The sequence below is a fragment of the Bacteroidota bacterium genome (assembly GCA_016722565.1).
GTDB lineage: Bacteria > Bacteroidota > Bacteroidia > 2-12-FULL-35-15 > 2-12-FULL-35-15 > 2-12-FULL-35-15.
Genome location: JADKIU010000001.1, coordinates 230,687 through 288,357, shown reverse-complemented (window position 1 = coordinate 288,357; position 57,671 = coordinate 230,687). Strand labels below are relative to the sequence as shown.

General features: G+C 36.6%; 49 protein-coding genes (2 of these 49 running past the window's edge). 11 read left to right on the top strand and 38 right to left on the bottom strand.

The window, feature by feature from the left end; all coding sequences use genetic code 11:
- On the top strand, positions 1-312 hold the 3' end of the coding sequence (locus tag IPP64_01125; protein MBL0328037.1) for a KUP/HAK/KT family potassium transporter. Its footprint begins 1,668 nt before the window's first position; 312 of the gene's 1,980 nt are visible here — the last part of the coding sequence; the start codon falls outside the window, past its left edge; its stop codon occupies positions 310-312.
- A gap of 76 nt (positions 313-388) precedes the next feature.
- Here the strand turns inward: IPP64_01125 and IPP64_01120 are convergent, their stop codons facing one another.
- The 29 genes from IPP64_01120 to IPP64_00980 all read right to left on the bottom strand — a co-directional run bounded on the left by IPP64_01120 (position 389) and on the right by IPP64_00980 (position 29,481).
- Complete coding sequence (locus IPP64_01120) at positions 389-1,969, bottom strand: tetratricopeptide repeat protein (protein ID MBL0328036.1); 1,581 nt, start codon at positions 1,967-1,969, stop codon at positions 389-391.
- 8 nt (positions 1,970-1,977) lie between these two features.
- Positions 1,978-2,919 carry a substrate-binding domain-containing protein gene (locus IPP64_01115; GenBank protein ID MBL0328035.1) on the bottom strand — a complete coding sequence of 314 codons (942 nt, stop codon included), beginning with the start codon at positions 2,917-2,919 and terminating at the stop codon, positions 1,978-1,980.
- A 540-nt stretch (positions 2,920-3,459) separates the two neighbouring features.
- The gene (locus tag IPP64_01110) at positions 3,460-4,275 is read right to left on the bottom strand and encodes an energy transducer TonB (GenBank protein ID MBL0328034.1); all 816 of its coding nucleotides are present in this window, start codon (positions 4,273-4,275) and stop codon (positions 3,460-3,462) included.
- An 8-nt stretch (positions 4,276-4,283) separates the two neighbouring features.
- The gene (locus IPP64_01105; protein ID MBL0328033.1) at positions 4,284-4,943 is read right to left on the bottom strand and encodes a biopolymer transporter ExbD; all 660 of its coding nucleotides are present in this window, start codon (positions 4,941-4,943) and stop codon (positions 4,284-4,286) included.
- A gap of 79 nt (positions 4,944-5,022) precedes the next feature.
- Entirely contained in the window at positions 5,023-5,688 is a 666-nt protein-coding gene (locus IPP64_01100) for a biopolymer transporter ExbD (protein MBL0328032.1), read from the bottom strand.
- Between the two features lie 38 nt (positions 5,689-5,726).
- Positions 5,727-6,524 carry a MotA/TolQ/ExbB proton channel family protein gene (locus IPP64_01095; protein MBL0328031.1) on the bottom strand — a complete coding sequence of 266 codons (798 nt, stop codon included), beginning with the start codon at positions 6,522-6,524 and terminating at the stop codon, positions 5,727-5,729.
- 347 nt (positions 6,525-6,871) lie between these two features.
- Positions 6,872-7,363: a VTT domain-containing protein gene (locus tag IPP64_01090; protein ID MBL0328030.1), complete on the bottom strand. Its 492-nt coding sequence runs from the start codon at positions 7,361-7,363 to the stop codon at positions 6,872-6,874.
- 193 nt (positions 7,364-7,556) lie between these two features.
- Positions 7,557-8,180: a VTT domain-containing protein gene (locus IPP64_01085; GenBank protein ID MBL0328029.1), complete on the bottom strand. Its 624-nt coding sequence runs from the start codon at positions 8,178-8,180 to the stop codon at positions 7,557-7,559.
- On the bottom strand, positions 8,177-9,424 hold the full coding sequence (locus IPP64_01080) for a cation:dicarboxylase symporter family transporter (protein ID MBL0328028.1): 1,248 nt from the start codon (positions 9,422-9,424) through the stop codon (positions 8,177-8,179). The genes IPP64_01085 and IPP64_01080 overlap by 4 nt, the downstream gene beginning before the upstream one ends.
- Before the next feature lie 176 nt (positions 9,425-9,600).
- Positions 9,601-10,614: a T9SS type A sorting domain-containing protein gene (locus IPP64_01075; protein MBL0328027.1), complete on the bottom strand. Its 1,014-nt coding sequence runs from the start codon at positions 10,612-10,614 to the stop codon at positions 9,601-9,603.
- Between the two features lie 35 nt (positions 10,615-10,649).
- Positions 10,650-12,563: a hypothetical protein gene (locus tag IPP64_01070; protein MBL0328026.1), complete on the bottom strand. Its 1,914-nt coding sequence runs from the start codon at positions 12,561-12,563 to the stop codon at positions 10,650-10,652.
- Between the two features lie 78 nt (positions 12,564-12,641).
- A complete protein-coding gene (locus IPP64_01065) occupies positions 12,642-14,012 on the bottom strand; it encodes an NADH-quinone oxidoreductase subunit N (GenBank protein MBL0328025.1) in 1,371 nt (456 codons plus the stop codon).
- 68 nt (positions 14,013-14,080) lie between these two features.
- Entirely contained in the window at positions 14,081-15,547 is a 1,467-nt protein-coding gene (locus IPP64_01060; protein MBL0328024.1) for an NADH-quinone oxidoreductase subunit M, read from the bottom strand.
- Positions 15,548-15,564: 17 nt separating this feature from the next.
- Positions 15,565-17,463: an NADH-quinone oxidoreductase subunit L gene (gene nuoL / locus IPP64_01055; GenBank protein MBL0328023.1), complete on the bottom strand. Its 1,899-nt coding sequence runs from the start codon at positions 17,461-17,463 to the stop codon at positions 15,565-15,567.
- Positions 17,464-17,502: 39 nt separating this feature from the next.
- Complete coding sequence (nuoK, locus tag IPP64_01050) at positions 17,503-17,820, bottom strand: NADH-quinone oxidoreductase subunit NuoK (protein ID MBL0328022.1); 318 nt, start codon at positions 17,818-17,820, stop codon at positions 17,503-17,505.
- A 49-nt stretch (positions 17,821-17,869) separates the two neighbouring features.
- Positions 17,870-18,370, bottom strand: a complete 501-nt coding sequence (locus tag IPP64_01045; protein MBL0328021.1) for an NADH-quinone oxidoreductase subunit J — start codon at positions 18,368-18,370, stop codon at positions 17,870-17,872.
- A gap of 18 nt (positions 18,371-18,388) precedes the next feature.
- Complete coding sequence (locus IPP64_01040) at positions 18,389-18,994, bottom strand: NADH-quinone oxidoreductase subunit I (protein ID MBL0328020.1); 606 nt, start codon at positions 18,992-18,994, stop codon at positions 18,389-18,391.
- A 45-nt stretch (positions 18,995-19,039) separates the two neighbouring features.
- Positions 19,040-20,086: an NADH-quinone oxidoreductase subunit NuoH gene (gene nuoH / locus IPP64_01035; GenBank protein ID MBL0328019.1), complete on the bottom strand. Its 1,047-nt coding sequence runs from the start codon at positions 20,084-20,086 to the stop codon at positions 19,040-19,042.
- Positions 20,087-20,131: 45 nt separating this feature from the next.
- On the bottom strand, positions 20,132-21,124 hold the full coding sequence (locus IPP64_01030; GenBank protein MBL0328018.1) for a (2Fe-2S)-binding protein: 993 nt from the start codon (positions 21,122-21,124) through the stop codon (positions 20,132-20,134).
- A 16-nt stretch (positions 21,125-21,140) separates the two neighbouring features.
- Positions 21,141-22,484, bottom strand: a complete 1,344-nt coding sequence (nuoF, locus tag IPP64_01025) for an NADH-quinone oxidoreductase subunit NuoF (GenBank protein ID MBL0328017.1) — start codon at positions 22,482-22,484, stop codon at positions 21,141-21,143.
- Between the two features lie 2 nt (positions 22,485-22,486).
- Positions 22,487-23,026, bottom strand: coding sequence for an NAD(P)H-dependent oxidoreductase subunit E (locus IPP64_01020; protein ID MBL0328016.1), 540 nt, complete (start codon positions 23,024-23,026; stop codon positions 22,487-22,489).
- Positions 23,027-23,032: 6 nt separating this feature from the next.
- Positions 23,033-24,253 carry an NADH-quinone oxidoreductase subunit D gene (locus tag IPP64_01015; protein MBL0328015.1) on the bottom strand — a complete coding sequence of 407 codons (1,221 nt, stop codon included), beginning with the start codon at positions 24,251-24,253 and terminating at the stop codon, positions 23,033-23,035.
- 2 nt (positions 24,254-24,255) lie between these two features.
- A complete protein-coding gene (locus tag IPP64_01010) occupies positions 24,256-24,762 on the bottom strand; it encodes an NADH-quinone oxidoreductase subunit C (protein MBL0328014.1) in 507 nt (168 codons plus the stop codon).
- Between the two features lie 35 nt (positions 24,763-24,797).
- Positions 24,798-25,358: an NADH-quinone oxidoreductase subunit B gene (locus IPP64_01005; protein ID MBL0328013.1), complete on the bottom strand. Its 561-nt coding sequence runs from the start codon at positions 25,356-25,358 to the stop codon at positions 24,798-24,800.
- A 42-nt stretch (positions 25,359-25,400) separates the two neighbouring features.
- Positions 25,401-25,799 carry a hypothetical protein gene (locus IPP64_01000; GenBank protein ID MBL0328012.1) on the bottom strand — a complete coding sequence of 133 codons (399 nt, stop codon included), beginning with the start codon at positions 25,797-25,799 and terminating at the stop codon, positions 25,401-25,403.
- 2 nt (positions 25,800-25,801) lie between these two features.
- Entirely contained in the window at positions 25,802-26,179 is a 378-nt protein-coding gene (locus IPP64_00995; protein ID MBL0328011.1) for an NADH-quinone oxidoreductase subunit A, read from the bottom strand.
- Positions 26,180-26,289: 110 nt separating this feature from the next.
- Positions 26,290-27,060 carry an FkbM family methyltransferase gene (locus IPP64_00990; GenBank protein MBL0328010.1) on the bottom strand — a complete coding sequence of 257 codons (771 nt, stop codon included), beginning with the start codon at positions 27,058-27,060 and terminating at the stop codon, positions 26,290-26,292.
- Entirely contained in the window at positions 27,053-28,531 is a 1,479-nt protein-coding gene (locus tag IPP64_00985) for an O-antigen ligase family protein (GenBank protein MBL0328009.1), read from the bottom strand. The genes IPP64_00990 and IPP64_00985 overlap by 8 nt, the downstream gene beginning before the upstream one ends.
- On the bottom strand, positions 28,531-29,481 hold the full coding sequence (locus IPP64_00980) for a hypothetical protein (GenBank protein ID MBL0328008.1): 951 nt from the start codon (positions 29,479-29,481) through the stop codon (positions 28,531-28,533). Before IPP64_00980 ends, IPP64_00985 begins: the two co-directional genes overlap by 1 nt.
- A 96-nt stretch (positions 29,482-29,577) precedes the next feature.
- Here IPP64_00980 and IPP64_00975 point away from each other — a divergent pair, with 96 nt between their 5' ends.
- From IPP64_00975 to IPP64_00965, 3 genes are all read left to right on the top strand, one after another.
- On the top strand, positions 29,578-30,453 hold the full coding sequence (locus IPP64_00975) for a c-type cytochrome (GenBank protein ID MBL0328007.1): 876 nt from the start codon (positions 29,578-29,580) through the stop codon (positions 30,451-30,453).
- A 153-nt stretch (positions 30,454-30,606) separates the two neighbouring features.
- Positions 30,607-32,604: a hypothetical protein gene (locus IPP64_00970; protein MBL0328006.1), complete on the top strand. Its 1,998-nt coding sequence runs from the start codon at positions 30,607-30,609 to the stop codon at positions 32,602-32,604.
- A gap of 147 nt (positions 32,605-32,751) precedes the next feature.
- A complete protein-coding gene (locus IPP64_00965) occupies positions 32,752-33,996 on the top strand; it encodes an aryl-sulfate sulfotransferase (GenBank protein MBL0328005.1) in 1,245 nt (414 codons plus the stop codon).
- Here IPP64_00965 and IPP64_00960 read toward each other — a convergent pair.
- Complete coding sequence (locus IPP64_00960; GenBank protein MBL0328004.1) at positions 33,981-35,393, bottom strand: MBOAT family protein; 1,413 nt, start codon at positions 35,391-35,393, stop codon at positions 33,981-33,983. The two genes, IPP64_00965 and IPP64_00960, sit on opposite strands and share 16 nt — an antisense overlap.
- Entirely contained in the window at positions 35,394-36,710 is a 1,317-nt protein-coding gene (locus IPP64_00955) for a hypothetical protein (protein ID MBL0328003.1), read from the bottom strand.
- Between the two features lie 80 nt (positions 36,711-36,790).
- Between IPP64_00955 and IPP64_00950 the strand changes: the two genes are divergently transcribed.
- Genes IPP64_00950 through IPP64_00925 form a run of 6 tightly spaced genes read left to right on the top strand, consistent with a single transcriptional unit; the run spans position 36,791 to position 43,410 of the window.
- Positions 36,791-38,233: a B12-binding domain-containing radical SAM protein gene (locus IPP64_00950; GenBank protein MBL0328002.1), complete on the top strand. Its 1,443-nt coding sequence runs from the start codon at positions 36,791-36,793 to the stop codon at positions 38,231-38,233.
- Positions 38,233-38,910: a methyltransferase gene (locus IPP64_00945; protein ID MBL0328001.1), complete on the top strand. Its 678-nt coding sequence runs from the start codon at positions 38,233-38,235 to the stop codon at positions 38,908-38,910. Before IPP64_00950 ends, IPP64_00945 begins: the two co-directional genes overlap by 1 nt.
- Positions 38,871-39,827 (top strand): nucleotidyltransferase domain-containing protein, encoded by a 957-nt coding sequence (locus IPP64_00940; GenBank protein MBL0328000.1) that lies wholly within the window; start codon positions 38,871-38,873, stop codon positions 39,825-39,827. Before IPP64_00945 ends, IPP64_00940 begins: the two co-directional genes overlap by 40 nt.
- Complete coding sequence (locus tag IPP64_00935; protein ID MBL0327999.1) at positions 39,827-41,296, top strand: B12-binding domain-containing radical SAM protein; 1,470 nt, start codon at positions 39,827-39,829, stop codon at positions 41,294-41,296. The genes IPP64_00940 and IPP64_00935 overlap by 1 nt, the downstream gene beginning before the upstream one ends.
- Complete coding sequence (locus IPP64_00930; protein ID MBL0327998.1) at positions 41,277-42,035, top strand: methyltransferase domain-containing protein; 759 nt, start codon at positions 41,277-41,279, stop codon at positions 42,033-42,035. The genes IPP64_00935 and IPP64_00930 overlap by 20 nt, the downstream gene beginning before the upstream one ends.
- 4 nt (positions 42,036-42,039) lie before the next feature.
- Positions 42,040-43,410 carry a radical SAM protein gene (locus tag IPP64_00925; protein ID MBL0327997.1) on the top strand — a complete coding sequence of 457 codons (1,371 nt, stop codon included), beginning with the start codon at positions 42,040-42,042 and terminating at the stop codon, positions 43,408-43,410.
- 106 nt (positions 43,411-43,516) lie between these two features.
- Here the strand turns inward: IPP64_00925 and IPP64_00920 are convergent, their stop codons facing one another.
- From IPP64_00920 to IPP64_00905, 4 genes are all read right to left on the bottom strand, one after another.
- Complete coding sequence (locus tag IPP64_00920; GenBank protein ID MBL0327996.1) at positions 43,517-44,434, bottom strand: acyltransferase family protein; 918 nt, start codon at positions 44,432-44,434, stop codon at positions 43,517-43,519.
- A gap of 204 nt (positions 44,435-44,638) precedes the next feature.
- Complete coding sequence (locus tag IPP64_00915) at positions 44,639-45,832, bottom strand: hypothetical protein (GenBank protein ID MBL0327995.1); 1,194 nt, start codon at positions 45,830-45,832, stop codon at positions 44,639-44,641.
- A 4-nt stretch (positions 45,833-45,836) separates the two neighbouring features.
- Positions 45,837-47,279, bottom strand: coding sequence for a DUF2029 domain-containing protein (locus tag IPP64_00910; protein MBL0327994.1), 1,443 nt, complete (start codon positions 47,277-47,279; stop codon positions 45,837-45,839).
- Between the two features lie 264 nt (positions 47,280-47,543).
- Positions 47,544-54,332 carry a PKD domain-containing protein gene (locus IPP64_00905; protein ID MBL0327993.1) on the bottom strand — a complete coding sequence of 2,263 codons (6,789 nt, stop codon included), beginning with the start codon at positions 54,330-54,332 and terminating at the stop codon, positions 47,544-47,546.
- A gap of 456 nt (positions 54,333-54,788) precedes the next feature.
- On the opposite strand from IPP64_00905, the gene IPP64_00900 reads away from it, so the two are divergent.
- Positions 54,789-56,120: a PhoH family protein gene (locus tag IPP64_00900; protein MBL0327992.1), complete on the top strand. Its 1,332-nt coding sequence runs from the start codon at positions 54,789-54,791 to the stop codon at positions 56,118-56,120.
- 379 nt (positions 56,121-56,499) lie between these two features.
- Here IPP64_00900 and IPP64_00895 read toward each other — a convergent pair whose 3' ends face one another.
- The 3 genes in view from IPP64_00895 to IPP64_00885 are tightly spaced (at most 9 nt apart) and all read right to left on the bottom strand, a layout consistent with a single transcriptional unit that may run on beyond the window.
- Entirely contained in the window at positions 56,500-56,856 is a 357-nt protein-coding gene (locus IPP64_00895) for a T9SS type A sorting domain-containing protein (GenBank protein MBL0327991.1), read from the bottom strand.
- On the bottom strand, positions 56,849-57,592 hold the full coding sequence (locus IPP64_00890; protein ID MBL0327990.1) for a hypothetical protein: 744 nt from the start codon (positions 57,590-57,592) through the stop codon (positions 56,849-56,851). The genes IPP64_00895 and IPP64_00890 overlap by 8 nt, the downstream gene beginning before the upstream one ends.
- A gap of 9 nt (positions 57,593-57,601) precedes the next feature.
- Positions 57,602-57,671, bottom strand: the end of a protein-coding gene (locus IPP64_00885; protein MBL0327989.1) for a hypothetical protein. 134 nt of this gene lie beyond the right edge of the window; only the last 70 of its 204 coding nucleotides appear in the window; the start codon falls outside the window, past its right edge; its stop codon occupies positions 57,602-57,604.

Genomic DNA, 57,671 nt, shown 5'->3' with positions numbered 1-57,671 from the left:
ATGGTAAAAAACAAAGAAGTGGATATTACCAGTCGTTACAAATCCTTAAATAAAAACAATATCATTGGTGATTTCAGATTCATTGTGATCGAGAAATTTTTATCGTACGAAAACGAATTACCTATTCATGAAAAACTTATTCTGGATGTATATGGTGTGTTAAAACACTTGAGTTTATCGGAAGAGAAAGCGTTTGGTTTAGATACCAGCTCTGTAACCGTGGAAACAGTTCCATTAATCATTGCTCCTCCAAAAGCGATTAACTTAAAACGAGTAGAAGATCCACAAGATACCATCACTCCTAAACATTAAGCAATACAAGTTGATATCAAAAACAAAAGGCTAGCTCAATGAGCTAGCCTTTTTATATTCAATCCTATAAGAAGGATTAGCATTTCAATCCTGCCAATACCTTTTTAGCTTGTGCATTTGCCGGATCTAATTCCAGAATTTTTTGCATGTACAATTTAACATTCGGACAATCTTTTCTTGCTGGATCAGCATAGTAAGCCGCTAAATAATTGTAAACATCGATTAAATCTTTCTTGTTCTTTTCAGCATCTTCCGGTTTTACTTTCGTCAAATACGCTTCATAGAAAGGTTTTGCCAACCATTTTGCATTGTTCGCATCAACTTGCACATTTATTTTTCCTCTCCACAAATAACCTAAAGGCAATTCCGGTTGTGCCTTAATAATTTGTACTGCTGCAGAATCTGCATTGATAAAATCTTTAGAGAAATAATATGCACGCATCAAACCAAAATAATCATTCGCATTCGGTTTGCCCTTCTCCATCTTCACTTTGTAAGCAGCAATGGCATCCGGATATTTTTTCATCTTGATGTATGCATTCGCGATATCACCATTCAATTCAATTTTTTCCGGTTGCAATTCCAATGCTTTTTTATAATCGAAAATCGCTAATGAATCTTTTCCGCTTTTCGACAATAATTTTGCGCGGTATTCATAATCCTGAGGAATAATTTTTTCAGCAGGATGATTTTTAAACAAGTTGTCAATGCTTTCTAATCCACCCACATAATCCGCTGTTTCGTATTGACTATACGCCATGTATCTGTATGTAAACGTATTTACAGGAACACATTTCAAGGCTTCTTTTCCGGCTTCAACCGATTCTTTGTACTGTTTCGCTTGATTTAAAATACCGGAATACATACTTTTTGCGCTACAATCGTTGTTCAATTGTAAATAGCGTTTTGCATTGTATGCCGCATTACCGTATTGGGTAGCACGTAAATAAATCTCAGCCAATTCGCGGTAAGCAGGAGCAAACGATGAATCAATCAACTTTGCTTTCTTATAGGTATCAATGGCCAACGTATAGTTCTTAGCACGGTTCCAAACCTGTCCTTGTTTCAACAATGCACGTGGTGATTTCGGATCCAATGCACCCGCTTTTTCATAATTCTCAACAGCTTTTGTTCCGTTGTTTTGCTCTAAAAAAGTATCACCGGTTAAAATATATACTTCCGGGTTTTTAGGTTCCAGCTTTGTAGCTTGGGCCAACAAAGTAAATGCGTCAGCTAAATTTTTTGTAGGAGCGTTAGTATACGCTTCAGCAATCTTCATCAATACAGTCGCATTTTTTCCGGCAGCCAACGTGGTTGCTTTGAAGAAATTTGCTTTTGCTTCAGTTGCTTGTCCTTTATACCATTGAACTTTTCCTAAACCAACATAAGGCAAAGGGTTCATAGGGTTCACATCTGCACCTTTTTGGAACAAGCTGTTCGCCATTTCCAGGTTGTCATTTTTAAAGTAGTTTTCACCATAATAAAAATAATAATCCCCATTGTTCGGTTGCGATTGGATTAATGCTTTAAACGCAGCATCTGCTGACTCAAACTGTTCGTTTGTTGTCAACTTCAATGCATCATTAATTGTTTGTCCAAACATGGTTGACGAAGCAACCAATAACAATCCTACTACTAATTTCGATCTCTGTTTCATAAATTTATTTATTCTACGTTAACTTGTACTAATCTTACCGGGGCGATGGCCGGAATCAATCCTGCCTTCAAAATCATTAATTGTCCTTTGTCCCCCGCCACAAAGGATACAAATCCCATACCAAGTCCGGCACGCGTTTGTCTATTGATCATATAAACGCTTCTGGTAAAGGGGTATTCTTTCGTTTTAATATAGGCTTGATACGCTTTAAACGACTCAGAATCAGCATCTTTTGAAATGGCAACCACCTTTACTTTTTTAAGCGTATTGGTGGTTAAAGAATCGTCCATATCACTGATCCAGTTCACACTTAAAACGCCAATTGCATTTTTATGGGTGCTCACGTATTCAATCACTTCGGGATTGGATTTAACAGCAAACACATTTGGAGAAAAGTCTTTGCCTTGCAACAAGGAATCACGCATGTATCGTGCATTTGCTGAGCCAGCGTTATCGAAAACGACTTTGATGCCCTCTAACTTCGAATCTTTATTTAATTGGCTCCAAAGCGAATCTTTGCCCAACAAAATTGATTTTACCTGGTCCACAGTCAAAATCGTATCCATATTTTCCGGATTTACGAGTAAAACGATGGCATCCTCAGCAATTTTGGTTGATTTTGGGAACAAATTTTTTGCTTCAAACGATTTGCGTTCGGTGGGAGTGATATCACGACACATAACCACCACTTTACAAGAATCATTCATCATGCGGGCAAGTGCTTCGTTTTCGGGAAGGTAATCCACATGAACACGTGCATTGCTGTATATCGATTGAAAGGTATAGATTTGTGTATCAAACAATCGCTGAAACGATTCATCCACAACAATACTCACATCACCGGATGTAGGAGTATCCGTTGGTTCGGGCTTAGACGAATCACCGGAGCAAGCAACCATCAATAAAAAGAAAGCGATAATGCTTCCTGATAACATGTTTGATTTTGTCATTTTGCTTCCTCTGTTTTAGTTTCTTTTTCCTGCGCAGTCATTACGGAGGAAGATATTCTTAGTATTTTATTGATATATCTACGGTAGGCGATATAAAAACGTAAGCTGCCAAACAAAATTAATACAATTCCAATAATACTTCGTCCTTTAGGCAAAAGATCAATCCATGTATCTGTAAACAAAAACATGCATCCTATGGTGAGATAAAAACCCAAAAGCAAAAAACTAAGGTAAAACCTTAGTCTGTTCCACGAGTACTTTAGTTTTATTCTAAAACTCATTTTTTTGTTCTTTCTTGTGTTTCCAGATCATTAAAAATGTTCGGATCACACAATAGATTAACATTGTAATTCCAAGCTCTTTTCTGTAATTCGGGAAAGTGCTTGCTGCGATATCTGTAAACAAAAACAGCAATCCTAAACCTAAATAAACAGCTATCATAAAAAAATTTGAATAATAGCGTATTTTATCCACGGCCGAATTGCTGTTTTTTTAATTATATAGTTTTTTAACCTATCAGGTTATAAAACTGCTGTCCTCTTATCTTAAGGTGAACTTAATTGGTAAGTTAAATTGTACACGAACCTCGCGACCATTTTGTTTACCTGCTTTCCAGCTTGGCATTGATTTTACAACACGCATTGCTTCTTTATCGCAACCTGGTCCACCGGAAACACCTCTTAATACTTTTACATCCGTAATGCTACCATCTTTTTCAACAACAAACGTTACATAGCAAGTACCTTGAATTTGTCCTTCTTTTTCCATTTGAGGATACGATACATTTTTTTGAATGTATTTCATCATCTCCGCTTCTCCGCCTGGGAAGGTTGGCATTTGCTCAACAATTGTTAATGGAGCTTCCACAACAGCTTCTACCACTTGGTTACCGGTTCCTTCATCAGGAATGATAATTTCATCTCCTGAACCTTCAACCGTTTCCGTACTGATTTGTGGTGTTTCTTCTGTTTGAACCGGTGGTGGATCTTCCACAACTTCTTCATCCGTAACAACCGGAGGAGTAAATTTTACCGTTTCCATCACTGGTGGTGGTGGAGGTGGTGGTGGTGGTGGTTCAGTTTCATCAATTGGTGGAGGTGCAGTAAGGTCAAGTGGAGTAATATCCACAGGCACTTCTACTTCTTCCATTTTATTATTAATCCAATCGATGATTGCAGGTAAGCTTACAATGAATACAAATGAAGCACCTGTAATCAATAAAGCAATAGCAACACTGCGATTGTGATTTTTACGAAGATCGTAAGCACCGTATGCTTTATTTCGATCTTCAAAAACGATGTCGTTGCGCACGGGGGCAACAACACTGTTCCAATTATTAAATAACGACTCTGCCATCTTCCTAATTATTTAGCTGTTGCTTTTAGTAATTCTAATTCTTTTGCGCCCATATCCACTACTGCGTACAAACCGATGTTACAGATGTTAAGTTCATCTACTACATCAATTACATTTTTGTAAACAGCCCCATCATCGGCTTTAATCAACACCGTTAATCCGGCTTCAATACCTTTGGTTGGATCTGCTTTTCTCCCTTTCTCCTTTAATACTAAGCGTTTGTATGTTGTATCGGCAATTTCTTTTTGAGCTAATTGTTTGGTTAGCTTTTCAATCACATCAATCGTGCGTTTGTTACGTTCCAACAACAACTTATGGAGTCCTTCTGATGAAAAGTCGGTTTTCTTCAATTGGGTAGGTGGCTCTCCTTTAGCGTTTCCTTCCGGATAAAACTCACCATTGTAGTAATAAATGCCATTGTCTTTTGTTAAGATAAATGTAATCGCATTGTTTACTTTTTGATTTTGGTCTTCTGTTTTCGGTTTTGCCGGAAAGTTAATTTCCATTGTTTTCGGCTTCGCAAACGTAGACGTTAATACGAAAAACGTAAGGAGTAAGAACGCCAAATCCACCATTGGCGTCATATCTATTCGGGTTGATGATTTTTTGGCGCGTTTCTTTGCGTGTTTTCCACCACCTCCGCCATCACCGGTATTTACATCTGCCATTTTATTTTTTTTAAATGTTATAAATCCATGGAATTATACTTAAGATGCAATCAAAAGATAAATTCCATAATTATTCTTTTTATTCTTCGACTACAGGACCTTGTTCAAGGTCGGTGATCAGATTAAAGCGATAGATATCCATGTCGGTAAACACTTTGATGATATCTTTTACTGCAATGTAATTTGTTTGTGCATCTGCTTTAATCGCGAAACGTAAAGGTTCGTAAACGAACTCTTTACCAAGTTTGTCGAATCGTTCTTTCTCTGCTTTTGCCTGACGAGCTGCTTCAATTTGTCCGAAACGAATCCAGTCGCCCAATTCGTTGTGTAACGAATCATGAGGAATACCTGGGGAGTTTACCTTAACACGTTCCGCATCTTCCATGTTGATGTATTGTTTCAACTGAGCGATTGGCACTCCAATACTTGTCATACCACTAAATATTTCCATTTCTTTAGTAGTAAATTCAATTTTGTATTGTTGTCCCATTTTCTGCAAGGTTTTCTTGCGGACATCATTGTTATTGATGTTGTAAAATGCTTTTCCTTTATCATCAATGGAGATTAATATTACATTTTTAGGTAATAATTTATCCGCAGTAGAAGAAGGAGTATCCACAACAACCGGTTCAGTAACTCTTGAAGTAGCAGTAAGCATAAAGAAAGTAACCAAAAGGAAAGCCAAATCCACCATTGGAGTCATGTCCAATGTAGGGCTACCTTTAGATGATGATACTTCAGCCATATCTATATATTAAAATTATTTTTATAAAATGTTATGGCTTATTTCGCCAACTTTAACGTGTGTAAAATGCTGTATCCAGCCTCGTCCATACTGTGAGTGATTGCATCTACACGTGTACTGAAATAGTTGTACATGATGATACCAACTACCGAACCGATAATACCAATCGCGGTGTTGATAAGGGCCTCAGAGATACCAGTTGCAAGAGCAGCTGTATCAGGAGAACCTGCAGCAGACATCGCAGCAAATGAACGAATCATACCCAATACCGTTCCGATCAAACCCCAAAGAGTTGCGATAGTAGCACAAGTAGTGATAATAGATAAGTTCTTAGAAAGCATTGGTAATTCTAAAGAAGTAGCTTCTTCTAATTCTTTTTGAACTGCTTCAATTTTTTCTTCTGTATTTAAAGTAGAATCGTTTTGAACAACTTGTAGTTTTTCAACACCCGAGCGAACAACATTCGCCAATGAACCTTGTTGTTTATCGCAAGCTGCAATTGCATCTTCGTATTGGTTACTTGCCAACAACGATTTGATGTTGCGTAAAAATTCGTCCGCTTTTCCTTTTCCTTTTGCTTTCGAAATTGTAATCAAACGCTCTAAAGAGAACGTAACAATGATAATAAAAATAGCCATAAGGATTGGTACGATAAATCCTCCGGCATGCATCATTCCAAGGTAGTTTCCTTCTTTTGGATGACCTTCTGCGTCAAAATTTCCCGGAGCACCCAACACAAACATGTAGATTAAGGTTCCGATGATAACTGAAATTACAATTGCTAAAAGTGCGGTCATAAAGTTAAACCCGCCTGATGTTGATTTTGAATTACTCATATTTAATTGATTTTGGTTTATTTTATTATTTAGTTTTAATACATACAAATTTTAGAAAAGATATCCTTTTTCTCCATTAAAATTTTCTTTAACAGGGCACCAAACATACTAAATCTATTTCGAAAGTAAAAATTTTTCATCTCAAATAACTGATTCTTAATATTAATAAAATACTGGTCTAATAACACGAATTAAAGTAAAAGATTGCTTGTAAAACGCCTCTTTTATTAAATGGTGGGATTTCAGCGGTAATTGGTTGGATTTGGTATTAAATGGGTAACTAGGAGACTAAGTGATTAAGTGACTAGGTAACTAGGTGACTAGGTGACTAAGTAAAGGGAAAGGGGTTATTCGTGGCGGTTTTGGGTTGCTTTTGTTTTTACAAAAAGGGACGCTATGGTAATGGTTATCAGTCCAATAATGATGTATCCAATATTATTGAAAACCCAAGGATCCGATCCGAAATAATACCCAATTCCTGCTAAAGAACCCACCCAAATAAAAGCCCCAATCACATTATAAACCATGTATTTTCTGTAATCCATCTGAATCATCCCGCCAATTACAGGGGCAAAATTGCGTATCAAAGGCAAGAAACGCCCTACTATCAAGATCTTTCCACCATGCTGGTCATAAAGGTTTACAGTACGATCAATCCACCATTTTCTGAAGATGAAAATCTTCGTATCCGGTTTCATGCATCGTGGACCCATCGTTTTAAAGCCAAACCAATAACCGATGTAATAACCAACCATAGCAGCAATAGAAAGCAAAAGAATCAAGACAAAAAGGTTTACTCCTAATGTTTCAGGATTCGAAGAACAAAGAATACCTGCCATAAAGATGAGCGAGTTTCCTGGCAGGAAAAACCCCGCAAGAAAAGAACATTCAGCAAAAACTATGAAAATGAGAAAAGCCAGACTACCCCAATGAATGATATATTGGGCATCACTAAAATTCCTGATAAATTGTATTACTTCCATTCAGGGTGCAAAATTACAATAATCTATTGATGAAAGACAACCGCAAAAATCATTGTTTATTTTTTCTTTCGCGAAGGAAGGTGGTAAGAACCGGAATGGTGGTAATAATGATGAGTCCGATTACAATATAGCCAATATTATTTTGAACCCATACGTATGTTCCCAAATAATAGCCAATGCTGCACAAAGTGCCAATCCAGGCAACCGCTCCAATCACATTGTAAAGCATAAATTTTTTGAACTCAATTTTTACAACTCCGGCTAAAATCGGAGCAAATGTGCGAATAATGGGTAAAAAACGACCAATTATCAAGGTTTTTCCTCCGTTTTTGTCATAAAACTTACGGGTGACTTCCAAATATCTCTTTTTGAAAATGAGTGAATCTTTGCGTTCAAACAATGGTGGCCCCACTTTGTAGCCGAACCAGTAGCCCACAATGTTTCCAACAATTGCAGCCGAACAGAGTAAGAGTATCAAAACAGGTAAATTGACCCCAAGTAATTCAGGTTTAGAAACGCAAATCATTCCTGAAATAAAAATGAGGGAATCTCCGGGCAGAAAAAAACCTATGAGTAATCCGGTTTCGGCAAACACGACAAACAACAGCAATGCTAAACCACCATAAGCAATGATGGATTGAGGGTCGGTGAGTTGTTTTAGAAATTCTATCAATCCAATTTTACTTTATCAATATTGGGATCAACTTTATGCTCGTGAAGTTCCCCTTCCCATTTGGAGATAACGGCTGTAGCTACTGCATTTCCAACGACATTGGTTGCAGAGCGGCCCATGTCTAAAATCTGATCAATGCCCAACAACAACAACAATCCTGCTACCGGAATATTAAAATGTGCTAACATTCCTGCAATTACAACCAAGGATGCACGCGGGATTCCCGCCATTCCTTTGCTGGTAACCAACAAAATAAGCAACATGGTAATTTGTTGTCCGGTTGTCATTTCAATACCGTACGCTTGCGCAATAAACACAGTTGCAAACGTCATGTACATCATGGAACCATCCAAATTAAAGGAGTACCCGAGTGGCAATACAAAACTAACAATACGGTTTCCGCAACCAAATCGCTCAAGTGATTCGATGGTCTTCGGCATTGCCGCTTCGGAGCTGGCGGTGCTGAATGCTAATAAAATTGGTTCTTTGATATAGTTTAACAATTTGAAAAAATTAATTTTCATAAAGAAACAAATCAAAAACAACACAACAAAAACAAACAAAAGTAGTCCTAAATAAAAAGTTCCAATCAAATACACATAGCCTGTAAGCACTTCCAGTCCTTGTTTTGCAACTACTGCTGCCAAAGCGCCAAATACGCCAAACGGTGCAAACGACATTACATAATTGGTCACTTTAAACATGATGTGTGAAACGGAATCAAAAAAATCAACCACTACTTTCCCTTTGTTTCCAATGGATGCGGCCGCAATTCCGAAAAAGAGTGCAAAAATAACGATGGGTAAAATTTCATTTTTCGCCATGACATCCACAATGCTTTCCGGAATGATGTGGTTAATGAAATTTTTGGTGTCAAATTCTTTTGCTGCTTGAACGCCCACTTCAGCGTTGGCTGCAGGCAATTCCAAATGCATCTTTTTCCCCGGAGCAAATACGTTCACGAGCATTAATCCCAACAACAACGAAATAATTGCTGCTGTTGTAAAATATAAAAGTGTTTTTATTCCAATGCGTCCAACAGATTTAAAGTCGCCCACCTTCGCCACACCAACCACTAATACAGAGAACACTAACGGAGCGATGATCATTTTTATGAAGCGCATAAAAATATCGCTGAGGATGTGTAAGCTTGGTGCAAAATCTTTCCAGAAATATCCAACGATAATTCCCAGGAACATTCCTGCAAATATTTGAACGATGAGGGATGGCTTTTTGAATTTCATAGTTTGTTTTTTACCGCAGAGGTCGCAAAGATATTTCGCAGAGGACGCTGAGGGATTTATTTAAAACAAATATAGGTTTTGTAGGGCAATTATACACAAGAAAATACGCCACAGATTCGCAGATTATTGCTTGTAAATATTAATTCAGATTTGTTGTCTTCGGCAATGATTTGGAATTACTGTTTGATTAGCTTGGTTATAAGCCCTTCTTGCGTTTGAATAAAATAGACTCCGTTTGCCAGTCCACTGATATCAACAATACTTTTGTCTTTAACATTACTATCTATTAAAACTTCTCCAAGCATGTTTACAATTTTGATTTGTGTTGCTTGTAAGGTATTAATTGTGATGGTGTTATTTGAAGGATTTGGGAAAAATGAAAATTGATTCCCACTTATATCTTCACTCATGCCTGTAACAAAAACAGAAACACATGCCGATGTATCAGCAAAACAACCATCTGAAACAATTACTGAATAATTACCTCCAGCTGTTGCAGTATAGCTTTGATTGGTTGCACCAGGAATAATTGCATTTCCGTTATCACAATCTAACCATTGATAAGAAGCTCCTGTTAAATCTGCCGTGATAACATTTGCCATTGAAGTGGTTCCCGTGTTTAATATTCCATCACTAATTGTATTTAAAACCGTGTTGGTATAAACAGGAACATTAAAATCAAAATAAATTCCCACATTGTTTGTAATGGTTGTACCTATCGCCAGACTTGTATTCGGCATCACTTCAAAAACAACGTAGCCATGGCTTTCTGCTTCGTTACTTGTACTATCTGCAAGATTAATATTGTCAAATCTGAATTTTAATACATTTCCTGGTAATACTTCTGTAATCAGAGTATGACTATTTCCGATTACACGCACGGTGTTTAAATCTAAATCAGCATCCAATGAATCCAATACGTATACATCAAGTGCAGGAGCATTTCCTGTATTTTGAAAACGCACAGTGTAGGTTAATAATTCACCATCATTAATATATCCTGGCGAGCATGTTCCAACAGGATATACTTTTTTATCATTCGGGTCGTAACTATTAATTACAGGAAAGCAATACTGCTTTGTATTATTTGTTGGGTCAGCATCACCTGCAATTGGATTCATAATTAAATTGAAACAAACCGTATCTCCGATTGCTGCCCAAGTTGGTGTTTGAACAATTACCTGTGGCATCACGTGAGCTGAATCATAAATTAAATTACTAAAATTCAGGTTAATGTGTCTCCGCTAATCATATCAGGCAATGGCAAAGCCGATGTATAGATAACCAATGTATCTAAAATTAATTGCAATGTTCCAGATGTTGGAACACAGCCATCATTAAATCCATCTAATGATATTGTTGAGGAAAGGCCTGTTCGATAATTTGTAGAAATCAAATTTGCTGTTAAATCAAAACTCAAAGGAAATAAAGGTCCATTTATTATAACAGATGTTGATTTGATACAACTATTTGCATCTGTGAGTGTTAATTCATAAATGCCAGAAACACTAAAATTCACAATTGAATCTATCGTAGCAGGAATTGTATTCCATGAATAACTATATGGAGCTAACCCATTTAAAGTATAAGCAGATGCATAACCCAAAGCAGTACAATTTATATGCACAGCAGAATCAACTATTAAATTAACATTTGCGCAAGAATCCTGACTTAGTTTTAATACAAAACCATCATAAACAGAACCGATTGAAGTTAAAGTATATATACTGCTTGATAAATCAAAATCTGTGGTTCCCTTAAAAATTCCTGTAAGAAGAATGTTTTCTGCCGTGTCAATGCTGATGCGGCTTCCATAATCTGTTCCCACAGCCCCAGAAGTCCCTCCTAATTGTTTTGCCCAAATAAAATTTCCGTTGCTATCTAGCTTGAGAATAAAAATATCTTCCATGCTATATGCAGAATAATTATTCGTCCCTAATCCTGGGTTAAAATCAACGGTATTTTCGAAGCCACCAGTAATATATATCGCTCCGTCTGCTCCATAAAAAATATCTGCTGCAGATTCATTACCTGGACCTCCCAATGTTTTTATCCAAATATAATTTCCTGTTGAATCCATTTTTGCTATAAACATATCATCATTCCCTCCTCCAAAAACCTTAGGAATATTACTAAATGCCAAAATTGATGGGTCGAAACTAATTGTATCCCTATAGTGTCCACACATATATATATTACCAAGATTGTCAATGGATGCACAATCCACATCAACCCAACCTGCCACAGTCGATATATATCTAGCCCATTTCAGGTTTCCATCAGAACTGAATTTACTTATATATCCAAAAGATGGAACGGAATCAGGGAGAAATAATGTATCAGTTATGAGAGGAGAGGTATCAAAATCAGGAGAGCCATCATACCTCCCTCCCGAATAAATATTATATACATCGTCAATATTTGAAAATTCTGGAGTTAACGATCCCCCTACAACACCTTTAGCCCAAATAAAATTTCCAGAACTATTATATTTTGCTAAAAACAAACCATCATTAGCTCCCGCGTCCAAACTAAATGTATCAAGGCTAGAATCAAAGTCCGTTATACCAATAAACGTTCCTCCTAAATTAATCAACCCTGTCGCATCAATTGAAACTGATCTACCCACTTGATCCAAATCGGTAAACGAAGTAAGAACACTTCCCCTAATTTGATTTACCCATACGAAATTACCCAGCGGATCTAATTTACATAAAAAGCCATCTTTAGATAATGTACTTCCTGCTGATGTTAAGTTGTGCACCCCGGCCCCTGGATCAAAATCAGCAGTGCCTCTAAAGAAGCCTGTTATATATACAAATCCCAAATTATCTGAGGCAATGCCCATTGCATTATCCGCTAATGTTCCTCCTATTCTTTTTGCCCAAAGAAAATTTCCGCTTGGATTTAGCTTAAGAATATAAATGTCATCTCCACCAGCAGAAGAAAGATTAAATACACCCGATCCAGGATCAAAATCTACTGTTCCACTAAAATTCCCAGTTAAATATATATTGCCTATTACATCTACGTTCTGGAGAGTCGCTTTCCAATCTCCACCACTAACCCACTCGAAACTTTGTGCCTTAGAGAAAATAAATAAATAAATAAAAACAAAAACAAGTAGCGCTTTTTTCATTGCTTATTTGTATATTATAAAGATAACAAAAAAGGCTTCGAATACCACGAAGCCTTTAAATTAGGATTTAATTAAGTGTTACAACAAATTAATCACGAAATCCGGCAAAATACCCATTACAATGATTACGATTGCAACAAATAATAGTAATAGTTTATGATTTGCATCAACGGGAACAGCTTCGGTGCTTGGGCTTTCTTTGAAGTACATCGCAATGATTAATCTGAAATAATAATATACTCCGACTAATGATGCGATGATGGCAATTAATACTAATCCAACGTTTCCCGCAACGAATGCGGAAGTGAAAATATAATACTTCGCGAAGAAACCTGCTGTTGGTGGAATCCCGGCTAACGATAACAATGCGATGGTCATTACCACTGCTAAGAACGGATTTGTTTTTGCTAAGCCGTTGAACGAATCTACACCATCTGATTTTTTTTCATTTGAAATAATGTGAACGATACAGAATGTTGCGATGGAACCAATAGAATACGCTGCTGCATAAAATAAAATTGCAGAGTTTGAATAGCTATTTCCCGCTAACAACGCCAACAACATATAGCCGGCATGTGCCACACTGGAATATGCGAGCATACGCTTTGTGCTTGTTTGAAGAACAGCTGTGATGTTTCCAACCAACAATGTTAATGCTGCCATTACCCATACTACGTTCATCCATGTTCCGCTTACTTCCATAAATGTGGTAGCGAACAATCTTAAGAATGCTGCAAAGGCTGCAGTTTTTACGATCGTGGACATGAATGCTGTAATCACCGTTGGAGCACCTTGATATACATCAGGAGCCCAGAAATAAAATGGAGCAGCAGACACTTTAAATGCCATACCTACTAACATTAACAAAACACCTACTGCAAAAATGGCCATCGATACTGTTCCGGTAGAAACGGCATTTGCTATCTCAGTTAAGTCGAAGGAACCGGTAGCACCATAAATTAAGGCTATTCCAAAAAGCAAGAAACCGGTGGCAAAAGCCCCCATGATTAAATATTTGAATGCAGATTCGTTGGAAGAAACATCGGTTTTATTACTACCTGCCAAGATGTACATTGGAATAGAAAGAATTTCGATTCCCAAAAATAACATCGACATGTTTTTGTAAGAAACCATCATTACCGCTCCTACTAGGGCAAACAACACTAATGCAAAATGATCGGTTAGATTTGATTCTTCTTTAAAGAATCCTTCTGCCATCAAAAACCAAAGAAATGCAACAACAATAATTAACCCTGTAAAGGCGACAGCGTAATTATCAAATTGCATCATTTTATAATACACTTGGTTGGTGTCCCAATCAAAAATGTTGAGAACAAATGCTGTAATTAAACCAAGCAACACGATTGGATACAATAGTTTTTTGAAGCTGAATATTTCAGCTAACAATGCAATTACACCTAATGAAGAAAGTAATATTAATGCTTTCATATATAAATTAAATATCTTTTAAAACCTCTACTTCTAACTTGTTCTACTATTGAACAAGCATGAAGAAATTATTTTCCTAATGCTACTCTAACGTTTCCTACTAATTGATCAACAGCGGGTGATACAATGTCTGTTAATGGTTTTGGAAACACACCAAATACAATGATTGCAGCACAAATAATAATCAATACTGCTTTTTCACTTCCTTCAAGCGGAGCAAAGTTCGCTGTATTGCTATTTGTTTCACCCAACATAATTGCTTGGTAACTGCGCAACATATACACCGCACCAAGAATTACAGATAGTCCCGCAAAGCCGGCCATCCATGGGTTAAATTGATACACCCCGTTTAACAATAAAAACTCTCCCACAAATCCATTGGTTAATGGAAGTGCTACTGCGCCTAATAAGATGATTAAAAAGAAAACTGCGAATTGAGGATTCACATTTCTGATTCCGCCCAATCCATCTAAATCTCTTCTGCCGGTGCGCTTTTGAATTAAGTCCACGATGAAGAATAAACCAACAACGTTTACACCATGACTCAACATTTGGATCATTGAACCCTGAACACCTTGTGTATTCATGGATAAAATTCCAGCAGCAATTAGGCCAACGTGTGCAATGGATGAGTATGCAATTAAACGTTTAAAGTCTTTTTGTACAATGGCGATACACGATGCGTATACCACACCAAACACCGCTAATCCGATAGCCAGGTTTGCATATTTTTCAACACCCAATGGCGCTAATGGCAACAACCAACGAATCACACCGAAAGTTCCCATTTTTAGCATAATCCCAGAAAGGAGCATTGTTCCTTGCGTTGGAGCGGTTGTATAGGTATCCGGCTGCCAAGTGTGGAATGGGAATACCGGCATTTTTACTGCGAATGCAACAAACATTGCCCAAAAAACATATCCTTGGTGAACAACATCCATGCTTTGACCTGCAGCATACAATGCAGCAATATCAAAACTATGAGAACCGGGAGTGTGTAAATACAAGTAGATTAATCCTCCCAGCATGAATAAACTTCCTGCTAAGGTGTAAACAAAAAACTTGAAGGTGATGCGCGCTCTGTCGTCTCCGCCCCACAACAAACAAATAAAATAGATTGGAATAAGAGCCAATTCCCAGAACACATAAAACAAGAATCCGTCTAATGAAACAAACACACCTACAAGTGCCATTTGCATTACCAGAATCAAAGAATAAAAAGCAGACGGGTTTTTGTATTCTGTTTTATACGATGTTAAAATGATAACAGGAACTAAGAAGGTGGTAAGCAAGACCAACAGCATCGAAACACCATCAATCCCAACATGAAAGGTGATGCCCATGGATTGGATCCAAGCGTGGTTCCACTCAAACTGTGTAGAGGCGTTGTGTTGAAATTGCGTCAATGCAAAAACAGCAATTGCAAATTCTAAAATGGATGCGCCCAATGCAATGGTTTTTGCCTGTTGTCCTTTCACGAACAAAAGAAGCAAACCTGCAACCAACGGAAAAAATATTAATAATAATGTAATCATATGTTGTTAAATAAATTCTAAAAAAGTTGAGTGAATAAAATCAATACGATGCTGATTACCATCACGAAAATATAAAAGCCAATGTTTCCTGTTTGTGCTAAGCGAATGGTTCCGCTCATCCAGCTTACTGCCGAACCTACACCATTCACAATTCCATCTACCAATTGATTATCGACTACTTTGTGAAGTCCTTCTGAAATCAGGTTTAACGGTTTTGTAATTAGCATTTCATAAATTTCATCTACCCAATATTTGTTGTAGATTAATTTGTGAGCAGGTGTAAGTGCTTCTCCTTCTGCCGGAGGCAATACATTCTTCTTCACATATGTGTTATACGCATAGTAGATTGAAACGACCATCACCACTGTAGCAAGACCCATCAAGATGTATTCCGTTTCATGTGATAAATGGTGAACGATTCGGAAAGAAGAGGCTTCGAATACCGGACTTAAAAACTCCTCCAGATAATGTGTTCCGTGCAATGCTGCAGGAATACCAACTAAACCGCCAACAACAGAAAGCACAGCCAATACAATTAACGGAATGGTCATTGATTTCGGTGATTCATGTAAATGATGTTCTTGTTCATGTGTTCCTCTGAATTTTCCATGGAAGGTTAAGAAATACAAGCGGAACATGTAGAAGGTGGTCATCGCTGCACCTAAAATTCCTAAGAACCAAAGTAATTTATTGTGTTCCCACGCGTGAGCTAAAATTTCATCTTTGGAAAAGAATCCTGAGAAAGGGAAGCAGCCTGCAATGGCGAGTGTTCCCATTAAGAATGTAATGTGCGTTGTAGAAATGTATTTTTTCAATCCACCCATTTTACGAATGTCTTGTTCACCACTCATCGCGTGAATAACACTACCAGCGCCAAGGAATAACAATGCTTTGAAGAATGCATGTGTCATTACATGGAATACAGCTCCGGTATAAGCACCTACTCCAAGAGCGAGGAACATATATCCTAATTGAGAAACGGTAGAGTATGCCAATACTTTTTTAATATCGTTTTGCGCCAAGCCGATGGTTGCTGCAAACAAAGCGGTGCAAACACCAATGATGGCCACAACATTCATTGCATCCGGAGAAAGTGTGTATAAAATGTTTGAACGGGCAATCATGTAAATACCAGCTGTTACCATGGTGGCAGCGTGAATCAAGGCAGATACAGGAGTTGGTCCGGCCATCGCATCAGGCAACCAAGTATACAATGGGAGCTGAGCACTTTTTCCCATTGCTCCTACAAATAACAAGAGTGCAATAATGGTTAAGGTTGCATTTCCGGAACCCATATTTTTTGCTTGTTCGAAAACATCGTGGTACCCGATGCTACCGAAGGTTACAAAAATCAAGATGATGCCTAATAAAAATCCTAAATCTCCAACACGGTTCATGATGAATGCTTTTTTCGCAGCATTGTTGTATGCGGTGTTCTTAAACCAGAAGCCGATTAACAAATAAGAGCACAATCCAACACCTTCCCAACCAACAAACATGATTAAGTAGTTGGAACCCATCACGAGCAACAACATGAAGAAAATAAACAAATTCAAGTATGCAAAAAAGCGGGAGAATCCTTCATCGTGACTCATGTATCCAGAAGAATAAACGTGGATTAAGAATCCTATTCCGGTGATGATTAACAAAAATAAAGAAGACAATGGATCAATTAAGAATGAAAACGGAATAGAAAGTTTTCCGGCAGAAATCCAGTTGAATAGTTCGATAGTGTATTCTTTCTGAACACTGCCTTTCAATTCAAAAAACACTGCGAGTGCAATTGCAAAAGCTCCGGCAACTGCGCCACTTCCAATTACTCCTACTAATCCCTTCGATAATTTTTTTCCGAACAATCCAATGATGATGAAACCTATCAGTGGGAGAAGCGGAACTAACCAAACTAATTTTATCATATTCTTTTTATTTAACAGTCGGGATACAATCCCAACAAACTACCATTTTAATTTATTCAAAATATTAATGTCCGATGATTTTGTATTTCTGTATACCATCATCAGAATTGCCAATCCTACGGCTACTTCTGCAGCAGCAACAGCCATAATAAAAAACACAAATACTTGTCCTTTGCTATCAGATAAATAGCTGGAGAATGCAACCAACAATAAGTTAACAGCATTTAGCATCAGCTCTATCGACATAAAAATAATTATGGCATTTCGTCTAAGGAGAACACCCAACACACCGATTGTAAATAACACTGTGCTTAAAAGGATGTACCACTCTAAAGGAATTGTTTGTATTGCGCTCATTTTAATTTAAAATTGAAGATTGTAAAATTGTTAGTTTTTCAATCACTTATTACTTTATACTTTTCTTACCCAACATAACGGCTCCAACCATTGCCGACAACAAGAGAACCGATGCTAATTCAAACGGCAATAAAAATTCGTTGAACAAGGTCATACCCAAATTTTCAATCAAACCGATGTTGGCATTAAACGGGTTTGTTGATTGAATCACGGTTGCTCCTTTGATTGCTCCAACAAAAACAACTAACAGTAAACCAGACGCAACTACAGCAGATGCTTTTAACCAAATGCTTTTACCCGGTTCGGTTTCTTTATTTAAATTCAAGAGCATGATCACGAATAAGAACAACACCATGATTGCTCCGGCATATACGATGATGTGAACCGCTGCTAAAAATTGTGCATTGAGCAAAACATAATGTCCGGCAATTGCGAAAAAGGTAAGCACAAGGTATAAAACGCTATGAATAGGGTTTTTAGTAATAACCACCATTGATGCGAACATCAGTGCTAAGAAGGATAATAAGTAAAATAAATATTGTGTAATCATAATAACAGTGTTTGAAAACTAATGTCCGCCAACTTTTGTTTTTTTGTTTTTATCAAATGTTTGGTTGTGAGCAAAGTGCTTGTCCAATTTAAATTCTTTCACGTTCGGTGTTTGGCGTTTTGTTAAATCGATTGGATTTTCTTTGGATTCAACTAAAATGCTTTTGCCATAAATGAATTCTTTGCGCGTATAGAAACTATCTACTTTACGGTCTGTTAAGAAAATGGCTTCTTTCGGGCATGCTTCTTCGCAGTCGCCACAGAAGATACAGCGTAACATATTGATTTCATATTTCGCTGCATATTTTTCTTCTCTGTATAAATTTTCTTCACCCGGCTTGCGTTCTGCAGCGGTCATCGTAATTGCTTCAGCAGGACAAGCCACAGCACAAAGCCCGCAAGCGGTACAACGTTCAGCACCTTTTTCATCACGCTTCAAAACATGTTGTCCGCGATAAATACCACTGAATTCACGTGTTTGTTCAGGATATTTTATGGTTGCTGATTTTTTGAAAAGATGTGTAAAGGTAATCCACATGCCACCGAAAATAGCAGGCAGATACATTCGTTCCATGAACGACATTTCCTTTTTTACAACAACTTGTGATCTGTTTGTTAATTGCATTTTTATTTCTTTAGCAACAAGTAAACTTGTTGAGTTTTACATTTTTTATCTTGTGAAATACGCCATAATCTCATGACGCATCATCCATGCTCCTGTTAATACCAAATTCAATATCGATAATGGAATTAATATTTTCCAGCCTAAATTCATTAATTGATCGTAGCGGAAACGTGGTAAGGTCCAACGCACCCACATGAAGAAGAAAATGAATCCTACAATTTTCATAAATAAGAATACAAATCCTAAAATGGCTAACCAATTTGGATCGTGCACCCAACGACCAATTAACGGCATGTTGTACCCACCAAAATAGAACGTAGAAATTACTGCAGAAGAAATAAACATGTTGATGTATTCCGCAAATAAGAACAATCCTAATTTCATAGAGCTGTACTCGGTATGATATCCACCGACTAATTCTGTTTCACATTCCGGTAAATCGAATGGTGCGCGGTTTGTTTCAGCGAATGCACAAATGATAAAGATTAAACAGCCTAATGGTTGAACCAATACATTCCAGTGCCAACCTGTTTGTTGCGCTGCAATTTCTCCGGTACTCAATGTTCCTGTAGTCATTACCAATGCAATGATTGAAATTCCCATTGCTACTTCATAGCTAATCATTTGAGAAGAAGCGCGGATAGCACCTAATAATGAATATTTATTGTTGGAAGCCCAACCACCAATCATGATTCCGTAAACGCCTAATGAAAGCACTCCAAATAAATAAAGGATTCCGATGTTTACATCTGCAATTTGCATTGGATAATCTGTTCCACCGATGTTGATTGATTTCCCCCAAGGAATAATTACACCAGTCATACAAGCCGTAAGCATACATAAACCTGGACCAATGATAAAAAGCATTTTATTGGAAACACTTGGAATCACCTCTTCCTTCATAAACATTTTTACGGCATCGGCTAATGGCTGAAGGATTCCGAAAGGGCCTGCTCGATCCGGACCGATACGATCTTGAAGGAATGCAGCAATTTTACGTTCTGCGTAGGTGCTGTAGGTAGCAACTAACAATGTGATTGAAAATACAATCAACACCAGAATGATTTTATAAATTAAAAAATTTAATTCCATATTTTATTTTTTTCCGTCAGACCAATCCAACGGCAATGACATTAATTATTTTTTTGCAGCAATTTGCTTTTGTTGTTTACCAATATCCAATTTCAATTGTGCTAAGTTCTCGTAATGATTTTGAGAAATAACCGAATGACGATCAATATGAGATGGTTTTTCAATTACCCAATCTTTCGCATCTTTTTTCTCAAAGCGGCATTCGTTGCAAATCCATTCGATGGCTTCTCCCCATTGATCTTTACGAGCGGTAACACGTAACACTTCATTTCCTTTCATCCAAATGGCTACTTTGCCGGAACATTTTGTACAGTTGCGGTGCGCATCCATTGGTTTTGTAAACCAAACACGACTCTTGAAACGGAAGGTTCTATCTGTTAAGGCACCTACCGGACAAACATCAATTACGTTTCCAGAGAAATCGTTATCGATTGCTTTCTCAATGTATGTACTGATTTCAGAGGCATCGCCACGAAACAACATTCCTTGGTAACGGTTATTCGTAATTTGATCAGCCACTTTAATACAACGGAAGCACATGATACAACGGGTCATGTGTAATTTGATGTAAGGACCGATATCAATTAAGTTGAAGGTTCTTCTAGAAAAATCGTAACGTGTTTTTGCTAAGCCGTGTTCGTAGCCTAAATCTTGTAAGTGGCATTCACCGGCTTGATCGCAGATAGGGCAATCCAACGGGTGATTGATTAATAAAAATTCTACAACACCTTTGCGAGCTTCCAACACTTCCGGAGAAGTAATGTTTACCACTTCCATTCCATCCATTACGGTTGTGCGGCAAGAAGCAACCGGCTTCGGCATTGGGCGCGGATCCTTTTCAGAACCTTTTGTAACTTTTACGATACAGGTACGGCAATACCCTCCACTGGTTTTTAATTTCGAGTAATAACACATGGTAGGAGGAGCAACTTTTGCATCCACCTCCGGGTTTTTGTCAACCAACATTCTGGCTGCTTGCAAGATTGTTGTTCCATCCGGAACTTCAATCGTATGACCATCTATAGTAACCTTTGCCATTTTTTATCTTTTACAATTATGCTCCCGCAAGTTGATGAACGGAATAATAATGTTTAACGTCTTTAATTCTTTCAGGGTGATTAATGTATTCTTCAAATTCTGCACGGAAGTGACGAATAGCGCTTGCCACAGGCCATGCAGCAGCATCACCTAATGGACAAATTGTATTCCCTTCAATTTTTCTTTGAATGTCCCACAACAGATCAATGTCAGTTGGTTTACCATGTCCTTCCACAATGCGGTGAAGAATTTTTTCCATCCAGCCAGTTCCTTCACGACAAGGCGAACATTGTCCACAGCTTTCGTGATGATAGAAACGAGCGAATGTGTAAAGATTTTTTACGATGCTGGTTGTTTCATCGTATACAATAAATCCTCCGGAACCCAGCATTGTTCCTGTAGCAAAACCGCCTTCACTTAATGATTCGTAGGACATTAAGCGAGGTTCGCCTTTATCGTTTTTCAAAATTAATTCGGCTGGTAAAATAGGAACAGAAGAACCTCCGGCAACAACTGCTTTTAGTTTTCTTCCATTGATAATACCACCACAATATTCATCCGAATAAATAAATTCTTCAACCGGCAAACCTAATTCTATTTCGTACACACCAGGTTTATTGATATGTCCGGATGCAGAAATTAATTTTGTTCCGGTACTTCTTCCGATTCCAATTTTTGCATATTCGTCTCCACCCATCATTACGATTGGGCAAACGGCAGCAATTGTTTCAACGTTGTTTACAACAGTTGGACAACCATATAAACCTGCGATAGCTGGGAATGGTGGTTTGATACGTGGATTTCCACGTTTTCCTTCTAGTGATTCTAACAAAGCGGTTTCTTCACCGCAGATGTATGCACCTCCACCAACTTGTACATAGCAGTCGTGAGAGAAGTTCGTACCTAAAATATTTTTTCCTAAAAAGCCTGCTGCGTAAGCTTCTTCTATTGCTTGTTCAAGGATACGAGCAACATAAAAGTATTCACCACGAATGTAGATGTAAGATGTTTTTGCTCCCAATGCAAATGAAGAAGTAATCATTCCTTCGATAAGTGCATGAGGAATTTTTTCCATCAAATAACGATCTTTGAATGTTCCCGGCTCTGATTCATCGGCATTACAAACGAGGTAACGTTCAACACCTTCGGGCTTTGCAAGGAAGCTCCACTTCATTCCTGTAGGGAAACCGGCACCACCACGACCTCTTAACCCTGATTTTTTTACTTCTTCTACAACATCGGCAGGCGACATTGTTTTCAAAGCTTTCTCTACGGATGCATAACCGCCATGTTGACGATACACTTCAAGTGTTGCAATTCCCGGAACTTTGTCGTTATGTATTAATAATTTCTTCCCCATAATTACAAAGTGTTTTTATAATCCATGTCTGTATAACTTCTTTGTTTTCCTGCCGCACGATAGTCTTCTACTAATTTATCTACTTTTTCAAGCGTTAAATTTTCGTGATAAGATGCGCCACATTGCAGCATTGGGGCGCTTCCGCAGCTTCCTAAACATTCTACTGTTTTAATAGTGAACATTCCATCAGGAGTTGTTTCACCTTCTTTTATTCCTAATTTTTTCTCTAAGTGTTTCACCACATCTTCTGCACCGCGTGTCCAGCAAGAGGAGGTACGACAAACTTCCAACAAACATTTTCCAACAGGTTTTAAGTTGTACATGGAGTAGAAAGATGCTACTTCGTATACTTCAATTGGTTTGATGTTTAAGATGGAGGCAACATAGTCCATTGTTTGCGGGCTTAACCAACCACCAAATTCAGCCTGAGCAATGTGTAAAACCGGAAGCAATGCCGATTTATGTTTGCCTTCAGGATAACGCTTGATGATTTTGTGAACCAAGGCAAGCGTTTCTTCGTTAAATTTAATTTCTTGTGACATAGTATATTATGCGTCTAGTTCTCCTGCAATTACGTTCATGCTACTCATTGTTAAAATAGCATCTGATAACATCTGACCTTTAATCATTTCTGCATACGCCTGATAATAAATAAAGCATGGTCTGCGCATATGCAAACGATAAGGTGTTCTTCCGCCATCACTGATTAAATAAAAACCTAATTCTCCATTACCACCCTCAACCGCATGATATACTTCTCCTTTGGGAATTTCTGTTTCACCCATCACAATTTTAAAGTGATAGATTAATGCTTCCATGTTGTTGTATACTTCTTCTTTCGGAGGAAGGAAAAATTCTGGAACATCTGCATGATAAACGCCTGCAGGTTCCTTTTTAATTTTTGCAATGGCTTGATTAATAATTTTTACACTCTCCCACATTTCTTGTTGACGCACCATGAAGCGATCATACGTATCACCTTGTGTTCCAACAGGAATAATAAAATCAAACTCTTCGTAAGATGAATACGGGTTCATCACACGCACATCGTAATCTACACCTGCTGCGCGCAAGTTAGGTCCTGAGAAACTATAATTCAATGCACGCTCTGCTGATATTGGTCCGCAGTTAACTGTACGATCCATGAAAATTCTGTTTCTCATCAACAGGTTTTCGAATTCTTTTAATGCAGGAGGGAAATCTTTTAAAAATTTGTCTAACAAGTCCCATGCTTTCGGAGAAAAATCTCTTTCTAATCCGCCAATGCGACCAATGTTTGTTGTTAAACGTGCGCCACACAATTCTTCATAAATATCATAAATGCGTTCACGCATTTGGAAGATGTATAAGAAGCCCGTCATTGCACCTGTATCCACCCCAATAACAGAATTACAAATAACGTGATCGGCAATACGAGCTAATTCCATAATGATAACGCGCATATATTGTACACGTTTTGGAATTTCAATGCCCATCAGTTTTTCCACGGTCATGTGCCAGCCCATGTTGTTGATGGGTGATGAGCAATAGTTTAAACGATCAGTGATGGGAGTAATTTGATAGTATGGTCTGCGTTCAGCTAACTTTTCGAATGCACGGTGGATGTATCCAACCGTTGCTTCAGAGTCCATAATTATTTCGCCATCCATTTTCAACACGTTCTGAAAGATACCGTGTGTAGCGGGATGCGTAGGACCAAGATTCAGAGTAGAATATTCTTTCTCCTCAATCAGTTCTTGATTCTTGTTTGTGTTTTTATCTTTGCTCATAATTATCTACCAAACATTTTATCAGCTTTATCTTCACGCGTTCCATCTTCCAATGCATATTCTTTTCTCATTGGGTGATATCCTAAATCATCCATATTTAAAATACGTTTCAAATTTGGGTGGCCTCTGAAAATGATTCCAAAGAAATCATATTCTTGACGTTCCATCCAATTGGCAGCGGAAAACACAGATGTAATTGAAGGAACATTTACATCGCTGCTGCTGAATACTATTTTAATTCTGATTCTTAAATTTTTCGGAAGGTTGTGCAATTGATACATCACAGCAAATTCATGTCCTTGATTTTCGGGATAATGAATGGTTGCCATGGTTGTTAAATATTGGAAAGCCAATTCTTCATCTTTGTAAAGAAAATCAACGACTTCACAAATAATATCGCGTTTAACAACGAACTCGGGGTAATCCACGTTCATGGAAGACGAAACAAATCCATCACCAAACTGTGTTTTTAACTTTTCCGCTACTTTATCTAATAAAGTGTTCTCCATTTTTTGAATTTTTTCTCTTTCTTCTTTTGACTTAACTACTCCATTCCGTATTTATTCAACAGCGCTTTGTATTCTGGTGTATCTCTACGTCTGATTGATTCCGACTCAACCAATTTTTGGATTTGCAGGATTCCGTCCAACACTTGCTCCGGACGCGGAGGGCATCCCGGAATGTAAACATCCACAGGGATTACTCTATCAATTCCTTGAAGTACGCTGTAGGTATCAAAAATTCCACCACTGGAAGCACAAGCACCCATTGATAAAACCCATTTCGGTTCAGCCATTTGTTCGTATACTTGGCGCAATACAGGAGCCATTTTTTTAGAGATGGTTCCCATCACCATCAGTAAATCTGCTTGACGCGGAGAGAAACTCAAACGTTCAGCACCAAAGCGACCTAAATCGTAGGTGGAAGCCATGGTAGCCATAAATTCAATTCCACAACAAGACGTTGCAAATGGCAATGGCCACAATGAATTTGCACGTGCCATACCGACAACTTTATCGATACGTGTTGCAAAAAATCCCGGTCCTTCAATGCCCGGAGGCGCATCTGCATCTAACGCTACTTTTGATTTTTCTTTCGTACTCATTTATTTCTTTTTAAAAGCTGCTTTTCGCTGCTATAAATTATTTTAGTTCAAGGTGATCACCATTCCGGGTATTTGCTTCGCAGCTTTACCGCTTTGAACAACCTCTACATTGGTAATTTCCAATTTATCTCCCAATTTTTTTTCTTTGTGCAATTTTTCAATCGCATCCATTGCCCCTTTTGTAAAGGTGTTTCCTTTGGCAGGAAATTCAACAAATTCGTAATCCTTTTTACCGGCTTTTTTAATGGTTAAAATAAAAGAGCTGATGGATACATTTTTATCGATTGTAACCAATTCTTTTTTGCAAGCCATAAATTCATCCCACGTCATTGTAACATCACCCGTTTTCCCACAAAATGAAAATACCGGCTTTGAATTCTGAGCTTGCCCAGACTGAACAAAAACGAAAACAAGGAACAAAACACTTACGATTCTTTTCATTTTTATTCCCACTTTAATGCGCCTTTTTTGATGATGTAGTAGAATCCAACCAATAAAAAGCCTACAAAGGTGAGCATTTCAACAAATCCGGTTAATCCCAATTCTTTAAAGTTTACCGCCCAAGGGTACATAAAAATAACCTCCACATCAAACAGAACGAAGAGGATGGCCACCAAAAAATATTTGATAGAGAATGGTAAACGGGCGTTCCCTTGAACTTCAATACCACACTCAAATGTATCGGATTTAATTTTAGATTTCTTCTTGGGGCCCAGTTGGTGTGTAAGAAACAGCATGAATATTACAAACCCAAGAGCGACAACAAACATCAATGCGATAGGAAGAAAATCAGCGGGAGTACTTTGTACAGATAAAAGCATATAAATAGTTTTTCTTTTCGACCTCAATTTTAGGTATTTCTTTTGAAATAACCCAAATTTTGCGGACAAATTTATCGTTTTATACTAAATTTTAGTATAAACGTCTTGATTTAATTCCAAGATTTTGGATGATTAACAACGCCCTTTCTCTTTTGCGGAGATTTACTTTCATTTTGTTGATTTTCAAAATCCAAAATATAATATGCATCACCAATTGGGGCTTGATTTTTCTTATCTAATTTTAAAACTTTTTGCCACCATTTTTTATTGTTTTTTTGTGGGAAAATCAAGTCCAAAAAAATGTACCCCTTTTCCCTAAGAAAGGCATCCACATCCTTAAAAAATGCTTGATTTTTATACATATTCGCTAGTGAGGCCTCCACTTTGATAACACTAATTTTTTTTGAAGTCAAATAATGCTCTGCGCCTTTTAAAACTTCAAGTTCTGTGCCTTGTGTATCAATCTTCAGGAAATCAATATTGGATATTTTGTTTTTTAAAGCAAAGTCATCAATCCGTTCCGTTTTGACGTTGATTTTTTCCAGCAGCATTAGGCTATCAAACCAATTTTGGCTATTGGGTACTTGCTGAAATTCTCTTTTAAACTGTTCAACATCCGGCTCAAGTAAGGAGCACATATCCAGGTGTTTAGTTAGATGGAGTGTCGCCTCACCATTCGTATTGCAAAGAGCAATATTCAAGAGTTGTATCGTATTAAATGGATTGTGTTCTGCGTAAAAAGTTTGTAATTCCTGGAAGGAAGTTGGTTCCGGCTCAAAGCAATAAACATCTAATTTAGAAGACAAGTTATTAAGCAAACCAAATCCGCTGCGGGCACCAACATCAAATACAACTATAGGTGAAAGGTTAATCTCAGGCATTTGTAACGGCTTGTTGAGCGATGTTTTTTTGTTTCTTTTCTTGTTCAATAACATAAACAACTACGGCCATACTGATATAAACAAGAGATGCCATTTTTTCATCATCCATAAATCCATTAAATATCCCATGAACAAAATACGTCAGAAGGCCCAATATTGCCATTAATGCAAACGAGCGATTTTGGAATGAATGTGTGTTTTGTATTGCATTTATGCCAGAATAAAGAACAACCAGATACAGCAGTATATGAATTGCAAAACCCAAATATCCCGATTCTGCCAAATAAGCTAAATAATCAGAATGTGAGTGTCCTTTATTGCCACGATAAGTGCTTGTATAAGTTAGATCTTCACTGGCCTGAAACGTTCCATAAAAAAACTTATACGTACGGGGGCCAAAGCCAAATACGGGTTTGGCATTTCCCATTCTAATTGCACATTTCCATCGATTGACTCTTTCTTTATTGCTGATATCTGTTTTGACATTTGTTATTGAAAGTACTTGCTGGCTGAGATCTTCTTTGTTACTAATTGCGCTATTGTCTCCCAACTTATTCAAAATAAAATCGAAATTCAAAATAGCTAAAACACTGACTACTATTAAAGAAAAAATGAACGCTTTTGCAGTAATTTTCAATTGAATAAGGATATAAAAAACCAATGCACAAGCGAGACTTAACCAAGCAGCTCGCGAAAAGGAAAAGTACTCTGCAACGAAGAACAACAGTAGCAATAGCAAGATTAAAAAGCGAATAAATGGATTGGGGACAAGTGCCTTGCCACTAAAAATTAATATAAGCAATGCCGGGATCAAAAATGCAATACAAGCCCCATAAACGGTGTGGTCGTTAAAAAACGGTTGAGGCATTATATATGCTGTTTTTTGCGTAAAATCCAATTTGGAATGAAAAATAAATCCATTAATTATCGGGAGTATCATTCCGACCGCATAAATAAGGTAAAATAAATATGGTTTCATTTCATATTTTACCCAGAAAAAACCAAGGAGAAAAAACGTTATGATATAACTAAAACGTACAAGCGTATATTTAAAAGAAACAACTTTTAGCTCACTCATAAGTGAACAAATGACCATCCAAGCAAGTTCAATAAATAGAATAATTACAATCGGGTTTTTAAACAATGCTGATAGTTCGTCTTTGAGTTTAATCCAATAAAACAAAGTTAATATCGTCAACATCCCAATTAGTGGTTCTGTTGGAAGTTGCATTTGCGATTCACCGACAACATCCACCGAAACAGAAAGTGGAATAAAAAAGAAAAGCATTTTATACAGATTTTGTTTTTTTACAACAAAATATCCAACAACCAAGGCGGCAAAAGAAATGAAAAAGACACTATAAATAAGAAGATAGTTAGAAGCCATTACGCTATAAACAGAGAGTGCGCAAAGCAAGAAGGCAAGTACCGAGAGATAGATGCCGAAATAACTATTTTTGATTTTAGTCACTAGGGGTGTGAAGAATATTGTTTAATTGATTTCACCACATATTGCAGATAAAATCCAACCATCATGAAAAACAAAGAGCCCAAAAATGCGATTGTAATATTAAATCCAATCAAAGGAAAAACCTTTTTAAATATTGGAGTGGGCTTATCAAGCATATAAAATTGGGGGATTGGCCGCATGGCCAAATTTAAAGCATTTTCATACTTGCCTTTTAAATCGTTCAAACGAGCCGCTTCATTTATATGTTTTTGAGTTAGTATTTCCAATTCAACAGCAACTTCTGGATTTACTTTTTGGGATGTTCCATTACCCCAAATAAATTGATTGTTTACTAATGCAATAGGATTTGCATTGTTATCTTTTCTCAATTTTATAATTCTACTATCTATGGAATCAACTTCAGCTTGCTTATTAAGATATTGATTTTTGAAGGCTTCAACAGCTAATTCACTGTTTGTTTTCAACATCCGTTCTCTCATCTTTTGAGTTAACTCTAAAATATATGCGACTATTTCTTTTGAAAAATAGGGATCATGTGTTTCTGCTTCAATTACAATTGACATCACATTTGTTCGATTTGCAACTATCCTTCTTTTATATTTTTCTGACAATAAATCTCTCCATTCAAAATCAGCCGTATCAATTTTATAATAATTAACGAGGTTGAATTTACGGTCAACAGAATCGCGTAATTGTTCTGAATTGATTATTTGCAGTAATCGATCTGCTTCAATATCATATCCAAATTGGGGATTTTCAATTGCTAAATCGTACGAAATATTGTATGGTATAAAAAAGGATGTTTTTGCTGAATATCTAGGAGTTAGCATAAACGATGCGATTGTAGCGAGCAACGTACAACCCAATACGGTATAGAAAATAATTTTCCAATTCTTAATATAAACTTTAGCGAGTGGGCTAATACCTGTTTTTTCTTCAAAAATATTCATCGTTATATTCCTTTTCACCAAAAGTAATCATTTTGTTGTAGTAATAAATAATTCAAGTTTTTTATTACATTTGGAGCACTTATCTATTGGAATAATATGAAATATTTCGGTGCTTTTTTTATTTTTATTATTCTCGAATCGGCTTGTAATACTACTATTTCAAAGGAAGATTTGACCGCCAAAGAAAATAATTTAATTTCAGAAAATATTCCAAAAAAAGATACCCACCAACTTGAATGGACTGCACCAGATACCCTTACAATCCCAGATGATGAATTTGGAGCAGCGGTAAAATATGGCAGAAAATTAATTTTAAATACAGCATACTACATCGGGCCAGAAGGGATTGTAAGCAAAAACCTTGGCAACAAAATGAATTGCACCAACTGTCATCTCGATGGAGGAACTAGACTATATGGTTTTAATTTTTCAAGTACACATGCCCGATATCCTCAATATAGGGCTCGAGAAAATAAAATTCTATCCTTATCAGAACGCGTTAATAACTGTATTGAACGACCGCACAATGGGAAACCACTTCCATTAGACAGCAAAGAGATGACAGCGATAATATGTTATATTAAATGGCTAGGACAAGGTGTGCCGGTTAATCAACATGTTTTAGGAGATAGTCCTCTCAAAATTGAATTCCCGAAAAGGGCCGCAGATGTAGAAAAGGGGAAACTTGTGTATATGAGAGATTGCCAATCATGCCATGGTGAAAATGGTGAAGGAAAAATGAAGACCAACAACATTTGCTACGAATATCCTCCATTATGGGGTTTAAAAAGCTACAAACCAGGAAGCAGTATGCATCGAGTAGTAAAAGCGGCAACCTTTATCTATTGCAATATGCCATTCAACAAAGCTTCTTACAACAAACCTGTTTTAACCATTGAAGAGTCTTTTGATGTTGCGGCATTCATTAATGATGATCAGATTCACGTGTGCGTCCTCATGATAATGATTTAACGAGCTATCCCAATAAAGAAACAAAACCACTGGATTATGGTCAAGGCCCCTATATTGATAGTTTCCCTGAAAGCCAGCACAAATTCGGGCCATACCAGCCAATGGTTGATTGGAGAAAGAACAAAGGGCTACCTGCAAAATTCTAGGGGATAAATGAAAAATAAAATCTATGCTCCTCTTATAATTCTTTGCTGTATTATTGTTTTATTTTGGAATTCAAAAAATAGTTTTCGAAATTATACAACCTCTGATCCACAACTCACGTTACTTACCTCGCAGTCGATCTTAGAAAATGGAACAACCAATCTATATCGCTATTTTATAAAAACGACCCCTTCCGATTTTGCAGATGGAGATTGGAAATACTCTTACTGGGAGAAAGAACAGAAGGTATATTATTTTTATCCTCTTGGCACTTCATTGGTATGTTTACCCATTGTTGGGGTTGCACGCATTCTGGGGTACGATTTCACAAACAAATCAGATGATGCTTTGTGGCAATCCAACATTGCTTCCGGTTGTGTTGTAATAATATTCATTCTTCTATTCTTTCTTGCATCTAAATTTGTTTCCTTTATATATGCCCTTCTCTTTTCCTTTTTAATTTGCGTAGGGTCAACTGTTTCGAGTACAATAGGAATGGCCTTATGGAGTTTCAATTTTGAAATAATTTTCCTGTTACTTGCCTTTAATCTATTAGCTAAAAATTATACTGATCCTAAAAATATAAATGGCATTTTACTTGGGTTTTACCTTTACTCTGCTTGGCTGTGCAGGCCTTCTTCTCTGATCGTTTTTTTTATTGTGGGATTTTGGTTATTCAAAATTAACAGACATGCACTTAAGCAATATGTCTTAACAATTTTCATACTATACATTCCATTTGGAATTTATGCAATTACTCATTTTAACATCGTTGTTCCTGCTTATTATCATCCATTATTCTGGATGCATAAAAAATCTACCACTCCACTTTCTGAAAATTTCTTAGCCATCTTATTCAGTCCGGCAAGAGGGTTATTCCTTTTTACTCCGGTATTGTTACTTTCGTTTTATGGTGTCTTCGTCAAAGAAGCTCGGAAACATCCTCTATACATGATCAGCCTTATCTGGTTTGTAATACACACATTTATGTTAGCTCGTCAACCCAATTGGTGGGGAGGTTGGAGTTATGGGCCACGGCTTTTTTCCGATGCATTAATTCCTTTGTTTATCATGTTCATTATTAGTTTTGAAAAGTCGAAGCATGCGTTAGCGTCAAAACTTATCTTAACACTTTTTTTTCTGCTATCGATTCCAGGAATATTTATTCATACAATAAAAGGAGCAACAGATATTCAAACTTATAAATGGAATGATCATCCAGCAATAGATGACCATATAGATTATTACATCTGGAATTTTCAATACCCGCAGTTTTCTGCCGATTCTGTTTCGAATCAAATTAAAAAAAGTGAATTTGCTTTGAATCAACAATTAAGTCGTTCTGTTTTAAAATTAAGAAAGGGCGACTGCGTTCTATTTGAAAACGATAGCCCACTTGCTTGCACTACTGGAAAGAATTTAAACACCATCGCACCCTACACAAAAATCCGTCTATTCTGTAATCTTGACCAGCTTCTTAAAACAGAGGTTGACACTTTTTATATTACACCAGGGCTATTAAAGAGTTTTAGCAGTGATAGTAATTTTGTGATGGTTCAACCATCATTAAAAAACCTTGGAGATTACCTAGAAAAACATAAAATGGAACACGTTTTTTTGTCTACAAAATATAATTTATTCAAAAAAATATCTCCACAAACTGGAGAATGTTTCACAAAGATGCACTCCAACATTTTCAAATTAAAAAATGAACAAGGTTTTGTTGCCCATCTTTACAAAGGAAAAATAATGACTGAATCATTAGGGCAAAATAAAGGAGCAAAATTAGAAACTGATATTGGCGACCATAAAATTTCTGCCTCTTCTGATGGCAAAAACAGTGCATCCATTAAAATAGATGGAAAAGAATATAGCATTAATGATGGTGGATTTAATATTGTTTGTGTTGATGATTCAGGAAACCTACTAGATGTTGCAAGGTTCAATACACAGTTTATTGACGCTGAATATGTTTATTTATTCCAATTTTATAAAAAAAACAAATAAGGTTTGAAATCAAAAATTATCCTTTTTTTATCGGTTACATTCCTGTGTTTCTCGCGTCTTTACGGCCAAAGTGATCTACTAAAATATGATGTAACCATCTATGATAGTGTTCAAAGCAAAGGCTATTTTTTCTTATTTACATATAAAATGAGAAAGAGAGATGCTCCAGGAATGGGGCAAAAAATGATTCTTGACGGAAAAGGTCATACACTTTACTATCGAATTACCCAAAAAGCATCCGACTTTAAAATGCATCCGAATGGAATGATGTCCTATTTTGGTGGAAATAAATTCATGATAATGAATTCCAATTTCGAAATTGTAGACTCCGTGGGTTGTGTAAATGGGATAGAAACAGATAACCATGACTTTCTTATTCTTCCTAATGGACACTACTTGCTAATTGGAACTAAAAGCAGAACAGAAGATCTAAGTAGCTACCGAATATTTATGCAAAAGAAAATGCCTGGAAGCAGGCATGCAAAATTAAAATATGGCGTTGTTCAAGAATTAGATAAAAATAAAAAACTCTTGTATCAATGGGATTCTGAGCCGTATTTCAAAATACAAGATGCAGATGAGCTTTATTTAAACGACACCACCACGCTAGATGTAACACATTTCAATTCAGTTGAAAAAGATATAAATGGAAATATTTATCTGTCGGCAAGGTATTCAAATGAAATAATCAAAGTAGATGTTTCAACAGGTAAATTAGTCTGGAGAATGGGTGGAAAAAAAAATCAATTTCTTTTTGAAAATGATTCTATTCCTTTTCTTGGTCAACATGATGCAAGAATAATGAAAAATGGTAACCTGACAGTATTTGACAATGGATATGGAAAAGAAGAAGCAAAACATAACGCCCGTGCATTGGAATATGCAATAGATGAAAAAAAGATGACGGTTCGCCTTGTTTGGTCATTCGAAAATGAGCAAAAAATAATAAGCGAAGCAACCGGCAATATGCAACGTCTACCAAATGGGAACACACTCATAAACTATGGAAAAATTGCAAATGGAACACCCAATTTAACATTTGAAGAAATTAAGATTACCAAAGAGAAAGTGATTTCACTTTCGTTTTCTGATACAGTGGGCTCATACAGAGCGTTTCATTATTCACAACTTCCTTTTACTATTCACCAACCACTAGTTAAAGCCAAAATAAAAAACGGCCGATATTATTTAAAAGTAACTAAGCCGCACTCCGGATATAGTTGGTCCAACGGATTGAATAGTCAAGAAATAGAGATAACCCAACCTGGCAAGTATTATGTTTACGTGCCTTATGGAGATGGTGGGTGGATAAGTTCAAAATTAATTATTGTAACAAAAGAACAATTAAGTCGGTTACAAAATTCTGCTCCGTCTAATCAAAATCGGAAATAAATGAATGGGGTAAAACCAACACTTGTAGTATAACTGAGGGCTAATACAAAAAGGACAAGGCTGAATATTGTTAAAAAGATATGCCTTGAAATATTAGTGGAATTTCCATAATAAAATTCTTGCAATTTTTTTCCAAAACTAAAATGGTTACTAAATGAAAAAACAATGGCAAGCCCAAGTGGAAACCAAAGCTCGTTTCTTAATTCCATATCTACATTCGAATTAGTAAAAAGCATTGCATTGTAAAAATCTATTGCTTTAGATAAATTATCACTTCTAAACAAAACAAATCCGATTGCTACAAGAAAAAAAGTGAAACTAATTCTTAATCCAGTTGGGGCCGTCCAGGTTTTCATTTTTGAAAACAGGCGCTCCAAAACGATTATCGTCCCGTGAAAAGCGCCCCAAATAATTAATGACCAAGATCCTTTGTGCCAAAGTCCAGAGATAATAAATACCAACCATAGATTAAAATAAATTTTCCAAGAATTTCCACGATTGCCACCGAGTGGGATATATAAATAATTTTTCAGCCACTCACCAAGAGTAATGTGCCATCTTTTCCAAAACTCATTGAAACTCGCTGACAAATAAGGGGAGTTAAAATTCTCAGGAATGCGGAACCCAACCATTTTCGACAACCCAATAGCCATGTCTGAGTATGCAGAAAAATCAAAATAAATTTGCATGGTATAACCAATGATTCCAACCCATGCCGTGAAACCATTAAGTGTATTTGGATCAGCGTAAAATATTTTGTCAACACCATATAGTGCTAATTGATTTGCTATCAATACTTTTTTGGCTAGTCCTAAACAAAATCTATAAAACCCATTTAACAAATTATCAAGTTTTTCCTCCGAAACGTTGTTAAAGAGCTGTGTCTCCATCTCCACATAACGAACAATAGGGCCAGCCACCATTTTCGGAAAGAAAAATATATACAATAAATAGTTGTTCAACTTGTTTTGAGGTGAACAAACTCCACGATACACATCAACCACATAAGTGATTGTTTCAAAAGTATAAAATGATATTCCAAGCGGTAATAGTAAATCCAACAGCGGTAGTGTCGATCCAAACAACTCATTGATTGTACCTATAAAAAAGTTTGAATATTTAAAATAAACTAGAAGCCCAACATTTATAAGGATTGATAACAGAAGAAATGCTTTTTTAGCAATCTTCCTTTTTTGTTGATGCATTAATTTTACTAAATAAAAATCAAAGCATGTTGTAATCAATAACACAATAATGAATTTAGGCTCTGCCCATGCATATACCAAAATACTAACCAATAATAAATACCCATTCCTGAATTTATCTTTTGCCAAAAGATAAAGCGCTATAAAAACCGGCAAAAACCAAACTAAGAAAATGCTACTGTTAAAGTCCATTTATTCTTTTTTTTTATCGCGTTGATATTGTAATAATGCATCCATGTATATAACCGAATCAGCAGGCACCTTTAATTCTTTTGCTTTTAATTTTGCCTTATAAAACATTACGGAATCAAATCGAATATCGTTCATAATTGTTGCAATAGGTAAAGGAATTTTCATTCCAGCTCTACTTCTCAATTCGAAAAGGCCGAAATAACTTCCTTCGAAAAAATTCCAACCAAATTCTGCAAGGTTAGCATCTGTGCTGAGAACCATTATAACATCTTGACCTAATAATAACCTTGCTCTGTTTATATATTCTTCACTATATGGTTCATTTCGAATATTGGCATAAAGCATTTTATTATAGTAGATGTAGGAATATCTTTTGAAAACATTGTCACTCATTTCATAGACTGGCATTGTCCAATTATAACTATCTGCGATAGTTAATAATTTAATTTTCTTTTCGACTTTTGTATACGATATGGAAGGATAAGCCATTGGTATGTTTTCAATATTCCATAAAAGATTCATACCCTTTCCAACATCCTGATCAACTGTATTTAATTCATTAGTAACTTTAACCGAATCAAATATCATGTGAGGCAAAGGAGTTTCTGTAAGCTTTTCTATTCTTTTAATAATTGAATCCGCAGCAAGAGCTGCACCATACGTACTCCAATGAATACCACATTTCGGGAAGAGTGGATATTGGGTTTTGGGTTTTAATTCATCAAATAATTTTCTAAAATCAATGTGATTGATATTATATTCCTTGAATAGCTTAACAATTGTTTCATAATTACCTTCGTGTTTATTGACAAGGTATTTGTCTGGAATATATTCATTGAAAAAAGAGGCCTTACCGGGAGCAATAACAAATAAAAATTCAATCCCGTGATTTTTTAGTGAATCTTGAAACTTTTTAACCAACACAACTTTATCACGTAACTTTTGTTCACCAATAAAATCGGCACCTGTATAAGCGTTAATATATTTTATATCAAATAAATATTCTTCTTTGCCAATTGTTACGTTATTGGTATATGACCTGTGATACATCCAATAACCCAATTGGTTATGCAACCGAACGAGCGTATTTCTGAATCCAAAATTCTCATTCACCCATTTTGTAGTTGCCGTTTGGTAATTTCCAGATAAAATAGAGTCACATGCAAAAATAGGTTTGGGGGCAATTTTAAATGAACCATTAAGTTTCCCAATTTTTACAAATGGTAGTAGCCCTTGAAAGAGGAATGAAAATAAAAACAGGAGAATCAAAAAAATTAATACTCTACGCCCCATTTGAAGTATTCTTGTTATCTTCATCAAAAATAATAAAATAAGGTTACTCTGTGTCCATACTATTTTTTAATCCTTTAGCAACACAACACAAGCCTCGTATCCCAATGAGCATTCTGCAAATTGCAGCATCTATTGATAAGAACTATAAATGGGTATTTGTAGATGGTAATATAGACAAAGAACCTTGGCCAAAAATTGAGCGCTATTTGCAATCGGGAGAAATCGATTATTTTGGCTGCACAGTAATGCCTGGTCCGCAATTAAAACAAGCAATCCCAATTTCAAAAAAAATCAGAGAACAATTCCCAAATGTTAAAATTATTTGGGGAGGCTATTTCCCATCCAATCATCCCGATGTTGTTTTAAAAAGTGGTTATGTTGATTTTATTGTAAATGGTATGGGGGATAAGTGTTTTCCACTATTATTAGACGCCATTGATAAGCAAGAACCATATCATACCATTAACAATTTGATATTTTTAAAAGATGGGAAAATTCATTTTACTGCAAAAGATCCGATACATGAACCGGATTCATTACCGGTGTTGCCTTACGAAAAATTAGATTCATTTTATCCTTTATCAGTTTATCTGGGTAAAACCTATTTGGGGAACAAAACCATCGCGTATCACAGCAGCTTTGGTTGCCCGTTCACTTGCTCCTTTTGTGCAGTTGTGCCAATTTATAATGCAAGATGGAAGGGTGTCTCTGCTAATCGAATTGTAAATGATATTACCTTTCTTAAAAACAAGTATAATGGAACAGCTATTGAATTCCATGATAACAATTTTTTTGTTTCTGAAAAAAGGGTCATCGAATTTGCGTCATCAATAAAAGGTGAAAAGATGATCTGGTGGGGCGAGGGGCGAATTGATACAATCAACAAATATCAAGACGAAACGCTTCAGTTAATGAGCGATGCTGGATGCAAGATGATATTTTTTGGTGCAGAAACAGGAAACAACGATTTATTAAAAATGATGGATAAAGGAGGGACTCAAACTCGGGAGCAAATTCTTTCATTTGCTGCACGGTTGAGAAAATTCAACATTATTCCCGAATATTCATTTGTGTTAGGTTTTCCAGGAGAAACAGAACAAACGGTTTATAAGAATATTTTAGCGGAAATCGATTTTATCCGTGAAGTAAAGAAAGCAAATCCATTGACGGAAATTATAATTTATGTGTATTCACCTGTACCAACAGAAGGTAGTGAATTATATAAAGAAATTACAGAAAAAGGGTTTCGTTTCCCTGAAAAATTAGAAGATTGGGTTAGTTTGGAATGGGAAAACTTTGATTTGCGTAAAAACCCACTTACACCTTGGATAAAACCCTATATGATTGATAAAATAAAAAGCTTTGAAACGGTTCTAAATGGATATTTTCCTACTGCTACAGATATAAGATTGTCTCGCTTTCAAAAACGTTTGATTAAACTGATTGCAGCGATAAGATATCATACAAAAATATATGCATACCCCTACGAAATAAAATTATTGCACAAAATCTGGAAGTATCGGCAACCAGAAAAAGAAGGTTTTTAATGTCAAAACTTTTAAAATATCTTGTTACACTGTTTGTAAAACCTGTTCTTTCCATCTACTTGAAAAAGGAAAGGATATTTCATTATAAAAACCTAGAGTTACTCATTCTAAAAGGAATATTTCACCCCAACTTCTTTTTCAGTAGTAAATACCTAGCCTCCTTTGTGGAAAAATTAAATGTAACTGGAAAAACGTTTTGTGAACCTTGTGCTGGAAGCGGGCTCATCAGCTTTATTGCACTACAGAATGGCGCCATTGTAACCTGTTTTGATATAAACACGAATGCCATTAGAGGTATCCAGCTCAATCTTCAAAGGAATAGCAAACATCTAAAATCTCAAAAAATAACAGCAGTTGAGTCTGATTTATTTTCAAATGTCCCAGCACAACAATTTGATTTCATCGTGTTAAATCCGCCCTATTTTTTTAGTGATTATTCATCCGTTGAACAAGCTGCTTGGAATGCAGGAAAGAACGGAGCGTTTTTTATCACCTTTTTTACACAATTAAAAGATTATACCAATAAAAATTCCGAAATTTATATGGTTTTAGCCGACAATTGCGATATTAAAAGAATTGCAAATATTGCGAGGGATAAACAATGGAAACTTTTGCTGATAGAGCAAAAACAAATTTTATGGGAAACGAATTACATTTACCGCATACAACTACTTTAGGGTATTTTCATTCGTTTGATCCAATCAAAAAGTCTATTCTAAAAACAATTTCCTATTTCGATATTTTTGACTTCCCACTTACTCTTGAAGAGATCAAAAAATACATTGATAAACCTGATAATGCAGGAGCATTAAAAATTTCAGTCGACCAATTAGTTGAAGAGCATTTATTACAAAATATCGAAGGCTATTATATTCCATTCTTTAGTTCCTCCCAAAACATTTTGAAGCGAAAAGAAGATGAAAAAAGAGCAAAGTCGATTGAATCGAAAGTGAAGTTGTATAGTAGAATTATTAGTAAATTTCCATTTATCGAATGTGTTTGCATTTCAGGATCTTATTCAAAAGGTGTTCTTTCAAAAGACGGTGATGTAGATTATTTTATCATTACTCGTCCCGGTCGATTGTGGTTAAGTAGAACATTACTTGTTTTATTTAAGAAAGTGTTTTTATTTAACTCCCGAAAGTATTTTTGCGTGAATTATTTTATTGATTCGGATCATTTAGAAATACATGATAAGAATCTTTTCACCGTTACTGAAATTTCAACATTGATTCCTGTCTATAACGAACGCCTGTTTCATCAGTTCTTAATCAAGAACAAATGGGCGTTAGATAGTATGCCTAATTTAGAACACGACTTTAAAAAAAGCTATCCTATTGAAAGCGGATCAAAATTAAAAGCTTTATCAGAAAAAATACTGAATGGAAGAATTGGAGAAAAACTAGATAATTTCTGTTTTAAAATTACTTTAAAAAGGTGGAAGAAGAAGTTTTCACACTTCAATGAAACAGATTTTGATTTAAATATGCGAACACGTAAAAATGTTTCAAAACATCATCCTCAGGGGTTTCAGAAAAAAGTTTTATTGGCCTTAGAAGAACGTATGTTGAAATTTGATTCACACAAAATCTAATGAAAGTTTTATTCACACACTCTTATTTTTTAAAATTCGATTCGAAGCAATTCAATGCAGGGACTCCCTATCCACCTCTAGGAACAATATATGCTGCTTCCTATTTACGTGAAAAGGGATATGATGTGTATTTACATGATATCCAATTTGAAACAGATCCGACTGAGATAAATAAATCTTTAGAAAAAATTAAACCGGATGTTTTTGTCATTTATGACGATGGGTTTAACTACTTAACAAAAATGTGCTTAACAAATATGCGCAACGCTGCATATAAAATGCAACAATTCGCTAAAGCATATCATTGCAAAGTAATTGTTTCCAGCAGTGATTCTACAGACCATGTTGAAGAATATTTAAAAAACGGAGCAGATTATATAATCAAAGGCGAAGCAGAGCAAACGCTCTTGGAGCTAATAGACTATCTTTCAGGGAAAGAGACAATTGAATTAAATAAAATTAATGGAATTACCTACTTCGAAAACAACCAAGTTGTAAATACAGCAAATAGAACGGTGTTAAAAGACTTAGATCAACTACCACTGCCAGCGTGGGACCTTATCGATATTGAGCCGTACAAAAAAATGTGGCAAAACAAGAATGGTTATTTTTCGATAAACATGGTAACCACAAGAGGATGTCCGTATAAGTGTAATTGGTGTGCAAAACCGATTTATGGTAATAGATACAACACGCATTCTCCGGAAAGCATTGTCGCTCAAATAGAACTGTTGCAACAAAAATTTAAGTTTGATCACATTTGGTTTGCAGATGATATTTTTGGATTAAAGCCAGGATGGTTAAAATCATTCGCAAATGAAATTAGAGACAAGAAGATAAAAATAAAATATAAAATTCAGTCGAGAGCAGATTTATTACTAGAAGAAAACACCATAGAATTACTTGCCCAATCCGGCTGTGAAGTAGTTTGGATGGGAGCCGAAAGTGGTTCCCAAAAAATTCTAGATGCCATGGACAAAGGCATTCGAGTAGAACAGATTTTTGAAGCAACTCGATTATTGAAAAAGCATTCTATCAAACCTGCATTCTTTTTGCAATTTGGATATCCAACAGAAACAATAGAAGACATTAAATTAACCATTAACATGGTAAATAATTTATTACCCAACGATATTGGTATTTCCGTTTCCTACCCTTTACCCGGGACCAAATTTTATGAATCGGTAAAGCAGGAATTAAAAACAAAAACAAACTGGACCGATAGCGATGAGTTGGCATTGATGTTTCACAACACCTATAAACCCGAATTCTACAAACAATTACATCGGCTAATACACAAGTCTTACCGAAAGCATCAATCTCTAGATATGCTTAGCAAACTATTTAAAGGCAATTATAAAGAAACAAATTTGAAACGGATCATCGCATATCCTTACTACTATATTGGCGCAGTAAAAGAGAAACGAAAATTAAAGTTGATAGAATCAGATGCTGCAGCAGGCCTTTAAAAACTATGCAAAAGAATATGATCGTCACTTTACCAATTCTCTAATTGGGAAAGCACAACGAAACATTGTTCATAAGCATTTGCAATCAATTCTAAAAAACGTAACCTCGATCTTAGAAGTAAATTGTGGAACAGGGGAAGATGCTATCATTTTCAATAATCAAGGAAAGAAAATTATTGCAACAGACATCTCACCGCAAATGATTCAGGTGGCAATGAGTAAAAACGATAAAATTGACTTCAGAGTATGTGATGCAACCGCAATTGATACGTTAGAAGGAAGCTTTGATATGGTTTTTTCAAACTTTGGTGGACTAAACTGTATTGATAAAAACCAATTAACCTCATTTTCAGAGGCTGCAAATAAAAAACTTAATCAAAACGGGCTTCTAGCACTTGTTTTTATTAGCAGCGAATGTGTATGGGAAAAATATTATTTCAAATTAAAAGGTAAAGAAATACGAAGAAACCAAAAAACTGCAATTGCTACAATTGATAATAACAGTTTTAAAACCTATTACTATTCGCCAAATGAGCTAGAGGATATTTTTAATCCATTTTTTAAAATGGTTCATCTAAAACCTATCGGATTATTTGTTCCGCCATCCTATATGGAATCAAAAATGGTGAAAAACAAATGGATATTTAAAATTTTATCTGCTTTAGATTATTTATTTTTAAACAGTACAAAATTAGCAAACAAAGCAGATCACTTTTACATCGTTTTCAAGAAAAAATAATTGGATGAAAATAATTTTAACACATGCTTATTTTTTAAGTGAAGACGTTCGTGAGCAATTTATCATGAAGCCATATGTGCCACTTGGCATTTTAAGTATCTCCTCTTACCTAGAGCAAAAAGGAATAGACCACGAAGTTTATGATAACACATTTTCTGATTATACTACATTCATAAATAAAACAATTCGTTTCTCCCCAGATGTTATCGGCATATACACCAACTTAATGACGAAGTTGAATGTATTAAAAATCATAAAGGAAATAAAATCTAGCCCATCCCTAAAACACACAAAAATCATTTTAGGAGGACCAGAAGTAAGAAACCATGCCGAAAACTTCCTTACACATGGAGCTGATGTATTAGTTATAGGCGAAGGAGAAGAAACCTTTTTTGAAACAATTCAACATCTATCAAAATCTAAAAACATTCCAGATGGAATTTCTGGAACAGCTGTATTAGTTGATGGAAAGGTAAAAACGAATGATGAAAGAATATTATTAAAAGACATTAATATCCTCAACCCTCCAAACAGAAAAAAAATAGACCTTCACCAATACTTGAATGCATGGAAAAACAGACATGGTTATAGCACCATTTCGGTGAGCACCATGAGAGGCTGTCCATACACATGCAAGTGGTGTAGCAGGGCTGTATATGGGGGCACATACAGAAGAAAAAAGGCTTCATTGGTTATAGATGAATTAGAATCAATCTACAAGGAATACAATCCGGATAGGATATGGTTTGTGGACGATGTTTTTACAATCAATCATAAATGGCTCACAGAATTTGCTACTGAAATTGAAAATAGAAATTTCAAATTTAAATACGAAATTATCACTCGTGCGGACAGAATGAATGAAGAAATAATTGATTTGTTAAAAAAGAGTGGCTGTTTTAAGGTATGGATTGGCGCAGAAAGCGGTTCTCAAAAAATCATAGATGCTATGGATCGGAGGGTAAGTGTTGATAAAGTTAGAGAGATGATACAACTCTCACAAAAAAAAGGAATAAAGGCAGGAACATTTATAATGCTGGGCTATCCCGGAGAAACAATTGATGATATAAAAAAAACGATTACTCATTTAAAAGTTTCAAATCCAGATGAATATACTGTGACTATCGCTTATCCGATAGCCGGAACTAAATTATATGATGAAATAAAAGATAGAATCACAACCAATTACAATTGGGCAGAAAGCACTGACAGAGATATTGATTTTAAAAGACAACATTCAAGGAAGTTTTATGAATATGCAGTTCGTTGGGTGTATAATAGTGTTCACGTTCATAAAACAAAAAACCCCATTGAGAAAATTAAATACTTCTCTAAAGGGCAAATTGCAAAACTATTGATGCAATTAAACTCATAAAAACAAAAGCTTATTAAGAAACACAAGAGTTCAATAATCTACCCTTGAAAAATTTGTTTTAAACTACAATTAAGTTTTACTTTAGAACAGCCAGTCCGATTCCTTACTAAAAATTGTCTCGCAGCTCCGTTATTGGCTTTTCAACATAACGGTACCAAAGGGAGGTAGTTGAAAATGTTACTATTAAATATATCGCGTATGCCAATAGCGTAAAAGGAAGCGTTCTATCTTTTGTAAACATTAAAAACACTTCCATGATTGGGGACAGATGAAATAAATAAAAAGCAAAAGCGGTTAAACTTAAAAAAGTAAAAAGTGTAAAAACAAAATAAGACCCCCTCTTAATACAATAGAAAAAGGGGATAGATACTGCGAAAGCGAAGGGAATAAAAGTGAAATATAAAACATTATAATAAAAGCCTTCCGGATATAAAATCCGAAAATATATGGAAATAGCATAAAGCAACAATCCGAGTATTAATAACCAATTTCTATACTTTATAAACCATTCTTTACTCTTATAAAAAAACAATGCCATTAAAACACCATAAATACTACAATCTATTCGTGTTAGTAACGATTTTCTCATGACAGTATCCCAGTGCGGATGATCGGTTAAATAAATCTGCATGCGCATAGTCACGGATAAAATAATATATGCTATGCATAATCCAACTAAAATTAAATATGGCTCTCTTTTTTTGAATAACCAGATGCTTGCCAAAAAAAACAAAGGAAACAATAGATAAAACCATTCTTCCATCGCCAAACTATAGCTTATTGGAAAAAACGTATGGCTCGATTCGAAAAATGTGTGAATAAATAATAAATATTTCCAATTAAAATCAAAACTAGTACCTGTTATAAAATGTCCGATAATGTAATTAATGAAAATTGCAAGATAATAAACCGGCAATGTTTTGTACCATCTCCTTTTAATAAAACCAGCAAATGTTTTTAATGTATATGAGCCATTTTGAATAAACGTTTTAATAATAATTCTACCAATTAAAAAACCGCTCAATGCAAAAAACAATTCTACTCCATTGATTACAAAATGTGAAATCCGATATATTTTTGGATAGAATGGTTCAAAAAATGCAATGAATGCCCAATAAGTACCATTAACAAACCGATTCCACGCATCACATCAAGACCAAAATTCCGATGCTCTATTTCGGAAAGATTGGAAAAATAATAAAATTGACTTTTAATGCGTTGTATCATTTCATTCGATAAAATAGTTCATCTCCATCCCAATTTCCTCCCTTACAGAAAAAGGAACCTTAAGAGCATTTATATTCATAATACTATCAATATAATATCTATGATAAAGCTCTGTGCCTATATAAGGGAATTCATGACAGGTGTGTGCATTCATTTTTTTAATAATTGCAAGCTGTTCATTATTCATTTCAGGAAACTCATTTCGAATTCGCTCTGTATTCGGTTCCATAAAACTAATATAAAGTAATTCCAAATAGGTGTGATCTTGCAATTTGGTGTAATCAATCTCCGTATGAAGTGTTTTTCTGTAATTACTTAATTTGTTTTGCAATTGTTGTTGCAGTCGTCCAAACTCTTCATTACTCATCATCGATGGTATAGCAACATTTTCTTTAAACAGTGGTTGTATCATAAGTTCATGACACCAGATACATTTGCTAGGTTTTCCTGCCTCTCCATGCGACTGAGGGGAAGAAGGAATAAGATTTCCTTGGCGGTTATAAACAGCAAACCTCAGTTGTCCATTTGGCATTATGTCCATTGTTTCATAAGCTTGAGGATCAAAAGTACTTTCTTGCAAAGACCCACCCCCTTCAACAGCAACAAAAGCCGTGTTTAAAATTTTTTTATTCGCTTTTATCCTGATTAGTCTATCATGGTGGGAGACCATTGACTTTGTAACACCAAAATTCTTAGCATCCCCCATTTTGTAGTGCTTATTGAACTCCGTCAATGAATTAAACACGCCTGTAATCTTATAATAATGCCAGGAAGAGTGCAAGGTTAATACAAAAAAGCGCGATAAATCAATTGAGTTATTTTTCCGGTATGAATCTGTTTTTTTTATACTATCACAGATTACAGCAAGTGCTTGTTTTGCATTTTCCGAAAACCCTAATTCATCTATTTTAATTTCAAATAGACTACTGTCTTTTGTTAGAATAGCTTTGTCATAACACCCTTTCGGTAAATGTGCTCCTAAAAAAGAGAATGACCACAACATTCCTGTTCTAACATTACCATAACTTTCTTTAGGATAGGCTTTATTCCATTTTAACCTAATCGATATTTTAGAAGTCGGTTCATTTGAATTTCCATCACTTGATTGAAAAACAATTGCAGCAAATAAAATAAATACGATGATAAGGACTGCTTTGCTATTATTTCCTAACCGTTTCCTTTTATACGTAAACATCAAACTAGTGAATCAATTTTTGATACTCCTTTTTCTGAACTTTAAACAAATTATACAACCCTGGTCCTCTGTTATAGTCTGACAAAACGACTACAGTATCTCCAAAGCAACCGATCAATTTAATTTGAGTTCCATCCTTCAAAAATAAACTTGTTTTGTAAATTTCGCTTAAATAATCACTGCAATTATCTTTTAGATTGGAGTCAATTAAAACCTTTTCATTGTATCCACTGTAATTATAAAAAACATAACTCAGCTGCGCATTTGAAATTGTTGCATCTACAATAAAATGTTCGTTCAAGACTTTCGGTTGATAATATAAAAACGTTGGCCGTTGATTTGATACAGCAATTTTAACAATTGAAAGAACTGTAAACACGGATAAAACAAGCCAAGAATCCATTGAAATTCGAAGAACCCAATCTTCGGAAATTAATACTAAGAATAGGCCGAAAAACAAATACAATTTATAATGTGCTAATAGTGGTCCAACATCATCCATCATCCGAGGGGGCAGAAAACAAATAAGTGCTAATAGAATATAAAACAAAGATGACTTCCTTTCTTGGTTGAATAAAATCGCAGGGAACATAATAAGCAAAGAGTAAGTGGATGTATAACCAGAAATAATATTCATTAACACAATAAGCACAATAAATGCATTTGATTTTGAAATTTTCTCTGAATTTAAGGATTGCAATGTCACAAGTAATACAATCCCACATATGATGGCATTTATTAAGCCAATCATTGAAGCTGTTAACGATGTGTAAACAGAAGGATTTAATATTTCATCATAGAGAAAACAGTCTCTCAATATGGTGATCACATTATGATAAGAAGAAGAAAAAGGATCGTTTACATAACCATCCAATAATTTCGGGAGAATATACTTGAAAAAATTATACATTGTTTCTTCCCCGACAACAAACCATGAAAAAACAAATATAACGACACAATACCCTAACGTATAGAAAACAATACGATACTGCTTTTTTAAAAAATAGTAGAGCAAAAAAACAATTGGAGTAATTTTTATTGATATGCTGATTGATAATAAAATTGCCGTGAGGTGCATCCATCTGTTGGAGGCATGGATCAAAACAAGAAACACAGTAGCAATGTAGAGGTAGGTTTGGCCAAAAAGTAAATTATAATACAATGGTATTATAAAAAAAAGGAGCAAAATCCATTTGTGATTTAGTATTAGTTTCCCTTTGGTTTGCAATAAAAAAATAACAAAAGAAAAAATACAAACTCCAAGGATGTTAAAGATAAACTTTGAAAGATAAGGGTTGTCGATCAAAGAAAAAGGGGTATAAAATAAAAGGGATTGCGGTGGGACGCTGGTGTGGCTCAAAAACAAGCCTTGAAATCCTTCATTAATAACGTTTTTATTGAATGATGCAACGTCATAAATTTCACTCCAAACATTTTGACCGCTCATTAATATTTTGGAACCAAAATAATAATTTGAAAAATCACTTAGGGGTTTGTTATAGCAATAAAGAGAAATAATCAATCCAATGACAAAAATGGAAAATGGGAAAAATTTATCCAGTCTATTCGTTACTATTTTCAAGATACTCGTTTTTATGGTAGCAAATATAGAATTAAACAATCAAACTTTCCATCTGCAAATCCCTACTATCAGAAAACAAAAAACGCCCCTGAAATGATCAGGGGCGTTTAAAATAAATTAAATCAAATCTTAATACACAATGATCTTTTTAATTACATCGTGTTTATCGTTTGTTAAAGTGATGGTATAAACACCTTTTCCGTATTCAACGACACTGAATTGTTTTTTATAAATGCCTGAATAATCTTTCAGTTCTTCTCTATAAATCAACTGTCCAAGTGCATTTGTCAATTCCATTTTATAATTTGATTTTTCAATCGCATTGAATGAAATATTGAAATTTCCATCGTTCGGATTTGGATAGATGCTTAAGCCGTATTGGTTGTTTGCATCCTCAATTCCTACATTGATAATAACTTCAGGAGCTGAAGCTACCGAAGAACAAGGACCGTTTGTTACGATTACCGTATACGTTCCATTTACTGTGAATGTATAGTTTTGGTTTGTCGCACCTACGATCAACGTTCCATTTAAGTACCATTGATTTCCTGTTGGCGAACTGGATGTTAATGTTGTTCCAGAAACAGTAATCGTTGGTGTTGCAGGCGTTGGATTAACAACCATTGTAATGCCTGTGCTTGTTGCTGTAAGCGGACTTGCACAGGTTGCATTCGATGTTACGATACAGGTTACAATATCACCATTTGCTAAAGCAGATGAAGTATAGGTTATTCCGCCTGTTCCTACGTTGCTTCCATTCACTTGCCATTGATACGTTGGTGTTGTTCCGCCATTGGTTGGAGTAGCCGTAAATGTAACTGCATCACCAGAACAAATTGCACCACTCGGACTTGCAACAATACTTACTGCAGGAACAACAGTTGGGTTAACCGTCATTGTTATTCCACTAGAAGTTGCTGTAGGTGTTGAAGGACATGTTGCAGTAGATGTTAAAATACATGTTACAATATCACCATTAATCAAGGCTGCACTTGAATAGGTTGTTCCACCTGTTCCAACGTTACTGCCATTTACTTGCCATTGGTAAGTAGGAGTTGTTCCACCATTAGTAGGCGTAGCAGTGAATGTAACAGATGTTCCTGTACAAATTGCACCAGCCGGACTCGCAACAACACTAACAGAAGGAACAACAGTTGGATTAACCGTCATTGTAATTGCATTGGATGTCGCTGTTGTTGGTGTTGCACAAGACGAACTGGAGTTTAAAATACACGTTACGATGTCCCCACTTGCAAGTGTTGAGCTTGTATAAATTGTTCCACCGGTTCCAACGTTGCTACCATTTACTTGCCATTGATACGTTGGGGTAGTTCCACCTCCACCTGCAGTGGCAGTGAAAGTAACAGATGTTCCGGCACAAACAGCACCAGACGGACTCGCAACAATTGCATTGGTTGGCACAACACTACCACTTACGGCTACCGTTGTTGTTCCGGCAACACTTGTACATCCGGCAACTGTAACTGTTACGCTATACGTTCCAGCCATCGCTAGCGTTGCAGATGGACGAGAAGGATCTTCAGTTGTAGAAGTAAATGTTGCAGGACCTGTCCATGCATATGTTGCACCTGCAACGGTATTAGACGTTAATAAAATGGTTGAGCCAGTACATACAGGAGAGTTACTTCCAGCGGTAGGAGCAGCAGGGATTGGATTCACAACAATGGTAACTGTACCAGCCAAACTCGAGCAGCCACCATTCGTTACTGTTAATGAATAGGTTCCGCCCATTACGGTAGTTGCTCCAGTAATTGCAGGAGGATTTCTAACTGCTGCTGCATAATTGTTCGGGCCCGTCCAGCTGTAGGTATAACCGGCTCCAAGATTTGGAGTTGTTAAGGTAATTGTTCCACCTGCACAGATTGCAGCTGGTGTTGTGCTTCCATTTATACTAGGAACAGGAGTTGAAGGCAATGCATTTACAACAACGGTTGTAGTTGCCACAGCACTGGTACAACCGCCTACTGTTACTGTTAAACTGTATGTTCCTGCCATTGCAAGTGTTGCGGATGGACGAGTTGGGTCTTCTAGTGAAGAAGCAAACGCAGCTGGACCAGTCCATGCATACGTTGCACCCGCAATGGTATTGGATGTTAAACTGATGGTTTGACCAACACAATCCGGAGTGCTGCTACCCACTGTTGGTGTGGCAGGAGCTGTATTTACTGCAACTGTTGTTGTTCCAGGCAAGCTGGTACAGCCACCAACTGTAACGGTAACACTATATGTTCCGGCCATAGCCGCTGTAGCGGATGGACGAGATGGATCTTCCAAAGTAGAAGTGAATGTACTTGGACCTGTCCAAGCATACGTTGCACCTGCAATGGTATTAGACGTTAATAAAATTGTTGAACCCACACAAACAGGGGAATTACTTCCTGCTGTTGGAGCTGCCGGCAAGGCATTTACAACAACTGTTGTAGTTGCTACTGCACTGGCACAACCACCCACGGTTACGGTTAAACTATACGTTCCGGCCATAACAAGTGTTGCTGATGGAATGGTAGGATCTTCTAAGGCAGATGTGAATCCACCCGGACCAGTCCATGCATACGTTGCACCCGCAATGGTATTAGATGTTAAACTGATTGTTTGACCAACACAATCCGGAGTACTGCTACCAACAGTAGGTGTTGCAGGAGCTGCATTCACAGCAACCGTGGTGGTTGCTGCTGCACTGGTACATCCGCCTACGGTAACTGTTAAGCTATACGTTCCAGCCATACCTGCTGTTGCAGAAGCGATACTTGGATCTTCAAGTGCGGATGTAAATCCACCCGGTCCGGTCCAGCTATAAGTTGCACCAGCAACAGTATTCGATGTCAATAAAATAGTTGAGCCAACACAAACAGGGGTATTGCTACCGGCTGTAGGTGCTGCAGGACCAGCAGTTACAGCTACCGTTGTTGTAGCTACTGCGCTGGTACATCCGCCAACGGTCACTGTTAAACTGTATGTTCCGGCCATACCTGCTGTTGCAGATGTTCGAGAAGGGTCTTCTAATGCAGAAGTAAATGCAGCAGGACCTGTCCATGCATACGTTGCACCCGCTACAGTGTTGGATGTCAACAAAATGGTTGAACCAACACAAACAGGGGTATTACTTCCGGCTGTAGGAGTTGCCGGTAAAGCATTTACAGCCACCGAAGTGGTTGCTACAGCACTTGTACAGCCACCAACAGTAACTGTCAGACTATATGTTCCAGCCATGGCAAGTGTAGCAGTCGGACGAGACGGATCTTCCAATGCGGAGGTAAATGCACTCGGACCTGTCCATGCATACGTTGCGCCTGCGATGGTATTTGAAGTCAACAAGATTGTAGACCCAACACAAACTGGCGTGTTACTACCGATTGTTGGTGTTGCAGGTAAAGCATTTACAGTCATTGTAATGGCATTAGATGTAGCCGGACTCCCCACAACTCCGCCTAAACTAGAAGTCATGATGCAGGTTACGATATTCCCATTCGCTAATGTTGTTGTTGTAAATGTTGATGAGGTTGCACCACCCACATTCACACCATTGATTTGCCATTGATAGGTTGGTGTTGCACCACCATTGGTTGGTGTAGCTGTAAATGTTGCAGAAGCACCGGCACACATTGGATTTGTTCCGGCAGTTTGTGCGATTGAAACACTTGCAACCGGAGCACCGGCACCTGTAATATTAATATTATCTAAGTACAACATTTGTCCCCAGCCCGATTTGTTTTGGAATTTCACCATCACATTTGCTTGTCCGGCATAAGGCGTCATACTTACTGTTTCTGTTCTCCATTGTGCTGCAGTAGGAACGAATACCGATGCATTGTTATCTGGAGCTGTTGCTAAAAGCGTTGACCCTTTTGCATATACTCTCGACCAAGTAGAACCGCAATTCGTAGAAACATAAACAATCAATGAATCGAAGAAGGTTGCATCATAGCGACAATAAGCAACATCAAATGTCATTGTAGCAGAACTTACTCCGGTAAAATTGTATTTTGGTGTCCACAACTCGTCCACGGTTCCAGCAATTGTTGTTGCCGGTGTTAGGTTATCCATCACCGCACTGTTCGTACTTGTACCATAACCACCAACAGTTGTTGATTGCGCCCATGTCATATCAAGATCGGGGTTGCTTAAATACCATCCCGAAGGAACAAATGTTGCGCCTTGAAATCCTTCTACTAAAGGTAATGCGATAGGAGAAGAAACGGTAATGTAAGCGGTTTTTGTTTCTGTATCGCTACCATTTGCATTGGTTGCAACAAGCGTAACCGCATAGGTTCCGGGTGTGTTATAACAAATATTTGTTGGGTTTTGTATGGTAGATGTTCCTGGAGTTCCACCCGTGAATGTCCAACTCCATGAAGTAGGAGAACCAGATGAAATATCAGTAAAGTTGATGCAATCACCCACACAAATATTGGTTCTGTTAGCAGTAAAATCAGCAATTGGAGGAGATGTCCCCGGTGATGCTAAATCGGATTGCCAGATGCTACGCCCATATGTTGCTGCTCTTAATTTTAGAGCTGTATATTGAATTTCTAATTCTCTCACCGAAACGTTTGGTAAGCCTGTGTTATAAGGAGCCCAAGAACCGGAAGTATTATCGCGGTAATAAACACCAACATCGGTACCAACATAAAGAGGATCATTTACAGAGCTTCCTTGATAAACGATACAGTTTGCAGGAAGGTTTGGCAAACCAGTTGAGTAGTTCGTCCAGGTAACCCCAGCATCTGCCGTGTACCATACTTTGTTGGCAGCAGAATATCCGGAGAAGGTAACCCAAACTCTGTTTGCATTTAAAGGATCAACTGCAATATAAGAAATAGCTGCTGATGCTACAGGCAATCCCGCAGTTCTATCGACAAATGCTGCACCGGTTGTACAGGTATAAAATTTATTGATTTTAGCGGCATAGATATAATTGATGTTAGAGGCTGCATTTGCAAGTGCAATTACGTTTCCTGTTCCACCAGTAATAGTTCCGACTTGTGCCCATGTTGTTCCACTATTGGTACTTTTATAAACCTGCGCTTTTCCAACAAATAATGTTGCGGCATTACTTGGCGCCTCAATATATGGAGTTACCCAATCACCATCCGCATTTACTCCAGTTCCACCAGAAGCAACAATGTTTGTAGTCAGATTTCCTCCAGTTGTGGTTTTGTTGATTTCTCCATAATACAACTCACCGTATTGAACATTTGCATTGGACCAATCGATGATACACTCCATCCCATCTCCCCCTAATGGTCTTGTCCATGTAGGTGTTCCGCTCCATCTGTTGGTTCCGTTATCTTGCCAACCGGACAATAATAAATTTTGGTTAGTCGTAGATAATCCGATACGATAAATTTGAGAAATTTGTAATCCATTACTTAAATCTGTCCAAGCCGTTCCGCTGGTTGTTGTTCTAAACAATCCACCATCATTTCCGGAGAAGTAGGTTGTTCCACTTCCAGGTAGATATTCCAAAGCATGGATATCAGCATGTACATAAGGTGCACCTGTTCCTGTCCAATGCGCATTGATTGTCCAAGCGGTTCCGCCATTTGTTGAGCGCCAAATATTAACTCCGCCAACCAATACATGATCCGCATTTAAAGGAGAAACGGCCAATGATAAATCGTACCAACCTTGTCCACCGGCATCAGAACCCGTACTGTTATAACCCAACACATTTGGAGTAGTAGAGCGTGTAGTAAACGTTGCACCATTATCTGTAGAGCGGTATAATCCTTGAAAGCCGTAAGCTGTATTAGCAGCCAAAACATATACGTAGGCTGAGTTTGCAGCAGTAACAGCAACCGACAAACGAGAAACTGCACCTGTAGCAGGCAAGCCTGTGGATGTGGTTACAAAGGTTGTTCCGGCAGTAGTAGATCTATAAAACTGAGTAGTAGACGTTGCATAAACAATTGTTGTATCACCGGGGCGGTACTCAATGTCTTTCATATTCGCCACTGCGGAAGCAATTTGTGTCCATGTAGCTCCAGCATTGCGTGTGCGATACACACCATTGCTTGTTGCAGCAAAAAGGGTATTTGGGTTTTGTGGGTTTATTAATAATCGACTGATCGTTCTACCTTGTGTAATTAACCATGATAAACCGGTTGGCACCCATGTGGTTCCGCCATCAGTTGTTTTCAAAACTCCGATAGAGTAAGTGTCTTGCGCTTCACCATCACCAGTTGCCAAATATTGAATCAATGGGTTGGTTGGGTGAATTGCTAAATCGGTTGTTCCGATAACAGCTAACTGGTCGGTTTGTGTGGTCCAGGTTGTTCCGCTGTTGGTAGATTTCCAAAGTCCACCGCCCGGTGAACCCACATAAATAGTTGTAGAAGCTGTTGGGTCAAAACGAACAAAGTTTACACGACCGGCTCCACCTCCACCGGAAGGAATACTGGTAGTAGGACCCAAAAGTGTCCAGTTTGCAGCCATCGTTGTTGGTGTGCTCGGTCCGGCAGCTCTTGTTCCTCCAGCGGCACCTGCATAATAATTATCTAGATATTCATTCCATGCATTCGTCATTACCGAACGATCACCAGAAGGATATAAACGTTGTTCCATGTAATTTTCCCAACGCTTATAGGCTTTCCAGCCTCCAGTCATTTTTCCTTTTTCTAACGCATCAGGAACTGGAGTAGCGGTTGTAGAAACACCACCTTTATTGGGAATAAAAGGTGTTGGTGTTGCAGGCAATTTTGCTCTGCCGGCAGCTTTGAGTTTTTCGTTCTGTTTAAACTTCGACTCGTAGTCTTTATAATAATCGTTGAAGGCTTGTTGAACGTCATAAAAATTCACGTTCGGATCTTGCATTTTTTCTACCCAGGTTTGGGAAAACGCTGTATTTACGGACATTGCAAGCACAGCCAATGAAGAAAAAAGTATTCTTTTTTTCATTTTAATTTAGTTTAGAGAGATTTTACTTTAACGAACATAGTCGATAATTTTCATAAAAACAAGTATTTAAACTGGTTTTAGATGAACCATTATTAAAAAGCGGTTAAACTTTTTTTGACTAGAACCAAATGTATATCCAGAGGCTGCTGATTGCAAACCCAAAATGAACAAATTATTTGAAGTCGATGCCACTTTCTATAACCAAACCAATTGCTATGAAAGGAAAACAGGACAAATCGCCAACACCTTTTTTTATTTTTATGAACTTGTGAATAAGCCAACTAAAAAATAAGTTTAACAATTGTATGTTCATTACTTTATCACAAAGCGATAAAATAGCCGTTTTTGTTTTATAGTTTTATGGCGAAACTAAACCGCTTTTCTCGAGTATAACCACAGAGGTCATATTGAAAATGTATAGTTTGTCGAATATCAACCTATAAAATCGTTCTGTTTATGGTGAAAGAGAAAAAAATTTTCGTTCTTGATACGTCTGTCATTATCTACGACCACATGGCCGCTAAAAGTTTCAAAGAACATGATGTGGTGATTCCAATTACCGTGTTAGAAGAATTGGACAACTTCAAAAAAGGTAACGACACAAAAAATTACGCAGCACGAGAATTTACTCGATACATCGATAAAATTTCGAACGGCATTATCCTCCAAGATTGGATAAACATCAATGGCAAAGGCCATGGGATGATAAAAATTGAAATGCATCAGGATTCTAAAACCGATGCAGAGCGCGTTTTTGGTGAACGCAAAGCAGATCATCGCATTTTAAATACTGCTTTATTTGTTTCGGAACAATACCCGAACAGAAAAGTAGTGATGGTTACCAAAGACATCAATCTTCGTATTAAAGCAAAGTCTCTCGGACTCATTGCAGAAGATTATGAAACAGGAAAAATCAAAGATGTTAACGAACAACTGTATACCGGAAGAAGTGAAATTCAAAAGGTATCTACAGAAGTGATCAATGAAATTTACGAAAAAGGGTTTTGTGATCCGAGCGCATTGCTAAAGAAAAACAAACCGGCATCTAACCATTTTTATGTTCTAAAAAACGGAACAAAATCTGTCCTTGCATCTTATAATCCAAGTAAGGATACATTGGAGCGTGTTAAAAAAGTAACTGCATTCGGAGTGAATCCACGCAATGCCGAACAAGCATTTGCATTGGATGCAATTATGAATCCAGAAATAAAATTGGTTTCCATTCAAGGTGTTGCTGGTACAGGAAAAACATTATTATCCTTAGCCGGAGCATTAGAGCAACGCAGAACATTTCACCAAATTTATTTGGCGCGCCCAATTGTTCCTTTGAGCAATAAAGACATTGGATATTTACCGGGTGATATTAAATCGAAGCTGAATCCTTATATGGAGCCGTTGTGGGACAATTTGAAATTTATCAAAAATCAGTTTACTGAAAAAGATAAAGAGTTCAAACAAATTACCGAGATGGTAGAACATGAGAAGTTGATTGTTTGTCCGCTTGCCTACATCCGTGGAAGAAGTTTATCCGATGTGTTTTTTATTGTAGATGAGGCGCAAAACCTAACGCCACATGAAGTAAAAACAATTATTTCACGTGCTGGAGAAAACACCAAGATGATTTTCACCGGTGATATTCACCAAATTGATACTCCGTATTTGGATACACAAAGTAATGGCTTGTCGTACTTGATTGATAAATTGAAAAATCAATCATTGTATGCACACATTACGTTGGAAAAAGGTGAACGTTCAGAATTGGCCAATTTGGCAAATGAGTTTTTGTAAAGGCCACAGATTACACAGATTTTCACTAATATTTTTTTAAAGCCCTGCTTCGAAATTAGCAGGGCTTTAAATGTTATAAAATACCAGTCCCAAAAACATCAATATCATAATTAGAATTATTAACGTTTTAGTTGTTGGCTCTTCACATTCGAACTTAAATCCCCAAAAACTTACTTTCACTATTTCTCTTTTTTTCATTTATCCGTTTTATATATTGTATTACTTTGTTGATTCATACTAATAAGTTAGAAAAAAGTCGCCTTGTCCCATTATTACACAAATTTAATCTTCGTTATTAAGGGTTTAGCCAAGTGGTACAACTTAAAATAAAAAGCCCCGAGAGAAACTCTCGGGGCTTTTACTTTATATGCGTTTTTAATTACTCTACAATCACAACCTTTTTTGTTTCCGTTCCACTTCCATTTGAAATCGTGAAGAAATAGTTTCCTGCAGAGAAGCTCGATTTATCAAAGCTTATCACGTGATAACCTTTTGATTGATTTTCATTTACAATTGTTTTAATCCATTTTCCTGTGATGTCAAACAGTTCAACTTTCACGTTTCCTTCTTCCGCAATTTGGTATTTTATTTCAGCTGTTTTTGAAATCGGGTTTGGAGATACAGAAAATTGAAATACATCTGTTGAAGATTCACTTATGGAAGTTGTTGTTCCAAAATAATAGTATGTTGTATTGTTACCGCTACCAGAATTAGGAACGCCCAACGTGTCAGTCAATACATTGTAAAAAAATATCTGCCGGGCTGCTCAATCCCAACCCTGTCCCTACTGCAGTTGTAGGTGTTGTAAAAGTATTGTTATAACGTGTAATTCGTGTTGGGCTCCAAGAAGACAAATAATAATTTCCTGCACCATCTTTTGTAATGCCGTCTACGCTGCTCAATCCTGAAGAAGCAACAAGTGTTGTAACACTCGAATCACTTAGGGAAACCGCTTTGATTGCACCCGTCCACTGCACAAATACACAGCGGTTGTTGGGTTGATCAAAAATAATTCCGTTGGGGCTCGACAATCCTGTAGAAACAAATGCATTGAATTGTCGTGTGTTGGTATTGAAGCGATAAATTTTGTTTCCGCTATAATCGGTAATGTATAAGTTTCCGGTTGCATCGTGTGTGATCCCATTCAAAAAACTTGCTCCTAAACTGGTAGAAAAAACCAATGCTGCTGTATTTATGTTGTAAGCTCTGATACTTCCACCTGCACAAGCATATAAGGTGTCATTTACAATCTCTAGTCCATGAGGACCGCCACCTGAAAATCCAGTGGAGGCAAAAATGGCCAAGGCACCTGTTGCACTGCTTCGAGTAAGAATATTATTCCCGCCATTGTTGGCGATGAACCAACGGTTGTTGGCATAATCAAATTCAATACTTTCGGGGCTGTTGTATGATTGTGCAAAAGCTGCCACAGTAAAACATACGGCAGAAAGGATAATAACTATTTTTTTCATCGTTGATTTTTAGCTTTTAGTGATTTTTTCCAATTCCATTCCACAAACGGAGCAGGTTCCCGGTTTGTCAAACACTTCC

Bases quoted from the DNA above. Each gene is read 5' to 3' on its own strand.
- IPP64_00940 (MBL0328000.1), top strand. From the start codon at position 38,871: ATGGGAAACGAATTACATTTACCGCATACAACTACTTTAGGGTATTTT.
- nuoH (MBL0328019.1), bottom strand. From the start codon at position 20,086: ATGGAATTAAATTTTTTAATTTATAAAATCATTCTGGTGTTGATTGTA.
- IPP64_01115 (MBL0328035.1), bottom strand. From the start codon at position 2,919: ATGACAAAATCAAACATGTTATCAGGAAGCATTATCGCTTTCTTTTTA.
- IPP64_01060 (MBL0328024.1), bottom strand. From the start codon at position 15,547: ATGATTACATTATTATTAATATTTTTTCCGTTGGTTGCAGGTTTGCTT.
- IPP64_00910 (MBL0327994.1), bottom strand. From the start codon at position 47,279: ATGAGCGGTCAAAATGTTTGGAGTGAAATTTATGACGTTGCATCATTC.
- IPP64_00890 (MBL0327990.1), bottom strand. From the start codon at position 57,592: ATGAAAAAAATAGTTATTATCCTTTCTGCCGTATGTTTTACTGTGGCA.
- IPP64_00925 (MBL0327997.1), top strand. From the start codon at position 42,040: ATGAAAATAATTTTAACACATGCTTATTTTTTAAGTGAAGACGTTCGT.
- IPP64_01000 (MBL0328012.1), bottom strand. From the start codon at position 25,799: ATGAAAAGAATCGTAAGTGTTTTGTTCCTTGTTTTCGTTTTTGTTCAG.
- IPP64_01020 (MBL0328016.1), bottom strand. From the start codon at position 23,026: ATGTCACAAGAAATTAAATTTAACGAAGAAACGCTTGCCTTGGTTCAC.
- IPP64_00970 (MBL0328006.1), top strand. From the start codon at position 30,607: ATGAAAAATAAAATCTATGCTCCTCTTATAATTCTTTGCTGTATTATT.
- IPP64_01090 (MBL0328030.1), bottom strand. From the start codon at position 7,363: ATGGCAGGTATTCTTTGTTCTTCGAATCCTGAAACATTAGGAGTAAAC.
- IPP64_01120 (MBL0328036.1), bottom strand. From the start codon at position 1,969: ATGAAACAGAGATCGAAATTAGTAGTAGGATTGTTATTGGTTGCTTCG.
- nuoF (MBL0328017.1), bottom strand. From the start codon at position 22,484: ATGGGGAAGAAATTATTAATACATAACGACAAAGTTCCGGGAATTGCA.
- IPP64_01015 (MBL0328015.1), bottom strand. From the start codon at position 24,253: ATGAGCAAAGATAAAAACACAAACAAGAATCAAGAACTGATTGAGGAG.
- nuoK (MBL0328022.1), bottom strand. From the start codon at position 17,820: ATGAGCGCAATACAAACAATTCCTTTAGAGTGGTACATCCTTTTAAGC.
- IPP64_01065 (MBL0328025.1), bottom strand. From the start codon at position 14,012: ATGAAAGCATTAATATTACTTTCTTCATTAGGTGTAATTGCATTGTTA.
- IPP64_01095 (MBL0328031.1), bottom strand. From the start codon at position 6,524: ATGAGTAATTCAAAATCAACATCAGGCGGGTTTAACTTTATGACCGCA.
- IPP64_00955 (MBL0328003.1), bottom strand. From the start codon at position 36,710: ATGAAGATAACAAGAATACTTCAAATGGGGCGTAGAGTATTAATTTTT.
- IPP64_00900 (MBL0327992.1), top strand. From the start codon at position 54,789: ATGGTGAAAGAGAAAAAAATTTTCGTTCTTGATACGTCTGTCATTATC.
- IPP64_00945 (MBL0328001.1), top strand. From the start codon at position 38,233: ATGTCAAAACTTTTAAAATATCTTGTTACACTGTTTGTAAAACCTGTT.
- IPP64_01005 (MBL0328013.1), bottom strand. From the start codon at position 25,358: ATGAGTACGAAAGAAAAATCAAAAGTAGCGTTAGATGCAGATGCGCCT.
- IPP64_01040 (MBL0328020.1), bottom strand. From the start codon at position 18,994: ATGCAATTAACAAACAGATCACAAGTTGTTGTAAAAAAGGAAATGTCG.
- IPP64_00980 (MBL0328008.1), bottom strand. From the start codon at position 29,481: ATGAATATTTTTGAAGAAAAAACAGGTATTAGCCCACTCGCTAAAGTT.
- IPP64_01110 (MBL0328034.1), bottom strand. From the start codon at position 4,275: ATGGCAGAGTCGTTATTTAATAATTGGAACAGTGTTGTTGCCCCCGTG.
- IPP64_00915 (MBL0327995.1), bottom strand. From the start codon at position 45,832: ATGTTTACGTATAAAAGGAAACGGTTAGGAAATAATAGCAAAGCAGTC.
- IPP64_00965 (MBL0328005.1), top strand. From the start codon at position 32,752: ATGAGAAAGAGAGATGCTCCAGGAATGGGGCAAAAAATGATTCTTGAC.
- IPP64_00950 (MBL0328002.1), top strand. From the start codon at position 36,791: ATGAGCATTCTGCAAATTGCAGCATCTATTGATAAGAACTATAAATGG.
- IPP64_00990 (MBL0328010.1), bottom strand. From the start codon at position 27,060: ATGCCTGAGATTAACCTTTCACCTATAGTTGTATTTGATGTTGGTGCC.
- IPP64_00960 (MBL0328004.1), bottom strand. From the start codon at position 35,393: ATGGACTTTAACAGTAGCATTTTCTTAGTTTGGTTTTTGCCGGTTTTT.
- IPP64_00935 (MBL0327999.1), top strand. From the start codon at position 39,827: ATGAAAGTTTTATTCACACACTCTTATTTTTTAAAATTCGATTCGAAG.
- IPP64_01030 (MBL0328018.1), bottom strand. From the start codon at position 21,124: ATGGCAAAGGTTACTATAGATGGTCATACGATTGAAGTTCCGGATGGA.
- IPP64_01010 (MBL0328014.1), bottom strand. From the start codon at position 24,762: ATGGAGAACACTTTATTAGATAAAGTAGCGGAAAAGTTAAAAACACAG.
- IPP64_01045 (MBL0328021.1), bottom strand. From the start codon at position 18,370: ATGATTACACAATATTTATTTTACTTATTATCCTTCTTAGCACTGATG.
- IPP64_01080 (MBL0328028.1), bottom strand. From the start codon at position 9,424: ATGAAATTCAAAAAGCCATCCCTCATCGTTCAAATATTTGCAGGAATG.
- nuoL (MBL0328023.1), bottom strand. From the start codon at position 17,463: ATGATAAAATTAGTTTGGTTAGTTCCGCTTCTCCCACTGATAGGTTTC.
- IPP64_00975 (MBL0328007.1), top strand. From the start codon at position 29,578: ATGAAATATTTCGGTGCTTTTTTTATTTTTATTATTCTCGAATCGGCT.
- IPP64_01070 (MBL0328026.1), bottom strand. From the start codon at position 12,563: ATGAAAAAAGCGCTACTTGTTTTTGTTTTTATTTATTTATTTATTTTC.
- IPP64_00905 (MBL0327993.1), bottom strand. From the start codon at position 54,332: ATGAAAAAAAGAATACTTTTTTCTTCATTGGCTGTGCTTGCAATGTCC.
- IPP64_01075 (MBL0328027.1), bottom strand. From the start codon at position 10,614: ATGCCACAGGTAATTGTTCAAACACCAACTTGGGCAGCAATCGGAGAT.
- IPP64_01105 (MBL0328033.1), bottom strand. From the start codon at position 4,943: ATGGCAGATGTAAATACCGGTGATGGCGGAGGTGGTGGAAAACACGCA.
- IPP64_00930 (MBL0327998.1), top strand. From the start codon at position 41,277: ATGCTGCAGCAGGCCTTTAAAAACTATGCAAAAGAATATGATCGTCAC.
- IPP64_00995 (MBL0328011.1), bottom strand. From the start codon at position 26,179: ATGCTTTTATCTGTACAAAGTACTCCCGCTGATTTTCTTCCTATCGCA.
- IPP64_01100 (MBL0328032.1), bottom strand. From the start codon at position 5,688: ATGGCTGAAGTATCATCATCTAAAGGTAGCCCTACATTGGACATGACT.